Annotated in this window: 50 protein-coding genes and 1 pseudogene (2 of these 51 running past the window's edge); 27 read left to right on the forward strand and 24 right to left on the reverse strand. The window is 45.1% G+C overall.

What is annotated here, in order from left to right; all coding sequences use genetic code 11:
- Positions 1 to 423, forward strand: partial view of an NUDIX hydrolase gene (locus BCT49_RS16635; protein WP_102436729.1) — the 3' portion only. It extends 315 nt beyond the left edge of the window; 423 of the gene's 738 nt are visible here — the last part of the coding sequence; its start codon lies off the left edge, out of view; its stop codon occupies positions 421 to 423.
- Between the two features lie 160 nt (positions 424 to 583).
- Here the strand turns inward: BCT49_RS16635 and exaC are convergent, their stop codons facing one another.
- Positions 584 to 2,104, reverse strand: a complete 1,521-nt coding sequence (exaC, locus tag BCT49_RS16640; protein WP_102436732.1) for an acetaldehyde dehydrogenase ExaC — start codon at positions 2,102 to 2,104, stop codon at positions 584 to 586.
- Between the two features lie 355 nt (positions 2,105 to 2,459).
- Here exaC and BCT49_RS16645 point away from each other — a divergent pair, with 355 nt between their 5' ends.
- Both BCT49_RS16645 and BCT49_RS16650 read left to right on the forward strand, forming a co-directional pair.
- Complete coding sequence (locus tag BCT49_RS16645) at positions 2,460 to 4,250, forward strand: sigma-54-dependent Fis family transcriptional regulator (protein ID WP_102436734.1); 1,791 nt, start codon at positions 2,460 to 2,462, stop codon at positions 4,248 to 4,250.
- Positions 4,251 to 4,360: 110 nt separating this feature from the next.
- Positions 4,361 to 5,863: an FAD-binding domain-containing protein gene (locus tag BCT49_RS16650; RefSeq protein WP_102436736.1), complete on the forward strand. Its 1,503-nt coding sequence runs from the start codon at positions 4,361 to 4,363 to the stop codon at positions 5,861 to 5,863.
- Here BCT49_RS16650 and BCT49_RS16655 read toward each other — a convergent pair.
- A complete protein-coding gene (locus BCT49_RS16655; protein WP_102436738.1) occupies positions 5,832 to 6,665 on the reverse strand; it encodes a LysR family transcriptional regulator in 834 nt (277 codons plus the stop codon). The two genes, BCT49_RS16650 and BCT49_RS16655, sit on opposite strands and share 32 nt — an antisense overlap.
- A gap of 116 nt (positions 6,666 to 6,781) precedes the next feature.
- On the opposite strand from BCT49_RS16655, the gene BCT49_RS16660 reads away from it, so the two are divergent.
- Positions 6,782 to 7,429, forward strand: coding sequence for a glutathione S-transferase family protein (locus tag BCT49_RS16660; RefSeq protein ID WP_102436740.1), 648 nt, complete (start codon positions 6,782 to 6,784; stop codon positions 7,427 to 7,429).
- 104 nt (positions 7,430 to 7,533) lie between these two features.
- Here BCT49_RS16660 and BCT49_RS16665 read toward each other — a convergent pair whose 3' ends face one another.
- The 3 genes from BCT49_RS16665 to BCT49_RS16675 all read right to left on the reverse strand — a co-directional run bounded on the left by BCT49_RS16665 (position 7,534) and on the right by BCT49_RS16675 (position 11,685).
- A complete protein-coding gene (locus tag BCT49_RS16665) occupies positions 7,534 to 8,472 on the reverse strand; it encodes a LysR family transcriptional regulator (protein ID WP_048658969.1) in 939 nt (312 codons plus the stop codon).
- 121 nt (positions 8,473 to 8,593) lie between these two features.
- On the reverse strand, positions 8,594 to 10,087 hold the full coding sequence (locus BCT49_RS16670) for a DUF1254 domain-containing protein (RefSeq protein ID WP_102436742.1): 1,494 nt from the start codon (positions 10,085 to 10,087) through the stop codon (positions 8,594 to 8,596).
- Between the two features lie 119 nt (positions 10,088 to 10,206).
- Complete coding sequence (locus BCT49_RS16675) at positions 10,207 to 11,685, reverse strand: DUF1214 domain-containing protein (protein WP_102436874.1); 1,479 nt, start codon at positions 11,683 to 11,685, stop codon at positions 10,207 to 10,209.
- A gap of 278 nt (positions 11,686 to 11,963) precedes the next feature.
- On the opposite strand from BCT49_RS16675, the gene BCT49_RS16680 reads away from it, so the two are divergent.
- Entirely contained in the window at positions 11,964 to 13,406 is a 1,443-nt protein-coding gene (locus tag BCT49_RS16680) for an N-acylglucosamine 2-epimerase (protein ID WP_102436744.1), read from the forward strand.
- 214 nt (positions 13,407 to 13,620) lie between these two features.
- On the opposite strand, the gene BCT49_RS16685 is transcribed toward BCT49_RS16680, so the two are convergent.
- Positions 13,621 to 14,028, reverse strand: coding sequence for a hypothetical protein (locus BCT49_RS16685; protein ID WP_029223609.1), 408 nt, complete (start codon positions 14,026 to 14,028; stop codon positions 13,621 to 13,623).
- A 193-nt stretch (positions 14,029 to 14,221) separates the two neighbouring features.
- Positions 14,222 to 15,555, reverse strand: a pseudogene (locus BCT49_RS16690) (ferredoxin reductase family protein).
- Positions 15,556 to 15,734: 179 nt separating this feature from the next.
- Between BCT49_RS16690 and BCT49_RS16695 the strand changes: the two are divergent.
- The 3 genes from BCT49_RS16695 (at position 15,735) to BCT49_RS16705 (ending at position 17,811) form a co-directional block, all read left to right on the forward strand.
- Positions 15,735 to 16,424: a flavin reductase family protein gene (locus BCT49_RS16695; RefSeq protein ID WP_102436746.1), complete on the forward strand. Its 690-nt coding sequence runs from the start codon at positions 15,735 to 15,737 to the stop codon at positions 16,422 to 16,424.
- A 163-nt stretch (positions 16,425 to 16,587) separates the two neighbouring features.
- Positions 16,588 to 17,379, forward strand: coding sequence for a CLCA_X family protein (locus BCT49_RS16700; RefSeq protein WP_102436748.1), 792 nt, complete (start codon positions 16,588 to 16,590; stop codon positions 17,377 to 17,379).
- Between the two features lie 108 nt (positions 17,380 to 17,487).
- Positions 17,488 to 17,811, forward strand: a complete 324-nt coding sequence (locus BCT49_RS16705; protein ID WP_102436750.1) for a DUF4144 domain-containing protein — start codon at positions 17,488 to 17,490, stop codon at positions 17,809 to 17,811.
- Positions 17,812 to 17,936: 125 nt separating this feature from the next.
- On the opposite strand, the gene BCT49_RS16710 is transcribed toward BCT49_RS16705, so the two are convergent.
- The 3 genes from BCT49_RS16710 to BCT49_RS16720 all read right to left on the reverse strand — a co-directional run bounded on the left by BCT49_RS16710 (position 17,937) and on the right by BCT49_RS16720 (position 22,234).
- Positions 17,937 to 19,334 carry a sodium/glutamate symporter gene (locus BCT49_RS16710; protein ID WP_102436752.1) on the reverse strand — a complete coding sequence of 466 codons (1,398 nt, stop codon included), beginning with the start codon at positions 19,332 to 19,334 and terminating at the stop codon, positions 17,937 to 17,939.
- Between the two features lie 178 nt (positions 19,335 to 19,512).
- On the reverse strand, positions 19,513 to 20,652 hold the full coding sequence (locus tag BCT49_RS16715) for an epoxide hydrolase family protein (protein ID WP_004732882.1): 1,140 nt from the start codon (positions 20,650 to 20,652) through the stop codon (positions 19,513 to 19,515).
- A 91-nt stretch (positions 20,653 to 20,743) separates the two neighbouring features.
- Complete coding sequence (locus tag BCT49_RS16720) at positions 20,744 to 22,234, reverse strand: aldehyde dehydrogenase (protein ID WP_102436754.1); 1,491 nt, start codon at positions 22,232 to 22,234, stop codon at positions 20,744 to 20,746.
- A gap of 102 nt (positions 22,235 to 22,336) precedes the next feature.
- Between BCT49_RS16720 and BCT49_RS16725 the strand changes: the two genes are divergently transcribed.
- Positions 22,337 to 23,242, forward strand: coding sequence for a LysR family transcriptional regulator (locus BCT49_RS16725; RefSeq protein WP_102436756.1), 906 nt, complete (start codon positions 22,337 to 22,339; stop codon positions 23,240 to 23,242).
- A 171-nt stretch (positions 23,243 to 23,413) separates the two neighbouring features.
- Here BCT49_RS16725 and BCT49_RS16730 read toward each other — a convergent pair whose 3' ends face one another.
- Positions 23,414 to 24,742, reverse strand: coding sequence for an anaerobic C4-dicarboxylate transporter (locus BCT49_RS16730; RefSeq protein WP_004732879.1), 1,329 nt, complete (start codon positions 24,740 to 24,742; stop codon positions 23,414 to 23,416).
- 411 nt (positions 24,743 to 25,153) lie between these two features.
- On the opposite strand from BCT49_RS16730, the gene BCT49_RS16735 reads away from it, so the two are divergent.
- The 10 genes from BCT49_RS16735 (at position 25,154) to BCT49_RS16780 (ending at position 36,584) form a co-directional block, all read left to right on the forward strand.
- The gene (locus BCT49_RS16735) at positions 25,154 to 25,813 is read left to right on the forward strand and encodes an HAD family hydrolase (protein ID WP_102436758.1); all 660 of its coding nucleotides are present in this window, start codon (positions 25,154 to 25,156) and stop codon (positions 25,811 to 25,813) included.
- A gap of 211 nt (positions 25,814 to 26,024) precedes the next feature.
- On the forward strand, positions 26,025 to 26,651 hold the full coding sequence (locus BCT49_RS16740) for an HD domain-containing protein (RefSeq protein ID WP_102436760.1): 627 nt from the start codon (positions 26,025 to 26,027) through the stop codon (positions 26,649 to 26,651).
- A gap of 42 nt (positions 26,652 to 26,693) precedes the next feature.
- On the forward strand, positions 26,694 to 27,209 hold the full coding sequence (locus BCT49_RS16745) for a GNAT family N-acetyltransferase (RefSeq protein ID WP_102436762.1): 516 nt from the start codon (positions 26,694 to 26,696) through the stop codon (positions 27,207 to 27,209).
- A gap of 107 nt (positions 27,210 to 27,316) precedes the next feature.
- A complete protein-coding gene (locus tag BCT49_RS16750) occupies positions 27,317 to 27,847 on the forward strand; it encodes a 3-methyladenine DNA glycosylase (RefSeq protein ID WP_102436764.1) in 531 nt (176 codons plus the stop codon).
- Between the two features lie 194 nt (positions 27,848 to 28,041).
- Entirely contained in the window at positions 28,042 to 28,776 is a 735-nt protein-coding gene (locus tag BCT49_RS16755) for a GntR family transcriptional regulator (RefSeq protein ID WP_102436766.1), read from the forward strand.
- 488 nt (positions 28,777 to 29,264) lie between these two features.
- Positions 29,265 to 30,710 (forward strand): xanthine dehydrogenase small subunit, encoded by a 1,446-nt coding sequence (gene xdhA, locus BCT49_RS16760; protein WP_065681067.1) that lies wholly within the window; start codon positions 29,265 to 29,267, stop codon positions 30,708 to 30,710.
- Positions 30,703 to 33,093, forward strand: coding sequence for a xanthine dehydrogenase molybdopterin binding subunit (gene xdhB, locus BCT49_RS16765; RefSeq protein ID WP_102436768.1), 2,391 nt, complete (start codon positions 30,703 to 30,705; stop codon positions 33,091 to 33,093). Before xdhA ends, xdhB begins: the two co-directional genes overlap by 8 nt.
- A 47-nt stretch (positions 33,094 to 33,140) precedes the next feature.
- Positions 33,141 to 34,022, forward strand: a complete 882-nt coding sequence (gene xdhC / locus BCT49_RS16770; RefSeq protein WP_004732871.1) for a xanthine dehydrogenase accessory protein XdhC — start codon at positions 33,141 to 33,143, stop codon at positions 34,020 to 34,022.
- A gap of 59 nt (positions 34,023 to 34,081) precedes the next feature.
- Positions 34,082 to 35,416: a guanine deaminase gene (gene guaD, locus BCT49_RS16775; protein WP_102436770.1), complete on the forward strand. Its 1,335-nt coding sequence runs from the start codon at positions 34,082 to 34,084 to the stop codon at positions 35,414 to 35,416.
- Between the two features lie 286 nt (positions 35,417 to 35,702).
- Positions 35,703 to 36,584 carry an AEC family transporter gene (locus BCT49_RS16780; protein ID WP_102436772.1) on the forward strand — a complete coding sequence of 294 codons (882 nt, stop codon included), beginning with the start codon at positions 35,703 to 35,705 and terminating at the stop codon, positions 36,582 to 36,584.
- Positions 36,585 to 36,695: 111 nt separating this feature from the next.
- Here BCT49_RS16780 and BCT49_RS16785 read toward each other — a convergent pair whose 3' ends face one another.
- The 7 genes from BCT49_RS16785 to BCT49_RS16815 all read right to left on the reverse strand — a co-directional run bounded on the left by BCT49_RS16785 (position 36,696) and on the right by BCT49_RS16815 (position 40,526).
- Entirely contained in the window at positions 36,696 to 37,076 is a 381-nt protein-coding gene (locus tag BCT49_RS16785) for a carboxymuconolactone decarboxylase family protein (protein WP_102436774.1), read from the reverse strand.
- Between the two features lie 60 nt (positions 37,077 to 37,136).
- Positions 37,137 to 37,493: a MerR family transcriptional regulator gene (locus BCT49_RS16790; RefSeq protein WP_102436776.1), complete on the reverse strand. Its 357-nt coding sequence runs from the start codon at positions 37,491 to 37,493 to the stop codon at positions 37,137 to 37,139.
- A 43-nt stretch (positions 37,494 to 37,536) separates the two neighbouring features.
- The gene (locus tag BCT49_RS16795; protein ID WP_102436778.1) at positions 37,537 to 38,055 is read right to left on the reverse strand and encodes a hypothetical protein; all 519 of its coding nucleotides are present in this window, start codon (positions 38,053 to 38,055) and stop codon (positions 37,537 to 37,539) included.
- A 337-nt stretch (positions 38,056 to 38,392) separates the two neighbouring features.
- Positions 38,393 to 38,794 (reverse strand): hypothetical protein, encoded by a 402-nt coding sequence (locus tag BCT49_RS16800; protein WP_102436780.1) that lies wholly within the window; start codon positions 38,792 to 38,794, stop codon positions 38,393 to 38,395.
- 21 nt (positions 38,795 to 38,815) lie between these two features.
- Positions 38,816 to 39,055, reverse strand: coding sequence for a hypothetical protein (locus BCT49_RS16805; protein ID WP_102436782.1), 240 nt, complete (start codon positions 39,053 to 39,055; stop codon positions 38,816 to 38,818).
- 98 nt (positions 39,056 to 39,153) lie between these two features.
- Positions 39,154 to 39,750 carry a DJ-1/PfpI family protein gene (locus BCT49_RS16810; protein ID WP_102436784.1) on the reverse strand — a complete coding sequence of 199 codons (597 nt, stop codon included), beginning with the start codon at positions 39,748 to 39,750 and terminating at the stop codon, positions 39,154 to 39,156.
- A gap of 104 nt (positions 39,751 to 39,854) precedes the next feature.
- Positions 39,855 to 40,526 (reverse strand): hypothetical protein, encoded by a 672-nt coding sequence (locus tag BCT49_RS16815; RefSeq protein ID WP_102436786.1) that lies wholly within the window; start codon positions 40,524 to 40,526, stop codon positions 39,855 to 39,857.
- A 772-nt stretch (positions 40,527 to 41,298) separates the two neighbouring features.
- On the opposite strand from BCT49_RS16815, the gene BCT49_RS16820 reads away from it, so the two are divergent.
- Positions 41,299 to 42,039, forward strand: coding sequence for a MipA/OmpV family protein (locus BCT49_RS16820; RefSeq protein ID WP_048658947.1), 741 nt, complete (start codon positions 41,299 to 41,301; stop codon positions 42,037 to 42,039).
- Positions 42,040 to 42,128: 89 nt separating this feature from the next.
- Here the strand turns inward: BCT49_RS16820 and BCT49_RS16825 are convergent, their stop codons facing one another.
- A complete protein-coding gene (locus BCT49_RS16825) occupies positions 42,129 to 42,344 on the reverse strand; it encodes a hypothetical protein (RefSeq protein WP_133151661.1) in 216 nt (71 codons plus the stop codon).
- A 224-nt stretch (positions 42,345 to 42,568) separates the two neighbouring features.
- Here BCT49_RS16825 and BCT49_RS16830 point away from each other — a divergent pair, with 224 nt between their 5' ends.
- On the forward strand, positions 42,569 to 43,015 hold the full coding sequence (locus BCT49_RS16830; protein WP_102436790.1) for a TetR/AcrR family transcriptional regulator: 447 nt from the start codon (positions 42,569 to 42,571) through the stop codon (positions 43,013 to 43,015).
- A 218-nt stretch (positions 43,016 to 43,233) separates the two neighbouring features.
- Here BCT49_RS16830 and BCT49_RS16835 read toward each other — a convergent pair whose 3' ends face one another.
- The 5 genes from BCT49_RS16835 to puuE all read right to left on the reverse strand — a co-directional run bounded on the left by BCT49_RS16835 (position 43,234) and on the right by puuE (position 47,720).
- Positions 43,234 to 44,544, reverse strand: coding sequence for a urate hydroxylase PuuD (locus tag BCT49_RS16835; protein WP_102436792.1), 1,311 nt, complete (start codon positions 44,542 to 44,544; stop codon positions 43,234 to 43,236).
- A 14-nt stretch (positions 44,545 to 44,558) separates the two neighbouring features.
- Positions 44,559 to 45,119 carry an ureidoglycolate lyase gene (locus BCT49_RS16840; RefSeq protein ID WP_102436794.1) on the reverse strand — a complete coding sequence of 187 codons (561 nt, stop codon included), beginning with the start codon at positions 45,117 to 45,119 and terminating at the stop codon, positions 44,559 to 44,561.
- Between the two features lie 15 nt (positions 45,120 to 45,134).
- The gene (gene alc, locus BCT49_RS16845; RefSeq protein WP_102436796.1) at positions 45,135 to 46,121 is read right to left on the reverse strand and encodes an allantoicase; all 987 of its coding nucleotides are present in this window, start codon (positions 46,119 to 46,121) and stop codon (positions 45,135 to 45,137) included.
- Between the two features lie 122 nt (positions 46,122 to 46,243).
- Complete coding sequence (gene uraD, locus BCT49_RS16850; protein ID WP_017067791.1) at positions 46,244 to 46,759, reverse strand: 2-oxo-4-hydroxy-4-carboxy-5-ureidoimidazoline decarboxylase; 516 nt, start codon at positions 46,757 to 46,759, stop codon at positions 46,244 to 46,246.
- Between the two features lie 22 nt (positions 46,760 to 46,781).
- Positions 46,782 to 47,720, reverse strand: a complete 939-nt coding sequence (gene puuE, locus BCT49_RS16855; RefSeq protein ID WP_102436798.1) for an allantoinase PuuE — start codon at positions 47,718 to 47,720, stop codon at positions 46,782 to 46,784.
- 411 nt (positions 47,721 to 48,131) lie between these two features.
- Between puuE and uraH the strand changes: the two genes are divergently transcribed.
- From uraH to BCT49_RS16885, 6 genes are all read left to right on the forward strand, one after another.
- Positions 48,132 to 48,485 (forward strand): hydroxyisourate hydrolase, encoded by a 354-nt coding sequence (gene uraH / locus BCT49_RS16860; protein WP_102436800.1) that lies wholly within the window; start codon positions 48,132 to 48,134, stop codon positions 48,483 to 48,485.
- A gap of 305 nt (positions 48,486 to 48,790) precedes the next feature.
- Entirely contained in the window at positions 48,791 to 50,134 is a 1,344-nt protein-coding gene (locus tag BCT49_RS16865) for an NCS2 family permease (RefSeq protein WP_017083062.1), read from the forward strand.
- Between the two features lie 321 nt (positions 50,135 to 50,455).
- Positions 50,456 to 51,907, forward strand: a complete 1,452-nt coding sequence (locus BCT49_RS16870) for a nucleobase:cation symporter-2 family protein (RefSeq protein WP_102436802.1) — start codon at positions 50,456 to 50,458, stop codon at positions 51,905 to 51,907.
- A 189-nt stretch (positions 51,908 to 52,096) separates the two neighbouring features.
- Positions 52,097 to 53,461, forward strand: a complete 1,365-nt coding sequence (locus tag BCT49_RS16875; protein WP_102436804.1) for an 8-oxoguanine deaminase — start codon at positions 52,097 to 52,099, stop codon at positions 53,459 to 53,461.
- Positions 53,462 to 54,227: 766 nt separating this feature from the next.
- Positions 54,228 to 55,466: an alpha-xenorhabdolysin family binary toxin subunit A gene (locus BCT49_RS16880; protein WP_102436806.1), complete on the forward strand. Its 1,239-nt coding sequence runs from the start codon at positions 54,228 to 54,230 to the stop codon at positions 55,464 to 55,466.
- Between the two features lie 202 nt (positions 55,467 to 55,668).
- Positions 55,669 to 57,671: the 5' portion of a hypothetical protein gene (locus BCT49_RS16885; protein ID WP_102436808.1), read on the forward strand. The gene runs 394 nt beyond the window's last position; only the first 2,003 of its 2,397 coding nucleotides appear in the window; its start codon is at positions 55,669 to 55,671; its stop codon lies off the right edge, out of view.

A 57,671-nucleotide genomic window follows, 5' to 3' on the forward strand; every position in this document is an offset into this window, starting at 1 on the left:
CAAGTGCTGATGATCAAAGAGCACGGCATGACGGGTTACAAATTACCGGGGGGTCATATTGAATTGGGTGAAGGCATTGAAGAATCGGTAGTTCGAGAAACCTTGGAAGAGACTGGCATAGAAGCAACATTCGTGTCTGTAGTTGGTATGGCGACAAGGCACCCGTATCAATTCGGTAAATCAAACCTCTACTTTATTTGTCACCTTATCGCTCAAACTCAAGAGATCGCGATTCAAGACACTGACGAGATTGCAGAAGCTAAATGGATTGATGTTGAAGAGTATATTAACAACCCCGACAGCTACCCGTTCAACCGCCAGTTAGTCGGTTCTTTGATAGGCAAACAAGGATTAGAGCTTACCCAACTAGAAGGCAACTATGGCCCTGTCCACAAGCCAGAGATCTTCTTTTCGCAAAGCTAGAACGATTCAGACATAAAAACGCCCAACTCTAATGAATTGGGCGTTTTGGTTTTGCTTTCACTTTTTATTTTTCTTGATTAAGCCGACTGCGTTGTTAGTTATTCTTCACTCCCTCAACTATCTAACACTTAAAGCTAATCCGTCTTAGAACATATCTGTTTTAGAAAAATCCTAGTGGATTGGTATCGTAGCTGATCAGCAGGTTCTTGGTATTTTGGTAGTGGTCGAGCATCATCTTGTGCGTCTCACGGCCGATGCCTGATTTCTTATAACCACCAAACGCGGCGTGCGCTGGATAAGCGTGGTAACAGTTCACCCAAATACGCCCCGCTTCAATATTGCGACCCATGCGATACGCTAGGTTTGCATCACGCGTCCAAACGCCAGCACCCAAGCCATATTCGGTATCGTTGGCGATCTCAAGCGCTTCTGCTTCATCTTTAAACGTCGTTACCGCGATAACTGGGCCGAAGATCTCTTCTTGGAACACACGCATCTTGTTGTGCCCTTCCAGCATGGTTGGTTGAATGTAAAAACCATTGCCGAGATCATCTGGTTGCTGCGCGATTTCACCACCTGTCAGCACTTTCGCACCTTCTTGACGACCGATTTCTAGGTAGCTAAGAATCTTATCGAACTGTTCTTTAGAGGCTTGTGCGCCAACCTGAGTATCAGTATCTAACGGGTTACCTTGCTTAATGGTTTGAGCGCGCTCGACTACCTTGGCGATGAACTTGTCGTAGACCGATTCATGGATCAACACACGTGATGGACAGGTACACACTTCACCTTGGTTGAAGAACGCAAGCAGCATGCCTTCGACACACTTATCAAGGTATTCGTCTTCGTGGTTAAAGATATCTGGGAAGTAGATGTTTGGAGACTTACCGCCAAGCTCAACCGTTGATGGAATCAAGCTTTCAGCCGCACATTTCAGAATATGATGCCCAACTTCAGTTGAGCCAGTAAACGCCAACTTAGCCAAACGATCGCTAGTTGCTAATGCTTGGCCTGCTTCGCTACCAAAACCATTCACGATGTTGACCACGCCTGCTGGTAGAAGATCGGCGATCTTTTCCATCATCACCAGAATCGATGTCGGTGTTTGCTCGGCTGGCTTCATCACCACACAACAGCCTGCTGCTAATGCGGGTGCCAGTTTCCAAGCCGCCATTAAAATCGGGAAGTTCCAAGGAATAATCTGCCCTACTACACCAATTGGCTCAGGAAAGTGGTAGCTTGCTGTGTTTGAATCTAGCTCTGCTGCGCTGCCTTCTTGCGCTCGAATACAACCCGCGAAATAACGGAAGTGATCGACAACCAAAGGAATATCTGCCGCCAGAGTTTCACGCACAGGCTTGCCGTTTTCCCATGTTTCAGCGACTGCGATTTCTTCTAGGTTTGCTTCAATGCGGTCGGCAATTTTAAGTAGGATGTTCGAACGTTCAGTCACACTGGTCGCAGCCCAACTTGCACGAGCTGCATGCGCGGCATCGAGTGCCAAGCTAATGTCCGCCTCGGTTGAGCGTGCAACTTGGCAATACACCTGACCATTCACTGGGGAAGTGTTATCAAAATACTCGCCGCTAACAGGCTTCACCCACTCGCCACCGATAAAGTTTTCGTATTGCGCTTTAAAGTTAACCACTGCGTTATCACTACCCGGCTGTGCGTAAATCATAGTTAGATCCTTCTTTGATTTTTAGTCGTTGTTTATTCGTTATTGAGCTTATGTTATCGAGCTAGTATGGCGGCTTCCCTTGAGAACAGATCCCGTGAGAAGAAAGCTCGCAAGAAGAGAGCCACCATGTTTATGCTTTCTGTTTAAAACACTGATACTTCGTGTTTTCTTCACAACAGTAACAACGCAAATCACACGCCAGAACTTCAAAACTTGTTGTTAATAAATTGTAAAACTATGATTACCAAACGTTTACAACCCAAAGTGAGTTGGCATTGAACGGACGTATGGAAACCACTCCAGTGTTCAACTGTTCCAAATTGGTACACCCTCACTGTTACGACATGGAACAGTCATGCACCTTCAACAAGCAAACACCTCAGATTGGCTTTCGTCTTCTTGGCACCGCAGCACAGAAGCAGGTCTAAAACAGAGAAGACTTCCCGAAGACATTCGCCTGCCGCAATCGATCCTTAAACAGCGACGTCATCAATCGGCTGACTTGATTCAAATCGTCGAGCGCAATGCACTGCCTCTGTTTAATCAGATGTTTGCACGCACTGACAGTCGTTTGATTCTGACGGATATTGAGGGTGTAATTCTGGCAAGTTGGGGACAGGAGCGGTTTAAAGAGAAACTGACGTCAATTGCACTCAGCTCTGGGGCATGTTGGCAGGAACAACTGAAAGGCACTAACGCGATTGGCACCGCCATTGTTGAAGCCAAGCCCGTATCCATCATTGGCGAACAGCACTTCATCCACCAGCATCGATTCATCAGTTGCTCAGCAAGCCCGGTGTTCGATCATCAAGGTCAAATGGTTGGCGTATTGGACATCACCAGTGAGCAGCAACAACACGACAGTTCCGTTCAATTGCTGGTTCAAAATATGGTTCAGCTTGTTGAAAACCAGCTACTGAGTCATATCCCGCAAGGCACGACTCGAATCGACCTCGCGTGTGAGAAATCGTTATTGCACAGTGGTTGGCAAGGGATTGTGATAGCGAATGAAGCAGGTGAAGTAGTGGCGCACAATCAGGTTGCCTCCCAACTACTGGATCAAACCTCGATCGTTGGCGAATGCATAGATACCCTCTTCAATCGAACCTCATTAGATACACCCTTTGTATTTGAAAAACAGCACCTCAAACGAACGACTACCAAACGTACGCGTTCACTCTCAGCATCGTGCGATTTACATCACGGTGAACAACAAATTGAACATGCTTGGCAGCAAGCCAACAAGGTAATAGACAAAGGGATCAGCTTGTTGATCTTAGGAGAAACTGGGGTTGGCAAAGGCGAGTTTGTTAAGGCGTTACACAAGCAAAGCCAACGTAAATCTTCGCCCTTAGTGGCGGTGAATTGCGGTGCGCTACCGAAAGATCTTATCGAATCTGAACTGTTTGGTTATGCACCAGGCGCTTTTACAGGAGCAAGCCACAAAGGCTTCCAAGGCAAGATCCGCCAAGCAGATAAGGGAATTCTGTTTCTAGATGAGATTGCCGACATGCCATTGGAAGCTCAGTGCCGATTGCTGCATGTTCTGCAAGATAAGTCCGTTGTGCCTGTGGGTTCAAATCAGAGCTATCAAGTCGATTGTCAGATCATCGCTGCCACACATAAAAACTTAGAACAATTGGTCGCAACTGGAGAATTTCGACAAGATCTCTTTTATCGCCTGAATGGCTTGGCCTTCACCTTACCAAGCCTGCAACATCGACAAGATAAACATGCCTTAATCGAGCACATTCATCGTAAATACGCCGAAGACGAACAGACAATCTGCCCGCACTTAATGAGTTTGCTGTGCGCCTATTCATGGCCCGGTAATATCCGCGAATTAGACAACTTACTTAAGGTTGCAGCTCTATTGGCAAGTGACGAACCACAGCTCACACTCGAACATGTACCTAGCCACCTTGCTCAACACCTCACGTCATTAGCGCAAGATAATAATCATAAGCTCATCACAACCAATGCCATCGAAGGTAGGCCAAAGTCCGATTTAAAAAGTACCGTTGAAGATACCTTGCTGCAAACCTATCAAGCCAACCAAGGTAATATCAGCAAGACTTCACGAATACTGGGTATCAGCCGTAATACCATTTATCGAAAATTGAAAAGCTTGGGGATTCTCCAGTAATCACCAATGACGATCCCAGCCTGCCCTTTCGTTATCAATAAATAAAATTCACTTCCAGTGAGACATTTTGCCCTCAGATTCGTAGTGCTTCAAAACGAACGAGGGCTCAGATGCAAACAATCAACATAGTATGGCTAAAGCGCGATTTAAGACTCACCGACCACGTACCTTTACTGCACGCTTTATCAGATAAACACCCAACGATATTGCTCTACATTTTCGAACCCATGCTGCTAAACAATGCCCACTATTCTGAGCGACATTGGCGATTTGTTTGGCAATCACTGCAATGTATGAACCAGTCGTTGAAAGAGCATGGACATGAGGTTTCAGTACTCCATGGCAATGCTGTGGACTGCTTCGAAGCGATCCAATCTCGTTACCACATAAAAAACGTCTTCTCTCACCAAGAGATAGGGTTAAATTGCACCTTTGAGCGCGACGTACAACTCTCTGCTTGGCTTAAAGAGCACGACATCCCGTGGCAAGAGTTCGCACAGGGCGCTGTGGTGAGAGGGTCGAAAAACAGAATCGGTTGGGACAAGCACTGGAACAGTGTCATGCGCGCGCCCATAGCAGAAAGTCAGTTGACCACGGAATCACTGCATGCTCTTGACGCTGAAGAGCTTGAGTTAGCCATCGAGCCTCCACAAGCATGGTTAACCAAAGGTAACGGAATACAAACGGGCGGCAGCGCACTGGCATGGGCAACTTTGCATGATTTCTTTGAACGCCGTGGTCGCGATTACTACCGCAGTATCTCAAGCCCTGAAGCCTCACGACATGCCTGTACTCGCCTATCCCCATATTTGGCTTGGGGCAACATATCGCTGCGTGAAGTTTATCAACACCTATTGGGACACTGGCAAGTCGCAGGATTTCGTCGCAGCTTGATTGCACTCTCCTCTAGGCTTCATTGGCACTGTCATTTCATACAGAAGTTTGAATCGGAATGCGATATGGAATTTCGCTGCATCAATCACGCCTACGAGAAGTTATTGCAGAATGAAACGCTAAAAGATCCAGCACGTTTACAGGCATGGAAGATGGGATTAACAGGCGTGCCATTGGTCGATGCCTGTATGCGCTGCCTGCATCATACGGGGTATATTAATTTCCGCATGCGCTCAATGCTGGTGAGCTTTCTCACGCATCATATGAATATGGACTGGCGTGATGGTGTCACTCACTTGGCTCAGCTGTTCCTCGATTTTGAACCTGGCATTCATTATCCACAGTTTCAAATGCAAGCTGGGGTAACGGGCATCAACACCATCCGAATTTACAACCCAACCAAGCAAGCCCAAGAACACGATTCTGATGGAGATTTCATCCGAAAATGGGTACCAGAACTTTCAGACATACCCACTCCACTTCTGTTTGAACCGTGGAAGATGACTCCCATGGAGGTGATGATGCATGAGCTTGAACCAGATTCTCCTTACCTTAATCCGGTCGTCGATCTCGACACTAGCGCAAAAGAAGCGCGGGTGCGTTTATGGTCGTGGCGAAAACTGACTGAGGTAAAACAAGAACGAAGTCGAATTTTGGCTCGCCATGTCAGGCCGTCGAAAAAGAAGCCTAATCAGAGTCCAACTCGACAAGTTGATTGAGCACTTCCTTGTCTAACACAGGATGATGTTTGCTTGCGAGGATCAAAACAATATCGACCGAAGGTAACGGCGGCATATCTTCAAGAACGTTTAAATCCGGAGTCACGCTGAGCTTGCCCATTGCACCAACCGCTAGGCCTGCTTTTACTATCGCGCGCTGCGCCGAAGCGGTATTGCTGCAAGCCAACAGTTGATAGGGCGTTCCCTGTTTAGCTAAACCATTGACCGCGGCTGCGTGATATTTACAATCGGTCTGAAACAGAGCCAATGGAATCGGCTTTGAATCATCGAGCATAAAATCAGGGCTGCTTATCCAAACTCCGGTATCACTGGTGAGCCAATGCCCCTCTTCGCTGTCAGGCGCTCTGGTGACAATCGCCGCATCTAAACGGCCATCATCCAACCACTCTCTCAGCGTAATGCTTGGCAGGCTAAATATTTGAATGGAACAGGTAGGTTCTGCTTGCTGTAACAGGCGAATGACTTTTGGAAGAATGGTGTCATTGTAATCTTCAGGACAACCTAATCGTAGGGGCTGTTTGTCCTCATAACGCTTTACTTGTTTCAGCGCGGTATTGTGAAGGGCGACCAGCTGCTCCGCATGAGAGCGCAGCGCCAAGCCCGCTTCCGTGAGTATTAAGTTACGGCCCTCTTTCTGAAACAGAGTGACATTCAGTTCCTCTTCCAGTTTACGCATCTGAGCACTAAACGCGGATTGGGTGCGATTGATCTGTTTCGCAGCACGCGTGAAGCTACTGGTTTCCACGAACGCGAGAAAACCTCGCAGAGCATCAATATCCATGCTGAATTAACCACCCATCGTTTTTATTAATGTAATACATCAAAATTATCCGTTAGTTCGCCGCAATACAATCCCTTAAGCTCAAAAGCATATTCACCAAACACAGGGAAGCATCTATGCAGCTTTATATTGGAAACCAAAACTACTCTACTTGGTCACTGCGCGCTTGGCTAATCTTCGATAATTACAACCTGAATGCCGAAGTCATCAAACTCAAGCTTTTCACCTCGGATTTTTATGACACGCTAGCATTAGTGACACCGACAGCAAAAGTGCCGACTCTGGTCGATGGTGATGTCGCGGTGTGGGATTCGTTGGCGATTCTTGAATACATTAACGAAACCTATTTAGACGGTGCTGCATGGCCTGAATCACGCGAAGAACGTGCTCTCGCCAGAGCAATTGCTGCAGAAATGCATTCGGGTTTTTCTGATGTAAGAAATGAAATGCCGATGAACTGCCGAGCAAGAAGAACACTCTCACTCAGTGAAGGCGCGCTTAAAGATATCGCTCGTATCGACCAAATATGGTCCACGCAAATGGAACAATACCCAGAGGGTTGGTTGTTTGGTGAATGGTCGATTGCAGATGCGATGTTTGCCCCTGTCGCCATCCGAGTACAAACTTACGGCATTGAGCTTTCTGAAAAAGCGGCGCTATACCAACAACGCGCGCTCAACAGCCCATCAATACAAAAATGGCAAGCAGAAGCGAGTCTAGAAACCGATGTGGTTGAAGAGGATGAGGCGGGCAAGCCTGTATAAATAGTTAGCAATGAGTCTCGATAAGGGCATCGAGGCTCATTCGTTGTTAAGTGGTTAATTAGCTAGTTAATTAGCCAGAAGGGTTTCACTAGAGCGCGTTGTTCTCAAAGTATGTTGTTCAACAGCTCACTAAATCTGGACGCTATCCACTGATGCGAAGCGGATGTAAATGTACGCTGGTGCTGCAATAAATAGAGGTCTACGTGATATTGTTTACTGTCTACGAAATCGTAAATGTCCACAAACCGACTATCGAAATCCGGTAGTGAACTCAGCGCGTTCATACCAAAAATTACCGCATCTGAGCGAGACGCAATCTCCATTAACACATGAGTTTGAGTACTTCTAAGTTTTGGTCGTTTATCGCTTTCAAGCTCTAACAATATTTGCTGAAGAGGCGTGTTGAATGCTTGTTTGTGATCCTCTTCTACATTCATCGCGAGCACCGGGTATCGCATGATTTCATCTAACGTAGCGTTTCTCCCCACTAGAGGATGGTCCCTCCGAACAAACAGCTTTGGGTAAATGGTTCCTAACTTTGTCGCTTGGTATTTTTGATCTAGCGAACTCGAATAATGAATCGCAAAATCTAACTTCCCTTTATCTAGCAAATCATAAGGATTACTTTTCGCTGCCATTTCTATCAAGTTCACATCCGGAGCTTCATCAAATAGCCCCAAAGCCAAATTAGGAAGAATGGTACTGCCCAGAAAAGTAGGCAAGGAGATCGAAAACGTATCGTTACATTCTCGAGGATCAAATTGATTACGCTGAAACAACGCACTGAGTTGTGGCAGAATGTGTTGCAGTTCTTTGCCTAACTCTAATGATTTTGCTGTCGGTGTCAGGCCTGTCGATGTTCGAATAAAGAGAGGATCATCGAACGTTTCTCTCAACCGTTTTAAGCTCCGACTCATGGCTGACTGCGAAACAAACAACGCCTTAGCAGCATTGGTGACATTACGTTCTTTAAGCAACGTATCAAAGGCCACCAGCAGATTTAAGTCGACTCGATTCAACTGATATGAAATATCTTTTTGCATAAGTCCTCTAGCTAGCTTGAACAATGACATTGTTTAGAATGAAATTACCATAACATGAAAAGATACCCCCAGTTAAAGGGGTATCCAATCTAGATTAGCTTTCGATTCTACTTTGATAGAATCACTTGTTTACTTTAATAAAATCACTTGGCTTCCATGAATTATCAAACCATTTTTCAGTCGGTGAATACATGCGGAAGATGATATTAAAACCCTTACCTTCCGTCGTTTGAACCCAGTTATTTTCCATTCCTTTTGGTGCATTGGGAGCAAAGTGGATGGTGATAGAACCATCGGCATTTTTCTGAATACCGTCACTCAAACCATCAATACCCGCAGACTTTTGATCCGTTTCTAACATAGAACGCGTCTGATTATCGTAGATCATAAATGACCAAAATTTCTCTACTGGCGCATTTGGCGGCAGTGTCACCGTGTAATGTTGACTACCATCCAGTACTTCCTTGTTTGCATCACGTGTCGCCAATAAGTAATCCGAGCCTTTGCCTACGGTTTTTGTCACCATATCAGGGGTAATACCCGTCGCCATGAAGTGGAAGGTGGCTCGCATGTCCGAGTCAATCACACCATTCTCATCTTTAAATTCATGGCCTGAGACTAACGGAGTAAACCATTGTCTATCATCGTAGCGGAACATTTCCTCTTTAGGATGAAAGTAGGTTGAGCGCGCTTCAGCCGTTGCTATTTTTGCCGCTTCCGACAGTATTTGCTGCATGCGTTTATTAGGAGCAAACTCCTGACCTTTTTCTATCCCAATATCTTTGGCTAGCGACAGCCATTCAGCATCAAAAATAGCCGTAGGCTCATATTGAATCAATGCGTTGATTTCATCATAAAACGTCGCGTCCATTGCATGAATGGTGTTGTAGTCGACACCTGAAATGTTCATGAACTCTGTCTTATCTTCTTCTCCATACGGGTAAAGCTTGGTGGTCGCTTTTAATGCTTCAATGCTTTCTTTCATCTCTTCTGGATAGCTCACAAGGCGAAGTAATAACCAGTGTTGGTAGCCTTCACTGACAATCTCAATGTATCCCTCTGGTACTTCGCCTTTCCATGATGAATGACGAATAAAGTACTTCCCTGATTTAGCGACATTGTCTGGGTGAGTCACACCAATTCTGTCTACATATTTAAATGCAGCATTGTCGAGCAAACCAAGCACTAGAGTGGGAATATCCAAAATAATTGGGCCATTTCTTACATCAATTTCTGATGTGATATACGGTGTGGTCGTGTTCGCTGTTAACCAAAGGCTATTCGCGTCTAGATTATCTTCAGAAATTGCGATGGTTTGATTCGGCTTCATTCCAATGCTTTCATGTCCCAACAATAATCCTTGTATTGAAGCAACTGGGATACCGGATAGAAAAACACGAACGGCATTGGATACCTGAACAAAATCTTGAACCTTGGTGTGTGTTTCGGCTGTCGGTGCGCCATCGGTATAATTCAGTTCACCTAGATAGGTAGACTCAACCTTATTTGGTGTGATGATGCTCTCTGGTACTTGTGCGCTAAATTTAGGCTCCGCAAATGCGAAAGACGAACAACCTAAAGTAATCAGCAACGTAGCAATAATCGATTTTTTCATAATAGTTTCTCTTGTCTAAAGTGATTCACATAGCCTAGGCCGCACCAATTTATATTCTTCGCTTAGGTGTCACGCTCTAGGCTATTTATTTCCAGAAACGGGTTAGCGTTTATTGCTGGTTAGCCACTGATTTTTTCCATGTCTTCAAGCATCCAGTTTTTAAAGAACGTCTTCGATGTTGGACGGTAAAGTCGGAACAGTAAGAAGTAATCTTCACCACCGGTAGGAACCCAGTTTTCCTCTTGTCCTTTTGGTGCTTCTGGGCCGAAGTACAAATCGTAAGAACCATCTGGATTCTTTTTCATCGAGTCCGCGTTTCGAGAAGAGAGACCAACTCGGTCGACACCTTTCACGAAGTTCTTAGTTTCCATGTTGTAAACAATGGCAGACCAGAAATCTTCGACTGGAGTATCCGCTGGCACATTAAGCTTGTATGTCGCTTTGCCATCTAGCATCTCACCTTTTGAATCACGTAAACCCGTTAGATAAAAGGTTGAACCGCCCAATTGCTTCGGCAAGTAAGTCACGTAGAAGTACGATGCTGCTCGCTTATCGACTAACACCTCATCTTCATCTACAAATGGAAAGCCAAGCTGAGCTTGAGGGCCAAAATTCCAGAAAGACCATTGCGATAGAGGCTTGCCATTTTCATCTTTCCATAACGCACTCACCGTCTGATCTGGCTCTACGAATTTCGATTGCATGTGCGCATAAGCCATCAATACACCTTCACGTATCGCTTTTTTCTGCTCATCTGTTGGGTCGAATTTTTTGCCTTTTTCGATACCAAGATCCTTTAGCAATGACGCCATCGCCTTGTCTTGAGCTCTGACCGGGTTCTCTTGGATAACGTCATTGATGTCTTGAAAGAACGTCTCGTTGTAATACGGGAGACTGTCATACGCGACTTCCGTTGCATCTAAGTAGTCCGTCTTTGGTGGGTTTTCAGCATCAACAAGATTGTAGATTTTGATTTTCTTCGCATAGTTACCCGCATCTAAATCTGTCGCACCATTGGTTAACGATGGTCTGAATGAAAAACCATACAGATAAGTGTCGGTTTCAAATACAAAATAGCCTTGGCTTTCTAGCGCTTGCTTCGAACCAAACTCGTTGCTGTAACCTGGCGGTAAGAAGAGATATTTGCCCCCTTCACCTTTATCAGCACCTTTATAGCCAACATCTGTGATCGGCACTTCCCACTGGTTCACAACCGAACCAAAATAATTCACTTTGTCTGTTGCTGCTGGCACTTCAATAACGACAGGGCCATTTTTAGAGGTTGTGGTTGCCCACGCATAAGCTGTGGTGTCATTGGCAGTGAGGAACCCCTTTTCTGAGCCGAAAGGTTCGTTCACGTAAACCACGTCATTGTAGTCGCCATTCAAATCACGACGGGTTGCTTTCAAAAAATCAATCTGAGTAACGGCAGGCATATAGTGAATAGCCGTTTGAGTGGCACGCTGCACCATCATTTTGTACTCAAGATTTTCAATCTGTGATGCGCGAACAAGGATGTCGTCGGTATCATCAAACGATTGAGAATAGACAGGCATTGTGCTGATAGTGAGTAGCGAAGCTAATAGAAGTTTTTTCATGTTGAGCATATCTCTTCGTAAAGGTGAAACATTCAATTGTTTAAAAAACATCCTTTGTTTGAACCGAGTATACGAACGCGACCAAAATTCATCCAATGATTTATAGTCATTACTAATTATTCGAATTCTGGATAATGCTAAATGAGATTCGATTAACTCAATGACCTTTAAACTTCCCCTCTAAAGCGCTTTAATTTGATCGATTGTGATCGCCGAATCACAATGTGCAGACCTGATTGTTTATATTCAACTAAATTCAAAACATTAAGATAAACATAATGTTACGAGCAACCATCGCATTACTCAGCGTGGCCAGTTTCGCTGTATCTGCCAATGTCACCCTTCCCTCTGGAGAAGACTGGATCAATCATGCATCAGAAGGGCTGGCACCTTATTGGTTAATGCCTAGCGCGCAGGGAGAACCGATAGGCAACTTCCCCACTTTCCGCTGTGATGATGGAACACTCCTCGATGTTTCTAACGTTTGTCCTGAGTTAGACAAAGGATGGATCACGCCGCACTTTGGCAAAGAGTTCACGCGTATGAAATCGCGTCAAACCTATGCTTACGGTGTGCTCTACCATCTGACCGGAGACAAGCAGGCGTTAGTGCTTGCCAAGCAAGGGGCTTACTACCTTATTGAACACTTAGAAGATCAGCAAAATGGCGGTTTTATAAGCTTCACCAAAGACGGCAAAGCGGGACTTGAGTGGCAACAGCGAACGGCTCAAGATCAAGCGTATGCGCTGGTCGGCCTCGCCATGTATTACTACCTGACGCAAGACAAAAAGGTAGAAGAAGCACTCATCGCCCAACAAGCTTTTATCTTTGATAAGTATCGACTTAACGACAACAGCGGCCTAGCGTGGGTACTTGCTGACGGTGAAGATGGCAAAGCCACACGACGTGAATTGGTCGCACAACTTGATCAGATTAACGGCTACATGCTGTTAGTCGCTCCTTTGCTAAAAGAGCCCACCAAGACAAAATGGCTTGATGATCTGAATTGGCTCACCCAAACCATGGTCGAGCACTACCACTCTGAAGATGAACAACGCTTCTACGGTGCGATTCACAGCACAGCAGCCATGATGCCGAACGCCAATCACAACGATTTTGGACACACCATCAAAGCGTATTGGATGACTTATCTAACAGGCCAAACATTGAAGAACTCTGAATGGAAAGAGTTTGGTATGAAAGGGATGAAGCACACCTTAGACCAAGCTCAATATCAAAAAGAGTTCGTCGATGTATCCCAATACTTTGGCGACAAGCTTCAGAAGGCATGGCAAGGACAAGAGATTACTGGCTGGCAAAGCAGGCCCAACACAAACTGGGCTTCATCATGGGAATGGGCAGAGCTCGACCAAGCTGCAATGACGGTATCGCTTGTCGATGGTTCAATGAAAGAAGCTCTGCAATACACGCTACCGACATTTCATGATGTATGGGTTGACCATAAATACGGCGGCGTAGGGCTTGAACCAAAACGCACCAAAGCTTTCCATTGGGGCAACGGCTATCACCAATTTGAACATGCGTTAATTGGTTATTTGTATGCTCAGCAAGTTGAAGACCAACCCGCAATCTTGCATTACGCAAGGCCAACCGACAGCAAGATTCCATTGGAGCCGTATTACTATCAAGGGGATGTGGTGGAGTTGGAGAACACCGGAGATGGTACGCAGACAGTCAGCTTCAATAACATTCGACCTTAGCGTCTGATATTCACTCGTCGATACTTTTAGCAGAGGTTAACCGTTAAGACGAAAAAGAGATGTCACTAGCCGTTAGCAAAGCCTGAGAAGAGAAGACGCTTTTCAGGCTTTTGAAATACAGATGACCAGCGTTTATTGGTAGGGTTTGAAACTGGTATTTAAGCAAGTAAACCTTATCTGCTCTCAGTTGAGAGGGACCAAGGCATTGCGAAAATCACTTCTTCTTGTTCTGCTCAACCAGCTTTTCATTCCACGCTACGTTGCCGTCTCGCTTGCTGACATCATACTCAGAACAAAACTGCGATATGGTCATGTTGTTGTCGCCAGTTGCTAGCTTTAGCGCTAACTGCACTTGCTGGAGCTTGCTTTGAAGGCGAAGGTTTTGGCCTGCCTTTGGGCTTTTTTCTTTGGCGAACTTTAAGGCGGCATGTTTACGCTCGGCAGCCCCCGCTCGACGATCGGCTTCTGATAATAGATATTTTAGCTGCGCGACACTTTTCCCCTTTTTGAAAGCAGGCTCAAGCAGTTCGACACACTCATCAAATGATGGATTTATAACATACGGATCAATTTTGTGCGCTTGTTGGCGCATCCACTCTAGCGCGAGCTTTTCATCTGACATTTTGCGATCTTTACCAATAAAACAGCCGTACATGGTATCGCTCAATAGCAAACCGCTGCAATAAAAAGTTGACCAAGTTTTGTCTTTTTCACGAGTACTTGTAGGCAGGTATCAATAACGACAAATCGAACAGCTGATCCAACCCCGCAACAAAGAGCCAAACTTGACGCTATTGATACCTCTCTCGGCCTTTTTAACGCATCACAAACAACTCTTCGTGATAGTTCTGGTCAACGTTGAACTTGTACGTATCCAGTTCTTTTTTAAGCGATGTTGAGAACCGCTCTGGCCCGCAGAAATACAGCTCATAATCGTTTAAATCACCACACTGGTGAGCAATGCGTTCAGCGTTTAATCGAGGTGAATGCAAGGTATCAATCACGTTCAGCTTCACTCCAACTTGATGTGCAAGATGCCATAGTTCATCCACCAAATGCTCATCGACACCACGAGTGCAATAGAATAGCTCGATGCGAGAGTGAGTCTTCTCTGTTTTGAGCGCTTCAAGCGTTGCAAAAAACGACGCTACCCCGACACCACCCGCAATCCAAATTTGTGGCTTACTTAAGTCAAACTCAAGTCGACCATAAGGCCCTTCCACCGTAACAGCATCGCCCGCATTTACTCGTTCATAAAGACCATTCGTAAAGTCACCCAACTCTTTAATCAAGAAACGCAGTTCTGAATCTTCGCTACCCGAAACAATGGTGTAAACGGGTGCGGTTCTTCATTACCGAAGCGCAAGTACGCAAACTGCCCTGCTTTATGGCCTCGCCAAGATGTATCGGGCTTTAGCACCAACTCCATCACTTCGGTTTGTGGAAAGTAACGAGTGGAAGAAACAGCAGCAGAGTGACGATTACGACGCCCTACAAAACCTAACAAACTGTACATCGCTGCGACAGACCCAACCAAAGCAAATGCCACCGTTAGGTAATAAATAGGCTGGCCCCAATAGGCATGTTTGAGCAGTAATACCGAGTGAAACGCGATCAAAAGATACGCAACAGACATCAAGCGATGTGACAATTTAAAAGGTTTGTATTTCACTGCTGCCCACAACGACGCCACCAGTAAGACAAGCAATAGATAGAAACCCCACTCGCCAATATTTTCAGCAAAACCGTGTAGCCCATTGACCCACGCTTCCCAACCAGACAAAGCTCTTTCAGGGCCAGAACCGTCATGACGAACAGGTTTAGCCAACACTCCTGACGTCACTAGCCACTTAGGGATCTGGTACCACAACCAGTGTGTCACACCCAGAGCTACACCACCGATACCCAACCATTTGTGGACACGATACGCCTTATCCATACCGTTGAGCCAATTCTCAACCATAGGCAAACGCATCGCCAAGACCATGGTGATGGACATTAACATCAGAGACAACATACCCGAGTACTGAATCATGGCAGAGCGCCATTCAAATACATTGTTTGAAGCGAAAAGTTGCGGTTCCATCGCAAACCAAAAGGCTGACATTATGGCAATCATTGCCCAGAGGATATTGCGAACTGTTTTCATTTTTTAACACTCATAAAGACGACATCATTACTTTAGCTTGCGTGATGTAAAGCGACGTCAACATACGTAAATCTATGCAAAGGCACACGCTCAGCTGATCGTTAGGGGGTGCTTCCGCGTAAATATGATTTGGTTAGTGAACAAGTCGTCGAAAACAAAAAATGAGAAGAAGATAAGATATGAAGGACATGACCCTTTCAAGAAAAGATATCCAAACGATGGATCAGCGAGAACGCGCTCGCTTAATTAACTCCTTATCGGGGTTCAAAAGCGCCAACTTGATTGGTACCTGTGATAAACAAGGGCTAGAAAATCTTGCGGTGGTAAGTTCTGTGGTTCATCTAGGCTCGAACCCACCTTTGTTTGGCTTCATAGTTCGGCCAGCAGAGAGTCGTCGCCACACATTAGAGAATATCCTAGAAACTCAACACTTCACCATCAACAGCATCGGCGCTGACTTTGTTCAAAAAGCGCATCAAACCTCGGCTCGTTATCCAAAGTCGGCATCCGAATTCAAAGCCGTCGGCCTCACCCCTTACTATGACGACATGTTTCCCGCGCCGTTTGTATTAGAAAGTGCACTCAAAATAGGCTTGGTTTTGAAAGAGCAGATATCAATAGAGAGTAATCAAACCCAGATGCTGATTGGAGAGGTTATTACGATTCAAGCACCCAAGTGTGCAGTGATGCCGGATGGCTATCTTGATTTAGAAGCGCTAGATTTAGTCACGATTTCAGGGCTCGATAGCTACCACGTCACGCAAAGGCTTCACCGATTGAGTTACGCCAAGCCAGACAAGTCTCTGTTTCCGCTGACTCGTGAAGGAAGCCCAACGTCATGGGAAGCACGTGAACTCAACTTAGGTTAATTTGTTCGGAAAGTTGCGGTCAAAAATGCTAACTTTCTCTCGTTGCTAAAATACAGTTCACACAAGTACTGCTCATTAAGCACGACTCAAATAGATCTGTCTCAAAAGAGATAAGTCAAAAACAATACATCACTCAACCTAACGTCTGTTTCCAAGGAACACCTTGAAGTTAACTCACTTTAAATACAAGAATCGCAAAGGCCCAGACTATCGCCATGGTGATCAGGTGTCTTTCATGGACATCAAGCAGACCTTTGGTATGGGCAGCATTCGCGTGGGCGCTTGGGTGACGAAAGAAGAGAAGGAGCTAGCCGCGAATCTGATATTCGACTCGCTTGCAGACTTGGCTTACATCTTGGCTTTGCCGCCAGAGGCAATTGGCCTTCGCGGCACGCTAGGCTTAGCCTTTGGCAGTGGCGGCAGAAAAGGCGTGCAAGCACACTACGCACCGAATCAAAGAGAATTAGCGCTCGCTAAGAACGCCGGCGCAGGTGCGCTCGCTCATGAATTTTGGCATGCGTTTGACCACTATATTGCCGAAAAAGCTTTTGAAATTGGTGACACCTCAGGCCCTCGAAAACACATCTTGTTCGCCAGTGACTGTTGGCTACACGATAGAAAGGTGCGACCTCACCCATTAAACGAGAGTTTGATGTCTCTGTTCGATGCCACACTACTCAGCGACAACAACTTGGATAAACACGACTACGTTGCACGCAGTGTTATTGCCGACAAAGCAACGTCTGCCCGTTACTTCTCACTACCCACAGAGATGATGGCTCGAGCCTTTGAATCCGCCATCGAATCCTGCTCAGATATCCAGAACAGTTACCTAGTTGATGGCACAACCAAACCAGACATGTTCCCTCTCTATCCAGATCTCGCACATCGAGACGAAATCTACAATGCGATGCAAGGCTATTTTGCACCGTTAGGCCGCTCTTTGAGCAAGTAGCTCTTTAAGTAAATAGCGTTTTGGTCAGATAGGACAATAGATGACCCAATCTTCAAAACTGTTTATAGTCGAGGCTCAAACTTCAACATCCATGATTTAGAGGCAGTAATGATCAGTTGGCCATCTTTAGTAAAACTCGACGGTGATGATGAACTTATTTACGTCGCATCCGAGAACGATTTTCAAGCAGAATGCTCAGACATGATCTTAGGCGAAGATGATTATCTCATTGATTCTGAAGGCGATAGCTACTCGCTTCAATCAAACTCAAATCAACTGTCTCTAGCGAAACGAGCAAACCAGTATTCGGTTGAAAGCGTGACTAAACTTATTCGAAATCACGAGTTCCAGAAAGCCGAAGTGTGCCTGATGAAGATCCACTTCCTGACTGTCGAAGAAGCAATTCAATCTTTGTCTTTTGAGCCACGTTAATATGGGTTATTAATTCGAAACCTAGTTTCGAATCAGAACTTCCAAACAGTACAAACAAAAACAGCGCCTAAATAGGCGCTGTTTTTATTGTTAGTTTATGTCCAAATGAACTTAAACCGTTGATGCTACCAAGCTCGCTTTTTAACAAAACCAAGTAGGAACAAAGACGCAATCATCGTCACTACATAGACCGTCAATACAGGTAACATGATCGAGTTACTTGATGGAACAAATGGCAGGTTAATGTAGATAATCTGCACAATTGGCAAAATAAATATGTTCATAATTGCCAACTCAAATGCTGCAGGTGATTTGAACTCAGGATCAACAATACGTAGCAGTAATAAACCTGAAGCAACTGTACCGGTATAACAACCAAATGCCGCTAGGCCACGTTCGAACCCGTATTTAGGCATACGACGAGCAAACCACACAATTACGAAGAAACTGATCACCGACGCACAAATCGTTGTCGTTAAGAATGGGACAATGATCTGCTGGATATCGTTGATACCAATCGCTAAGAACACCGCACAAATCATGAAATCAACGGTTGTACCCGTAATACGGCGCGTCGTAGAGTTATCTAACACATGACACGATTTGACCTTTCTTAATGTCTTTCTCGTGATAACGCCAGCTAGCATGCCCCAAACATAAAGCATACCGAAGCCAAGGCCTCTAACCTTCTCAATTGACTCAGGCCAACTGAATGTCGCCCATGCCAAAGCGAAAACATAACCCGCACCGTACAGCACAAACATCACAGCAAAATGGAAAGCAAAAGTGTCGATATTCGCGCTATGAGTCGTAGATTGTGCACAAGGCTCAGAATTACCTTTACCCATGATGCCGGTTAATAACGGCTTCGGCATACTGGATAAATGCTTTTCAGATAACCAACCTTTCTTAATCGCTTGATTGGCAAATGGAATACCGATGAGTACAGCAAACAGAAAACCAGCGGCACCAAAGGCTAACCCAACTGTACTTGCGCTTTGTACGCCATATTCATTTTCCCAGATACCTCCAATAGCTTGAGCAGCTCCAGGGTTTTGTGAAAACCCTACGCTTACTAGGTAGCCGTAGCCAGTAAAGATTTCGCCCGAGGTAAGGTGCGAATAAAGTTCAAAAACAGTACGCCCAGTGATCCCTTGTATCGCGTAGATAAGACAGTAAATCAGAGCAAGCCAAAGTGCCCCACTTCTTATCCAGCTAGAGTTAGCTTTGTCAGCTTCAGGTTCATCTTGTTGGATTAAACCAATACCGATAAAACCAAACACGAACAAATGAGAAACCAACACACCAAACGCGCTGGTTGGTATCTCTTTCCAGCCTTCTTGAGTTGGCATACCTATTAAACCGAAGTTCATGAGTACAAAGCCAATCACACCACCAATCAGAGCTGAAGGAATCAGGTTTTTCTGAAAGAAGGTAACTCTTGAGCGTAGGAAAGCTGCAAAAGACAGCAATACACCGACCCAAAAAAAGGCTCCTACGTATGGAAAAAACAATGATGACATAAAATAATCCTTTATTGATCTAACACGTTTTTACTACTGCTCACTCACGCAAATACGTGTTCCTATCAGTTTCAAAGCGAGGTCTTTCCACAATAACATTCAGCGAAAAGGGAAAGATCACCGCCCAAATACAGTCCAAAAATTTACAGACAATTCAAAGTTTGTAAGTCAACCGAAGTTACATGCCGCGGAAGAATTGCTGAATATCTGCCATCAACGCCTTAGGTTGCTCCATTGCAGCAAAATGACCGCCGCGTTCCATAACCGTCCAGCTCTTGATGTTATACATTCGTTCTGAGTATTTCCTCGGAGGCCACGCCAGTGTCTCTTTCGGAAACAGTGCGGCTCCTGTCGGTACCTCTACACGACTACCGTTTTCACCTAATATACGACCGCCTTCTTCACGGCGTCCGTAGTAGATCCAAGTGGAAGAGTTGAAAGTCCCTGTCGCCACATAGATCATGATGTTGGTTAACATCTCATCTTTGCTGTGAACGCTTTCAATGTCCCCATCGTCTAGATCCGACCATGAGTAAAACTTCTCAACTATCCAAGCTGCAATCGCAACTGGGTTATCTTGCATAGCGTAACTTAGTGTCTGTGGGCGTGTTGCTTGCAAAGTTCGATAGCCATCCTCCATAACAGATTCACTATCTACGCGATCTGACCATGCTTGCTCTTCTTCATCTTGAGGGCCATCAATATGACGCATCGTCGGGAAGTTGATGTGGATCGCTTTACAGTGGTCGGCATAATCGTGACCCAGCCAGCTACAAATCGCGCTTCCCCAGTCCCCACCTTGTGCCAGATAATCATCGTAACCAAGTACATCAGTCATTAAGCTGTTGAGTACCTTAGCCATAGCTCTTGGTCCCATTGGTCTTTCTGGTCGGTCAGAGAAACCAAAACCGGGCAGAGAAGGAACAATAAGATCAAACGCATCTTCTGCTTTGCCGCCAAACAACTCAGGAAAAGCAAGAGGTTCAAGCAAATCAAGAAACTCAGCAACAGAACCGGGCCAACCGTGACTAATAAGTAGAGGGCGAGGTTCTACAGAGCTGCCGCGGATATGGATATAGTGAATATTCATCCCATCAACTGAAGCCGTAAATTGCGAGAACTTATTCATTTTTCGTTCTTGTTCACGCCAATCAAACTCGTTCACCCAGTAGTCACACAACTCCTTGAGGTATTTGATATTCGTACCGTAATCCCAACCACCGTCGTCAGGCATATAACCCCATTGGTACTCAGCAACATTTTTTCTAATGTTGAACAAAATATCATCACTCAGGTTAACCTCAAATGGTTTAATCATAAAATCGTCCCTTTAATTTATGGCTGCGATATGTCGCCATCATCCTCGATATAACGACATATGCATCAGTTCTTATATTTTGTATTAATGGCTATTTGTTTACATACCAGATAGTTTTCGTCTGTTGGTATTGGTCAAATGCTTCAACACCATTGTCTTTACCGCCAAATCCTGACTGCTTAAAGCCACCGAAAGGAGTGCTGATATCCCCTTCAGAAAAACCATTAATCGAGATAGTGCCAGCATTCACAGCTGCCGCTGCGCGTTGAGCACGGTAGATGTCAGAGGTGTAAATCGAGGCTGCTAAGCCGTAATCAGTATCATTGGCAAGCTTGAGTGCTTCTTCTTCGGTATCAAAGGCCGTTACCGCTAGAATCGGACCAAAGATTTCTTCTTTGAAGATGCTCATCTCCGCAGTCACATCACTAAAAATGGTTGGCTCAACAAACAGGCCGACCTCATCAGAGGCTGTACCGCCATAAACCAATTGCGCGCCTTCGCTTTTAGCCTTATCTAGATAGCTTTTCACTTTGTCGAAGTGTTTTTGTTCAATCATTGGGCCAACAATAGTGTCAGCCTGAGTTGGGTCGCCCATCTTCCAATCTCGCATTTTCGTGATCATTTTTTCGATAATTTGGTCGCGAATAGTACGCTCAACAATTAAACGAGAACCACAACTGCAGTTTTCACCCATGTTCCAAAATGCAGCGTTTAGCATGTCATCGATGAAAGCATCCATATCAGGGATGTCTGAGAAAACGATTTGAGGAGATTTACCACCGCACTCCAAAACGATCTCTTTTAAATTACTTTGTGCGGAATACTCTAAGAACTTACGACCAACTTCAGTTGACCCAGTAAAAGAAATCATGTCGATATCATTGTGCAAACCTAACGGTTGGCCTGTGTCTTCACCATGGCCAGTGACCATGAGAAGCGCCGATTCAGGGATGCCCGCTTGGTGTGCTAATTCAACCATGCGATACGTGCTCAATGATGTTTGCTCTGCAGGTTTTACAATCACAGAGTTACCCGTTGCTAATGCAGGGCCAGCTTTGAATGCAAACATCAACGCAGGGAAGTTCCAAGGTAGTACAGCTCCCACAACACCAATCGGCTCTTTGACAATGAGCCCCATCGCATCACCATTGGTTGGTGAAACCTTACCGAACTGCTTATCTACTGCTTCTGCGTACCATTTAATAAGTGAAATAGTTTCTGGAATATCAGTTTCAAGACACTCAGCGATAGGTTTACCAGCTTCAACACAATCGAGTGCTGCTAACTCTTCGGCATGCTTTTCAAGCAGTGCAACCCACTTGTACATCACGTCTTTACGCTCCGCTGGGTTCAAATTAGACCACTCGCCTTTATTGAATCCCTCACGAGCTGCACTCACAGCTAAATTAACGATTTCTGGACTACCAGATTCAATTGCACCAATGACAGATTTGTTATGTGGAGCAATAGTAGGAAAAGACAACTCACGATTTACAGAGTGGTCAGGAATCAAATGACCTGCCCATAGTTCACCCTGTTCGGCCAAAGAAAAAATATCTGCTGCGACGAGTACATTGTTCATTAATCATTCTCTTTTTAATTTAATGTTTCCAGAATGTTAATAATTTGATAGATTCCCGTAAAGCATCAGAAAGATATATCTTGATACCTTTTAGGAATGAGTATGAGTTTGAATTATGAAATCCGGCATCTAAAACACTTCTTTGCATTGGCGGAGGAATTGAATTTTCGAAGAGCTGCAGAGAAGCTCAACATCGCTCAGCCAGCGTTATCGAGATCATTACAAAAACTCGAATCTGACCTAGGAGTAATTCTTTTTATTCGAACCACTCGCCTCGTAGAATTGACTGACGCAGGAAAAGCATTTCATGCGGGAGCACACCAAGCCTTTCTATCGCTAATCGATGCAGAAAAGAGTGCGATGCGCGTGAAGATAGGGGAAGAAGGGTCATTGAGAATTGGCTATACGAACTTTGCGATTACAGGTCAATTGCCTCAACTTCTAAAGGCATTCAAAGATTCTTACCCTTTGATTCGACTAGAACTTATGCATCAGTTTTCAGCCGACCAAATTGAGTCTCTAGAAAAAGAACGTTTAGATTTTGGCTTCATTACTGGTCCATTAATCTATAAAGGCATCACGTCATTTCCTTTTCAGCAAGACCCACTCATCGCCATCGTTCCAGACTCTCATCCACTGTCACATAAACCATCTATAGACCTTATCGATCTAAGACATGAGTCGTTTATTTTAGGAAATACCAATAACTGGACTCATTTTTTCAAGATCATTAAAAGAGTGTGTCGCAATGCTGGATTCATGCCCAATATTGTAGAGGAGGCTTACGATACCGAAGCCATTTTAGGCTTAGTCAGCTCTGGGTTTGGTATCAGCTTACATGCAGGAACGGTTAAGAATTACTATCGAAAAGGCGTCAAGATCATCGATATCAACGATCATCTCGACACAATCAGTACAGAGTTGATTACATTCAATCCTGCTCAGAGTCCGATCAAAAAGATCTTCTTCGATTTTGCTAGATCATATAGTAAAGGCCTAAAAAGTTAGCATCAGCTACTATTGATTCGTTAACCACTTTCACTTAACCAAAGTTAGTAAGGTTAGTTAACGGCAGAGCGAACTGCAGGGATTTCCAATACAAAAACAGCGCCAATTCAGGCGCTGTTTTTCGTTTCTTATCTCGCTATCGCTAGTTTAATTAAGCGACCGAAAGCTAGATTAAGCGATAAAAATCTGTGCCAGTGCGTAACCTAAGCAACATGCGCCGACTACACCGATTAAACCGACCGACATGAATGAGTGGTTGAAGTACCACTTACCAATCTTGGTGGTGCCAGATACATCGAAGTTCACTGTTGCGATATCTGATGGGTAGTTCGGGATGAAGAAGTAGCCGTACACCGCTGGCATTAAGCCGATAAGCAGTGCTGGGTCTAATCCTAAGCCAAGACCAACAGGTAACATCATACGTGCAGTCGCAGCCTGAGAGTTCACCACAACCGATACAATGAATAGCGCTAGTGCGAACGTCCATGGGTAATTAGTTACCATTTCCACGATGCCCGATTTAAACTGAGGCATTGCGTATTGGAAGTAGGTATCCGACATCCAAGCGATACCGAAGATAGCGATCGCTGCCACCATACCGGATTTGAATACCACACCATTTGGCACATCACGTGGGTCAGTTTTGGTCGCCAGCAAGATGATACCGCCGAAGCAGAGCATCATCATTTGGATGATCACCGACATCTTGATTGGTTTGTCGCCGTCTACGATGGTTCTGATCTCTGGCACCATCGCCACGATAACAATCACGACAATTGAAAGTAGGAAAATCAATACCGCATTACGAGCAGAAGTTGGCAGTACTTCATCCAAAGAAGTCGCGGTGGTGCTTTCGATGCGTTTTTTCCACTCAGGATCTTTTAGACGCGCTTGGTATTCAGGATCGTCGTTCAGTTCTTTACCACGTTTCAAGCTATACAAAGAAAGCAAAAGTGTGCCGAACAACGTTGCAGGAACCGTCACCATCAAAATGGAAAGCAGAGTAATCGAGTGTTGGATATCTGAAAGTTGCGCTAGGTAATAGACCACTGCTGCCGAGATTGGAGATGCCGTAATAGCCAATTGAGACGCCACCGATGCAGCCGCCATTGGGCGTTCAGGACGAATACCATTCTTCAATGCCACATCACCGATGATAGGCATGATTGAGTAAACCGCGTGGCCAGTACCCAATAGGAATGTCATCGAGTAGGTAACAAACGGTGCTATCAGGGTGACGCGTTTCGGGTTCTTTCTCAGCACCCTTTCCGCGACTTGCAACATGTATTTCAAGCCACCAGCCGCTTCGAGGATCGAAGCACATGTTACCACGGCGAGGATGATCAACATTACGGTGACAGGTGGAGACGTTGGTGGCATCTTGAAGACAAACACCTCGATAACCAAACCAATCCCAGAAACAACACCTAAGCCGATACCGCCATACCGAGACCCGATATAAAGTACGACTAATAAAAATAGAAACTCAAAATACAACATAAGCAACCTTGCTAAAAATGTGGACTAATTATATTTTGTCCGTAAGTTCAGCCTTTTACTTATTGCTTGGTCACACTCTGATTGCAGGCTTCCGTTAATTGTTTTTTATAAGATTATGGTCACGCTAACCGGCTTGTAAGTTTATGAAATGTAATAAGAAGCCAGACCCGAAACCTAGACTTGTTATGTGGAATAATCATAATTGTTTCTGTTAGATCTGTATCGCCTATAAAACACTAAACTCATAACTGAACGATATTATTTCAGATAAAACCAATCACAACTCAAGTCACTCACGAGCATATTACCAAGACAATTCGGCATATTCTTACTGAACACTGACTCGCCTATCTCCAGGCACTATGTCAAAATACTCGCCCTCACGAAGACAACACAGAAAGAACCACGTATATGAATTTTCAAGCTGCTATTTTTGATATGGATGGACTGCTGCTCGACACCGAGCGACTTTGTATGCAGGTTTTTGAGGAAGCATGTCACGCACAAGGTGTTCCGTTTTTGCAGGATGTTTACCTAGGCATCATCGGCTGTAACGCAAAAACCATCGAACAGATCTTTAGAAATGGCTACGGTGAAAATCTAGACTACCCAGCACTGAACAACGAATGGCGCACCCGTTACAGTGCGATTGTTAAAAACCAAGCAATCCCAGTAAAAGATGGGGTGATTGAGCTACTTGAATGGCTAAAGTCGAATGACATTCCAATCGCGGTGGCGACGTCAACTCAGCTTGATATCGCGAAGAAGAAGCTTGAGCTGGCTGGCCTAGATTCGTATTTCACCTCACTAAGCACAGGCTGCGAAGTGACTCACGGCAAGCCTCACCCAGAGATTTACTTGCTGGCGGCTGAGCGCCTAGGTGTTGCGCCTGAAACTTGTCTCGCGTTTGAAGATTCAAACAACGGCATTCGCGCTTCTATGGCAGCCAAAATGATCAGCTTCCAGATTCCTGATTTAGTAGAGCCATGTGACGAAGTAAAAGCGCTTGGACACACCATCAGCCCGTCGCTGCATCATGTGTTGGCGCAGCTGCAACAAGCTGCAGCTTAGGCTCTCACTACCGTTGGTAATGCTTTTATCTGTCTCGTCCTAAAATACGTAGACAAGCCTCTCTATTAAGCCGACTCACAGAGTCGGTTTTTTTGTTGGTATTCCTTTTATAAAAGATAAAAACTCGCGCTTGAAACTGTTACAGTCGATGTGAAATAAATGCCAGGTGATCAACAAAATTGTTAACGTCTACATATGGAGAAAGAGACACGTGATAGAAAAGTTTGAAAGCCAACTGCTTGATTTTGCAAAGCAAGAGATGACACAAGATGCCGCGCACGACATCAGCCACATCAAACGCGTAATCAAAACCGCCAAAGCTTTGTGTGCTCAAGAACAGGCTAAGCTTGAGGTCGTTCTACCCGCCGCTTACCTTCACGATTGCTTCACCTTTCCTAAGAATCACCCAGACAGAGCCAAAAGCTCACAAATGGCGGCAGACAAGGCTATCTCTTTCCTCAAATCTATCGACTATCCCGTGTCCTATTTTGATGAGATCCATCATGCCATTGTCACGCACAGCTACAGCGCTAACATCACGCCAGAAACCTTAGAAGCACAGATCGTCCAAGATGCGGATCGACTAGATTCTCTCGGTGCGATTGGCATTGCACGCTGTCTGTACGTAGGTCAGAGCTTTAACGCAGAACTCTATAACCACGAAGACCCATTCGCTGAACATCGTGACTTGGATGACAAGCATTACAGTGTCGACCATTTCTACGTAAAGCTATTCAAGCTGGCGGAAACCATGAATACAGAATCCGCCAAGTTAGAGGCCAACAAGCGCACCGACTACATGCGTGGCTTTCTTGAGCAGCTGGGCTCGGAAGTTTAGCGGCTTAGAAAAAGAATCAGGCAATAAGGAAGAGAGAAAGATATGGAAATAAACCGCTTTAAAGCGTCCGATGCCGACGAGATCGTCACTTGGTTCACATCCCTAGAAGACTACGTACTGTGGGGCGGCCGAACATTTGGTTGGCCGTTAAAAGCCGCTTCGATCATCGAACGTTCTCAAGAGCCACAGGTCGAGCTGTATACCTTCTCTGAATCTAGTCCACTATCTGAGCCGAGTTCGAGCAGCAATAACACAGAGCTGATCGGGTTTATGGAGTTTCAACGTATGTCAGACAGTGAACTTCGTTTCTGCCGAGTCGCGATTCACCCAAACCAACGAAGCAAAGGGCTTGGGCAATCCATGATAGAGAGTGCATTAGAAGCAGCGAAACAAATACCAGATGTCACCACCATTAGCTTAGCGGTCTTTCAACAGAATATCGGTGCAAAACGTTGCTACGACAAAGCAGGCTTTCAAGTGGTAGACAAAGAACCACGCGTCAAAGAATTCAATGGTAAAACATGGCCCTTGTATCAAATGGAATTAAAGCTCTGCTAGCATGTTTTACTCGGCTCGATCGTTTTAATTAACAGAATGATTTTAATTGCCAGGTTTGACCCCATATCATTAAGCATTGGCTACACAGATGTAATTTGGAACCTTCAATGACCCAAGAAAAATTCGACACCATTTATCAACGTGCGGCTCACCGTAAAGGCGGAGCGGCTGAACTCGAAAAGATTGTTCGTGCGCCTCTTTCACAAGCTGAGTTGTCACAAATCACAGACGACCGTTGGTTGGCCGCCTTTACTGAAAAGGTATTCCAATGTGGTATTTCGTGGAATGTGGTAAGAAAGAAGTGGCCGCAATTTGAAGAAGTGTTCTTTGAATTCAATATCGAAAAAATGCTGATGCTGCCAAATGAAATGTGGGATTACCTGAAAAAACACGGTAAGCGACTAGGCGGTAATACTGGCGCTTACACCTTACGCCAAATGGGCAAAGACACCTTTATCCTATCTTCTGACGTTGAAGCGCATTTGCGCAGTACCGATGTGGTCGATAGTGGTCGTAACACCAAGCGAGCACAACTGGCAGCGGGTAAAGCCTTCAACGAATGGCAACAGCAATCAGGTCGTAGCTTAAGCGAAATAAGCCAGATCGTTGCGTACAGCTGCGGTGATAATCGCGTCTAGTTTTAGGGCGAATGACTTAAAGCTCTAGATTGCACACAGTTCACTGCAAACTAAATGTTATAAGTCATTAACAAATAAGCGTGCATCGCACTTTCATCCGGTGGCATTGTATAGATAAATGTATACAATATAGAGTAACTCTCATGAATTATTCTCGACTTACCCAACTCGACTAAACAAGGGCCCTTATCTCTATGACAGCTCTCAAAAATTCTGTCTCCAAAGGTGTAAAAACGAAAGTAACAGGCCAGACTCAAGACGATGTTGTTTACTGCCATATCTTCGACGCGATATTAGAACAAAGGCTGCCACCAGCCACCAAATTAAGCGAAGAAGCGCTAGCAGAAATCTTTAGCGTTAGCCGCACCATCATCCGTCGTGCCTTGCTGCGTCTCTCTTTAGAACAAGTTGTGGTGATCCGTCCAAACCGAGGCGCAATGATTGCTGCACCGACTGTGGATGAAGCTAAGCAAATATTTAAAGCACGTGAAGTGATGGAAATTGCTATCACTGAGCTAGCCGTTAAAAACGCAACTAAAGCTCAAATCGAAGAGTGCAGAAAATTAGTCGCGAAAGAGAACTGCGCTTTCGACCAAGGTGATTACGGCTCTGGCTTACGTTTGTCTGGAGAATTCCACATCAAACTGGCTGAAATGGCAGAGAACGCACCACTGCTGGCTTTCCAACGCAGTTTAGTATCGCAAACCTCACTTCTGATCGCTCAATACGAAACTGGCAACCACTCGAACTGCTCTCTAGACGAACATTCGGGATTGCTTGATGCGATTGAGTCTGGCAACGAACAACAAGCGGTAGAATTGATGCACGAGCACCTAAGTCACATTCGCTCTAAGCTCAACCTAGACAGCAGCACCGCATCGAGCGATCTGCATGTCGTGTTCTCAGATCTGCTTAAGAGTAAATCTTAGTCGAACAGACTATTTACACCCACTGTTCACAATTTTCGGTTAACGACCATTTGTTAACAGCTTTTTGTTAACAAAACAGGAGAGAAGTAAGCCTTCGCGCTTATTTCTCTTTTTTTATGTCCTTATTCTTCATCTCTTGCTTAAAAACTGACACCAACCTTACTGAAACCCTTACCAAACCAAGGTTGAGCGTTAATACTTGTCGGGATAATCCAGCCTCACCTCTTACCATAAAGCACTTCATAGCACCTCGTTATTTTGTATACATAGAACCAAAATCATTCACACCATCAAACTTAATCATTTCCAAGTAACCCTATATAAAACAAAGAACTAAAATAAAATATAAATTGTATACAATCCCAACCAAAGACCCTTTGTTGCATTTTTGTAAATAAATAGTTGACCACAGGGTCAGGATGGATAATTATTGACCTAGAAGTCAAAAAGAATACACATGGAAATATGTCGATTTACAAGGAGGTCTCTTGATTACTTTTTTGCTCAATCAGGAAATAAGACGTGAAGATAATCTGTCGCCAAATATGACAGTGCTCAACTACCTTCGTACCAAGGTTAATAAAACGGGTACCAAAGAAGGTTGTGGGTCGGGTGACTGTGGTGCATGTACGGTAGTTCTTGGTGAAGTGGTTGATGGACAATTGCAATACCGCTCGGTGAACTCTTGCCTTACGTTCGTTTCAGCGCTGCATGGCAAGCAACTGATCACCGTAGAAGATCTACAAAACCGAGATCGCTCTTTGCACCCCGTGCAGAAAGCGGTGGTGGATTTTCACGGTTCACAGTGTGGTTACTGCACGCCAGGCTTCATCATGTCGATGTTTGCCCTAGGCAAGAACAAACCCGATGCGAGCAAAGAAGACGTCATGGAATCACTGGCGGGTAACCTATGTCGCTGTACTGGCTACCGACCAATTGTTGATGCTGCGATGTCGCTTTCAACAGACCAACCTTTGATCGACCAATTTGCTGAGCTTGAACGCAACACCATCAAGAAGCTAGAAGGTATTCAAGACACCGAAGCCAACTTACGCCTTGGTCACCTCACCGCTTTTTCCCCGAAAAGCACTGATGAGCTGGCCAAGCTTTTTCAAGCACATCCGAACGCTAAACTGGTTGCTGGCGGTACGGATTTAGCACTGGAAGTGACGCAATTCCATCGCGAGATTGAAACACTGATCAGCGTAAACCTTGTTGAAGACATGAAGGTATGCGAAGAGACAGACACTGACTTAATCATTGGTGCCAACCTGCCTATCAGTGACTCTTACGCACTACTGAAAAAACACTACCCAGATTTTGGTGAGCTACTGCACCGCTTTGCGTCACTGCAAGTACGTAACCAAGGCACCATTGGCGGTAATGTTGCCAACGCTTCACCTATCGGTGATACCCCTCCTCTGCTGATTGCTCTCGACGCGAAGATCAAACTTCGTTGTGGTGACGAGTCACGCACCATGCCGATTGAAGATTACTTCATCAGCTACAAAGTGACGGCGCAGAAAGAGAGTGAATTCATTGAACAGATCATCATTCCTAAGCCAACCAACGACAGCTTCCGAGCTTACAAAGTGTCGAAACGTTTAGACGACGACATCTCTGCGGTGTGTGGTGCGTTTGATATTCAAATTGAAGATGGCAAGGTTTCTTACGCTCGTATCGCTTTCGGCGGTATGGCAGCAACGCCTAAGCGTGCAACTCGTTGTGAAAATACGTTATTAGGCAAACCGTGGACAGACGCTAATATTAAGTTAGCGATGCAGGAACTGTATAACGACTTTGAGCCGCTATCTGATTTCCGTGCAAGCCAAGAGTACCGTTCATTGTCGGCAGCAAATATGTTGCGTCGCTACTTCATTGAACGACAGAACAAAAACAACCAAATCGAAACAAGGGTAACGTCTTATGTCTAAATCACACGAGCATGCGATGACCCACGAAGAGATGGTTACCATTGCAAAACAAGACCTAAAAACTGGCGTAGGTAAAAGCGTTAAACACGACAGTGCAGCCAAGCAAGTAACGGGCGAAGCGGTATACATTGATGACCGCCTAGAGTTCCCAAATCAGCTGCACGTCTACGCACGCCTGAGCACTCAAGCACACGCGAACATCACCAAGATAGATTTATCACCATGTTACGAATTCGAAGGCGTGGCGATTGCCATTCAAGCCAAAGACGTACCGGGTGAGCTAGATATCGGTGCCATCCTTCCAGGAGACCCACTGCTTGCCGACGGCAAAGTAGAATACTACGGGCAACCTGTGATTGCGGTAGCAGCCAACGATTTAGAAACCGCACGCAAAGCCGCACATGCTGCGATTATTGAATACGAAGAGCTACCAGCGATTCTTGATGTAAAAGAAGCGTTGGCAAAAGAGCACTTCGTGACAGAAAGCCACACTCAACAGCGTGGTGACTCGAAAGCCGCACTGGCAAAAGCAAAACACGTAATCTCTGGCGACCTAGAGATCGGCGGCCAAGAACACTTCTACCTAGAAACCCAAATCAGTAGCGTAATGCCAACCGAAGATGGCGGCATGATCGTGTATACCTCAACTCAAAACCCGACCGAAGTTCAAAAGCTGGTTGCGGAAGTGATTGGCGTACCGATGCACAAAGTCGTGATTGACATGCGCCGTATGGGTGGTGGTTTCGGTGGTAAAGAGACTCAAGCGGCCTCTCCTGCGTGTATGGCAGCTGTGATTGCCCACCTTACAGGCCGACCTACCAAAATGCGTCTGCTGCGTAATGAAGACATGCAGCAAACCGGTAAACGCCACCCGTTCTACAATCAATACACAGTCGGTTTTGACGACAATGGTGTGATTCAAGGTGCCGACATTACCGTTGCTGGTAACTGTGGCTACTCGCCAGACTTATCAAGTTCTATTGTCGACCGTGCTATGTTCCACTCAGACAACGCTTATTACCTAGGCGATGCAACTGTGGTCGGTCACCGATGCAAAACCAATACAGCATCGAACACCGCTTATCGTGGCTTTGGTGGCCCGCAAGGCATGATGACCATTGAACACATCATGGACGAGATTGCGCGTTACCTGAAAAAAGATCCTTTGGAAGTACGTAAGGCGAATTACTACGGCGAAGAAGGCCGTAACGTGACCCATTACTACCAAACCGTTGAAGACAACTTTTTACCTGAGATAACCGAACAGCTTGAACGCAGCAGTAACTATCACGCACGTCGTAAAGAAATCGCTGAGTTCAACAAGCAAAGCCCTATATTGAAGAAAGGCCTAGCTATCACACCAGTGAAATTCGGCATCTCGTTTACTGCGACTTTCTTGAACCAAGCAGGTGCGCTCATCCATATCTACACCGATGGCAGTATTCATTTGAATCACGGTGGTACGGAAATGGGGCAAGGCTTGAACATCAAAGTGGCACAAATCGTTGCACAGGAGTTCCAAGTCGATGTCGAACGTATCCAGATCACCGCTACAAACACAGACAAAGTTCCGAACACATCACCAACCGCAGCCTCATCGGGCACCGACCTCAACGGTAAGGCCGCGCAAAACGCCGCAATGACCATTAAGCAGCGCCTGATCGACTTCGCTTCTTCGCACTTCAAAGTGTGGCCTGAAGAAGTGATATTTAAGAACGGCATGGTGCAGATCCGCGATGAGATCATGACCTTCAACTCGTTTGTTGAGCTGGCTTGGTTTAACCAAATTTCGCTGTCGAGCACTGGCTTCTACCGCACTCCAAAGATCTATTACGATCACGAGAAAGCACGCGGTCGCCCGTTCTACTACTACGCGTATGGCGCCTCTTGCTCGGAAGTTATCATCGATACTCTAACGGGCGAAAACAAGATTCTGCGTGTTGATATCCTGCATGACGTGGGCGCTTCATTGAACCCAGCGATTGATATAGGCCAAGTCGAAGGTGGCTTTGTGCAAGGTGTCGGTTGGTTAACCACGGAAGAGTTGGTTTGGAACCAGCAAGGCCGCTTAATGACCAATGGCCCAGCGAGCTACAAGATCCCTGCGATTGCTGATATGCCAATTGATTTCAGAACACACCTTTTAGAAAACCGTAACAACCCAGAAGACACCGTCTTCAACTCGAAAGCCGTGGGTGAACCGCCTTTCATGTTGGGTATGTCGGTATGGAGCGCACTGAAAGATGCCATTAGCTATGTCGCTGTCGATGGCGCGATTCCTAAGCTCAACACACCTGCAACGCCAGAACGCATTCTGATGGCGATTCAGGAAGTGACTGAAACGACTCCGACCTCGGTCGATGCTCAATCAGAAACGGCTTAGGGCGTAATAAACAGCTAGGGAAGCACAGAAGGGATTTAGGAGGACGTATGTTTAAGGATAATTGGATTCACGAACTGGCAAAACTGGAAGAGAACTACGAGCCATGTGTGATGGTGACCGTACTCGAAGACAGAGGCTCAGTGCCACGTGATGCGGGTACCAAGATGCTTGTCACTCGTGACCGAATCATCGCTACGATTGGTGGTGGTCACCTTGAACATGTGGCCACTAAAATGGCGCGTGAAATGCTGATTGCCAGTGAAAAATCGCTCAAAGTGGAACGCTTTAACCTAGGGGCTCGTTTAGGCCAATGTTGTGGCGGAATGGCAACATTAAGCTTTGAACCGATTGGCACTCAACAGAATCACCTTGTGTTGTTTGGTGCAGGCCATGTGGCAAAGGCGCTGCTGCACATTGTTGCGACCCTGCCCTTCCGTGTGACCTGGATTGATGAACGCGAAGAAGTATTCCCTGAAACGCTGCCACACGGTGTGAAAAAGCTTGTCTCAGACGATCCAGTCGGCGAAGTAAAACACATGCCGCCGAACAGCTATTACCTAGTGATGACCCACAACCACCAGCTTGATTTCGATTTAACCAAAGCCATCATCGACCGTGAAGACAGCCGTTACTTTGGCATGATTGGTTCTCTGACTAAGCGCAAGAAGTTCGACTTCCGCTTAGAGCAACGCGGCTATAGCCAAGAGCAAATTGAAACCATGCTTTGCCCGATTGGCATTAGTGCGGTGAATGGCAAACATCCTGCGGAAATTGCGGTATCGGTTGCAGGTGAACTGATCGCACACTATCAAGGCCAAGCGCTTGAACAAAAGCGCCCAACCAAACAATATCGAAATCAGGATTTGACCGATCAACACAGTCAACCAAGCGACGTAGGCGAACCACCATTGGAAGAGAAGATCGCCTAATAAAAGTCGCAAAGCTTCAGTGGCCATAACGTCGCTGAAGTCATTAAAAGGAAGTAAACATGACAACGCAACGCAAAGCTTATCGCGCCAGCATTTTACACAGCGTAGCCGACCCAAAAGACGTCGGTATCGATGAGTCTTACGACTATTTTGAAGACGGTGTTTTAGTGGTTGAGAACGGCCATGTCGTCGACTTAGGCACTGCCGATGAGGTATTGGCTCGCCAACCTAAAACACTCGAAGTAAAAGAATACAAAGACAAGCTGATCACCTCTGGCTTTATTGATACGCACATCCACTACCCTCAAACAGGGATGATCGCGTCTTACGGTGAGCAGCTTCTTGATTGGTTAGAAAACTACACCTTCCCAGAAGAAAAACGCTTCAAAAACCCAGTTTACGCACACAAAGTGGCGAAGCTATTCCTAGATGAATTAGCAAGTAACGGTACTACCACGGCACTCGTATTCGGTACCGTACACAAAGAGTCGGTCAACGTATTCTTTGAAGAGGCTGAGAAACGTAACCTACGCATGATCGCGGGTAAGGTACTGATGGATCGCAATGCGCCAGACTACCTCACCGACACACCAGAATCTGGCTATGCCGATTCAAAAGAGCTGATCGAAAAGTGGCACAAGCGCGGTCGTTTGCACTATGCCGTAACGCCTCGCTTCGCGCCAACCAGCACACCAGAACAACTCGAAACAGTAGGTAAACTGCTAGAAGAATATCCTGATGTGTACATGCACACGCACCTTTCAGAAAACAAGAAAGAGATCGACTGGGTATTAGAACTATTCCCTGAACGCGACAGCTATTTGGATGTGTATGACCACTATGGTCTACTGCACAAACGCTCCGTATTCGCCCACGGTATTCACTTATCAGATTGCGAATGTAAACGCCTGGCAGATACCGATTCAGCAATCGCTTTCTGCCCAACTTCGAACCTGTTCTTAGGCTCTGGCCTGTTCAAGCTGCCAAAAATGGAAGAACACGGCATTCGCGTAGGAATGGGTACCGATGTGGGCGCAGGCACTAGCTTTTCAATTCTGCAAACCATGAGCGAAGCCTACAAAATCATGCAGCTTCAGCAAGAGAAACTGCACCCCGTTAAATCGCTATTTTTAGCGACATTAGGTGGCGCACGTTCTCTGCATTTAGAAGACAAGATCGGTAACTTGGAAGTGGGTAAAGAAGCGGATTTCGTGGTGTTGGATCTTCATGCCACACAATTGATGCGCTTTAGAATGGAACAAGCCACCAAGCTTGAAGAAAAACTGTTTGTATTGATGAGCTTGGGTGACGACAGAACTGTCAGCGAGACTTACATCTACGGCGAAAAAGCTTATGACGTGAATTTCAAAGATTACAAAAAGCTCGTTAGCTAGACTTAAAACCGAGTAACAATCGCTAGACAGCGACAGCCGTCGTTAATTAAAAATCCGTCCAGATTTATCTAGCCTTTAAAGACCAGTTGCTGATGCCACTGGTCTTTTTTGTGCTTCATTCAAAGAAATATAAATTAACCGCTCACAGACAACGATCTTCGGTGACGCCAAGTCATTATATTGATAGGTTAATGTTTATACATATCGATTTCATACTTCACTTTAGCGTCTCCTCGAACATTCGTTTCTCAGCTAAATGGAAGCACTCAATCTAGAAAGGAATTCTATGTTCGAACAGGTCGTCAGCATTCTGTTTCCCGTTTTTGCTTTAGCCAGTGCTGGCTTTGCGGTCGGCCGTTGGCTCAAACCCGATTTCAAGCCAATCAATCGCATCAACATGGATGTTTGTATTCCTGCTTTGGTGTTTGCATCGCTGACCACCATGCCCCTCGATACCGAGCAACTACCATTGATTTCAGCCTCTTTGGTCGCAGTGTTAGTGCCCGCACTGTTGATGATTCCGATCTGTAAGATCTTTAAACTCAACTTCAAAGCCTGGGCTCCGCCACACATGTTCCGTAACAGTGGTAACCTCGCGATTCCCCTATTCACCTATACCTTTGGCGAGAGCGCATTAGCCCCTGCGGTATTGCTGTTTGTGGTATCGGCATGCGTGCACATTAGTGTTGGTTTGGCTTTGCTAAGTGATGGCAACCCGATCAAACAGATCCTCAAAATGCCGATATTCTTAGCCGCCGCATTAGCGATGACGTTCAACTTATCTGGCATTGCAGTGTGGAATCCAATCTACGAAGCCACATCACTACTTGGGCAAGCAGCCGTGCCAATCATGTTGCTCTCGTTGGGTTCGCAAATGGTCAACTTGAGACTGAGCGGATTAAAGGTCGGTTTGTTGTGCACGGCTCAATCGCTGTTTACTGGCGCCATCGCCTTTACCATCATCTACTTCTTTATCCCACTGCCAACGCTGCACTTACAAATGATGGTGCTGTTCACCATGCTGCCACCCGCCGTGATGAACTACCTGTTCGCAGAAAGGTTCAATGTAGAGCCACCTAAGGTCGCGTCTATGGTGCTATTCGGCAACTTCCTGAGCGTGGTTACCTTGCCGATCTTGCTGTCGTTCGCGCTGTCTTTGTCGTCTTAAAGAACCACGAACCTTCAGGTTTACGACCCGAAAAACTTAGCCAATCAATAAAAAGGGAGCGCAGCTTAGCAAAGTTGGCGCTCCCTTTTCAGACTATATTTTCTATTTATCTTAGGCTGTGTTTCTCTCAGCAAGCACTTCCTTAAAAGCAAACATGCCATTAAGTGCCGAAGGGAACCCCGCATAGACCGACATCTGCAATATCACTTCTTTGATCTCTTCTTCGCTGCAACCGACATTAAGCGCTGCATTCAAATGCACCTTAAGCTGAGGCGCACAATTGCCAAGTGCAGTGAGAGCTGCCACGGTAGCAATCTCTCGCGATTTTAAATCCAAACCGGGGCGCGAATAGATGTCACCGAAGGGATATTCGATAGTATATTTGGCAAGATCAGGGCAGATGTCTTGCAGGCTTTCGATAACCTGCCGCCCTGCTTCTCCGTCGATGTAATTAAGTCTTTCTAAGCCAGTTTCAAAACGTGATTGATTCATAGGTTTGTTCCTGTTTTTATGATTTACAGGGACACCTTACAAGTTAGAGTCAACTCTAAGTCAACGGACTTTTCCATCTCGATACAAACTAATTTTTTGCTCTAGCGCAGCCAGATGCTTTTGCTGTTCTTCAATATGGGAACGCAAATTCTGTTGATGTTGTTCAAGCAACACTTGCCGCTGTGAGGCCGATTCTGGCCCTAACTCCCTTAGCTTTGCGTATTCCAGAATTTCATCCAGTGGCATCGCAGTGTCTTTCAACCGCTTCACAAACTCAATCCAAGTAACGTCTTTCGATGTATAGACTCGATGACCGCTGCTGTTCCGTTGAATATTTTTCAACAAGCCGATTTTTTCATAGTAGCGAAGCGTATGGGCAGATAAGCCCACTAACCGAGAAAACTCACTCACATTCATTACTTCACCTTTTCTATCTGGGTATAAGTACGAGGAACTCAAACTATGCGCACTTATCTAATTTGAGCTCTGCGGTGACTTTCGTCAAACGCAACGCAATCGCAAAACACACTAAGTAAGGACTCACATACCAGAAGATGCTTTCTAGTGGCTGCTTCACCTGCGCTTCTCTGGTTTTAATGTATTGGTTCTTTTGCTTTTCATACTGACTCAGCATGCCACTCACCCACACGGCATCGCTTTCCACCAGCGATACGCTAGGCGCAGGAACCGTAAAATCGGCTGCGTTGGGCAACAGAGTGAAATCGACATCTTTAAAAGTGATGGCTGTATCCAAATACCACAAACACGCCTCATGGTGCTGGCCATGAGTGTCTAAAGACGGCTGGCCTGTACAGATGTCGCTTCTTAATTTATCCAAAGAGAACTGCTGAATCGACTCTAAAATAGTGACAGCTCTGATTTGTTCTGTCTCGACCCAATCACCAGCCACCGACGCACGAATCTCAGACACTGCCCCCAGCATGCCGATACCCGCTAGCAGCGGCCATAAATAATCCATAAGCTTCCATTTGCGTCGGCTCAAATTGAACCCACACCAAATTGGAACATGTAAGATGAGCGTTAGCACTAGTGATAGCAAAACAAAATTCAAGGAGCTAGAGAGCATGAGTTCGCTATCGAAGAAGTTCTTCATAATGAGAGACTTGCCTGTATAACAAAGAGAAATTTGATACTAGGTTCGATATTAGAAAAGAGTGTAAGGGGAAAGTAAAAACAGCACCAACAATTGGCGTTAGCGCTGTTTATTTGAGCATGTAGTTACCGATGGTAGGGCTTAACCACTCGTTACTCAGCGATTGCTGTATTGTTCACGATACACAAGGAGCTAAAGGCTCTTATGCGGCAGACTTTAGATAGATACCGACTTCTCTTAGCTGCGCTTTAATATCTAGCATTTGGACGTGAGACAACACTAATTGGATCAAATTAAATACTGCCACCGCAAACATCAAACCTGCGACGTAGCCAGACCATACTTGTTGGTCTACCTGATACAGTGTATTGAACGAAAGAGCGAAGAAAATGAGACTGGAAAAACCAGCAGCATATTCATTGCAGTTGTAGACGTATGAACGCGTAACGTAATCGTATTTAATCTTAACCTTTCCAGCGGCTCTGCCTAGTTTAAGATTAAGAACATTCCCGCTCACTTCATATTCCAGCCCGTTAATCGAAGCAATATCCTGAACTTTCTCAAGCATGTCTTTTTTGTCCATATTATTTTGAATACTCTCCATGGTCACACTCTATTCCGCTGCCTAAAAACTATTAAATACACCAATTGCCAAAAGAAGGAGTGCGATACTAATCGCCCCGATATAAGAGATTCTGGTTCGCTCTTTTTCAGTAGGAGTCAATGAGGGGAAGCGTCCTAATGTGAATACTTTACAAACTATCCAGCCAGAACCGTAACCAATAAATTCGATCACGAGCGACTGAAACATATATCTAAAGAATGCGCTTAACGCCCTAAAATACGCGACTATCACCTCTTCCATTTTCTGTCCTAATTAAAGTCAATTTGGAACAGAAAATGCCATGGGTAGAGATTCATATCAAGTTTCTTATACAGGACTGCGCACGCAATGAATCAATTTTAAACATAAGTGCTTACTATCGACATGCAATGATTCACAGAGTCTTCTTTCTCACCAACAGGCGCAACATAGTGAATTGCAGCTTCGGCATGTGCTTGATCTGCAAGTTTACTGATAACCCATGCAGCTAGATATTTGGATGACAAGCAGCCACCGGCTGTAGCAATGTTACCTTCAGCATAAAACGGCTGATCCAACACAGTCACGCCGGATTCAATTACCCATGGCTTCGTTGTTAAATCAGTACAGGCTGGAACTTGATTCAGCAATCCCATTACCGACATTAACAAAGTCCCTGAACATTGACCGCCAATCAATTGTGTTTGTGGGTTAAGGTTTAACCTTGAGAGTAATTTAGAGTCTTGGGCAATATCGCGGGTCAACATGCCACTACCGAACAACACCGCATCAGCAGTATTGGCAAACTCCAGAGGTTGCTGAGATTGAATTGTGACTCCATTCATTGAAGTCACTGATTCTGTGGGGCTAGTGATCTGCACATTCCAGCCAAACTCTTTCATTCGATTCAAAATACCCGCGGCGATGAAAGAATCCAGCTCGTTAAATCCATCAAATGTTAGTACGGCAATATCCATATTTGCTCCACCCTTAATTATATTAAGTAACAAGTACCATGGCTTGGATGTTGATGTGCATTCTCCAAATTCTTGGCGTTAACTTTGACGATGTGCTTTAGATTTCAGATTGGGTCAAAGACATAGCTAGAGAACTTACCAGAGAACTCTTGGTATACTCTTAGCACAAACGGCTGACCACTTAAGTCTGGGCTTTTGACAACGGTTAAGTTCCACCATAACCCAGTTATACTCGGTACATTTGCGATGCCTTCTATATTCTGACTTAATACTTTATTACCAGATTGAGCTATAAGGACTTCTACAGAACCATTTGAAATTGATTCAAGAGTAGAGCCATAAACTATTACTACAAATCGACCATATGGATATAGCAACTTTGTTTCTGTTATTCTTTCTTCAAGTTCGGCTTCACTTTCAAAACTATCTTTAGATTTCTTCCTTTCAAGATCTAACAGACTCTTTAATGACTCAAACTTAACCTCACTGTCTATACCGTTAAAGGGCTTACCAGCAGTATTTAGCTCATCAACGCGATATGTGTAATCAATATTCTGAATCAAAAAGTGGTTATGGGATAGGCTCCCTGCTATATAGCCTGCCCTCCAATTCCAATATTTCCCTAAAGTTCCAGCCTGATTAGTTGGTAATCCAACGTAAGCCTGCCTTCCATTGTCATATTGTTGCTGCAAAATATTGTCGGTTTTTTCCTTATAAGAAGGTGTTGTTTGACATCCTCCAAGCAGCAAAGCCACCAGTAACCAATGCTTTTTCATATATGTTTCCCAAGCAACATAATAGCTCTCTGTTAGCAACACTCACCTGCGGTTCAGCCGAGCTTGTATTTGCAAATTTAAACCCAACAACATTAAACCAGACATACATATTCAGCTAGTAGATAAATGATATTTATGAATTTATATTGTCCAAAAACAAAAAATCCCCGGCAATAGGAGCCGGGGAGAAGATGGGGAAATGAGTCTGACGTATGCCTGCGATCAAACTCCCCCGAAACCTCATCTAAAGCTGATGTCCTAGTTGAGGGATTGGCAAATGGTTGTTGAAATGTCGTGTCTTACTTTGCTAACGATTCAGCCTCAAAAGTCATCATCTATCCTCTATATTCCGCTTGATCATGCGATAAACCAGAAATGCAGCGACAATGCATAGAACAGTCATCACGATGCTGCTAATACCAAGAAAAACGTAAATTGGTTCCACTTCTTCTCCCATCACTCTCTCCAGAAACAAGCCTCGATGACTCTGACATCATCAGTAACACACTAATATTTAATGATAATTTAAAGGTTGATACCCTCTATTTGGTCGTAATTTTTGTTTTATCGCTAATTATTAATTAGCCAAAGCCAACGAACTGTTGTTATACTCGCCCAAAATAAGGGGTGTCATCCTTTATTTTTTGAAGTCTACGTTTAGTCAGACTTATCGTCAAGCTACTTCGTAACCAAAAGTCAGAATAACCGCTCAACTCTATTGGAGTTGGGTTCCTAAATTTGAACATAGGGTCACCCCTTACAAGAGCAAAACATGAAAAAAGCAGCACTCACTACCCTCATTTTAGCCATGTCTTTATCGGCACCAATTAACGCTGAAATTGGCGTAGGTCTAACCGCCAGTTACTCGCCAAATGTTTACAAAGGAGGCGATACCGAAGTTACGCCGTTCCCTCTCATTAGTTACGATAATGGCCATTTTTTCATTGAAGGTGTCCAAGCTGGCTATCGCTTGGCTCCAAAAGGCAGCGTGAACAATCTCGTTATCTTTGCGGCCTACGATCCTCGCACCTTAGACGCGAAGGAATCCGATGATCCCGATATCAAGAAGCTGAATGATCGCGATCCTTCATTCATGGGTGGCGTAGCTTATGTATTGACGACAAATGTTGGAGAACTCCGAGCGGGTGTGGGTACAGATATTGGTTCAGTTCACAATGGCCTTTATGCAGAAACTCGTTACAGCTACCACATCAATATGGGGCCATTTGGTTTGATCCCAGCGATAGGATATTCACTCAATAGCGATAAATTGAATGAGCATTTGTATGGTGTTTCGGCGTCTGAAGCAGCCAATACTCGCTTTGAAGAATTTAACCCAAACTGGAGTGGACGTTACTTTGTCGGTTTGACCGGGTACATGCACTTATCAAAGCAATTACGTTTAACGGGAGGGGTTAGATATGAAAACCTCGACTCTGAAATCGAGAAAAGCCCGATACTTGAAAGTACAACATCGGTTATTGGGAATGTTGGAGTAAGTTACACTTTCTAATGTGCTTGAGCGCATTTAACGCGCCTGAATATCAATGAAACTGGTTTAGAAAAAGGACTTTCTACAACCTTGAACGCTAGTAGAAACCGCTATACGTACAGATCTATTTTGTGCATTTTCTTAACCACATCTTCCCCTTGAATCCTTTTTAATACCGTTCCATTCGACGATGAGATAACAATTTGCTTCTGGCTATCTAACTTGGCTGACAAGTCGGTTTTATTCGCTGAAAACGTGGTGTTGATGTAATCCGTGGCACTATTCAGTTTGTGACTGCTCAATGGGGAATGTATCAGGTTGGTCATCATTTCGAGCCTTTCAAAAAAATAAAGGTTAACAACCTCTATTCTATATGCTAAATGTATAATTTCAATAGCATGAACTCGATGAGGCCTGTTTGAGCCCATTAATGTTCAGTTACTCAACGATCGATTGTATCGCAAGCTTTGTGCCTTTATTCTACGGCCTGTTACTGCTTATTATCGATGGCACATAAAATACAACCATCATCCAACGTTCGGAGGCAAGAGTGGGAAGAGCAAGCGCTGCACAAGCGATTATTACACGACAAAAGATCATCGATGCTGCATTTGATATCGCATTAAATGAAGGCTTCGATAAGGCAACCTTTGCTTATATTGCTAAAAAAGCCGGTGTGTCTAAGTCAGGGATTAATGCTCACTTCGACAGAAAAGCCGATATTGCCAAAGAGCTTGAGCCTCTGTTTGTAAAGATCATCAATGAGCACTTAAATTACGAGTCGACCGCGGCGTTTTCGAAGACGTGGCAGAAAGCCATTGATAGTGAACCGAATTTTGTGGCAGCTATTATTGCATTTGGTCCTATTATGCCAACTGAGAAAGGCATCAAAGGGCTGCAATCCAAGATCCAAGGCGAAGAGCAAGAAGTGCTCGACTGTATCTATCACTGCATCGGCTATGCGGTTTGTAATATTCAATCTCGCCAATCCGTTTAATTCGCCTATCTTCATTCCGCAGATTTAACGAATAAAACGACCTATATTCAGCTTCACATTTCCTGTTTTCTCTTTCCTATTTCCTATTGTCCAAAAACAAAAAGCCCCGGTTATAGGAACCGGGGAAACAGGGTGGGATGAGTTTGGCGCGTGCCCGAAACCAAACTCTCCCCAAGCCTCACCTAAGACTCATGCTCTTAGGTAAAGGATTCACATCATTATTGAAGCGTCGCGCCTTGCTCAACCCAAGTGCCGATGAGTGCGCGCTCTTCATCTGTCATTTGAGTCATGTTGCCGAGCGGCATCACCTTGGTTGTTACGGTTTGAGCAACAATCCTTGGGACGTTGGCTTTAATCTCTTCTGGGGTATCAAACATCACACCACCTGGTGCAGCAGCAAAAGCAGCGTGGCTCGGGGTTGATGAGTGACACACAGAACAGCGCTCTTGAATGACTTTATTAATGGTCTCAAAGCTGACGCCTGCGCTAGCGGTTTGCACTGCATGACCAGCTGGAGCAACAGCCGCAGTTGAAGCAGGACCGTTTGCAACAAGCTCTTCTGTCGCCGATTCAGTCGCGCTTACTTGCACTTCTTGAACCACTGGCGCTTGCACAACCGGAGTCATCTGCTTTTTCGCATAAGGTGAGGTCACAAACGCAAGCGTGATCATACCCAATGCCGCTACTGGTATTGTCCATGCGAACTTCTGGCTACCATGACGGGTGTTGAAGTAGTGACGCACCAAGATACTGAAGACCGCTAGGCCAGCAAGAATCAACCAGTTATATTCCGAACCATAAGTACTTGGGAAGTGGTTACTGATCATGATGAACAGCACTGGCAATGTCATGTAGTTGTTGTGACGAGAACGCAGTAGACCTTTCGCAGGCAATGCCGGATCCGGTTCGCGCTTCTCTTCAATCGCTTTCACCAAGTTACGCTGCGCCGGCATGATAACGCGGAATACGTTACCCACCATGATGGTACCAATGATGGCACCCACGTGGATGTAAGCACCACGGCCACTGAACACTTGGGTTAGGCCATATGTCGCAGCGACAAGCAGCACAAACAGCACAACGCCAAGCAACACGGGGGTTTTACCTAATGGTGAATCACACAGTAAGTCGTAGATAAACCAACCGGCAACGAATGAACCAATACCAATCGCGATTGCCGTTGTTGAATCAAGACCGGAACCCGGTGCAATCAGGTAGATTTCAGCGTTAAGGTAGTAAACCACACCCAGTAGACACACACCGGTGATCCACGTGAAGTAGGCTTCCCATTTGAACCAGTGCAGGTGCTCTGGCATCTCTGGTGGCGCAAGTTTGTACTTCTCTAGGTGATATATACCACCACCGTGAATCGCCCATAAGTCGCCTGAAAGGCCCGTTTTTGGGTTTACTCGGTTAAGGTTGTTCTCTAACCAAACAAAGTAAAATGATGCGCCTATCCACGCAACACCAACAATCATGTGAGCCCAGCGTATTGCTAAGTTCAACCACTCTGTAATATGCGGATCCATAATAAACTCCTGTATCACAACGCTTTAGCTAAGCGTTGCTCTTCCTTATTGTCGTCCGTTGGCAGATCGTCCAAATGCAATGCCACTCGGTCGCTGTCGAAATAAACTTCATCACAGTTGTGCCCTTCGCCGCCTCTATCGACGATCAAGAACTGGTCTTGATCAGTAAGCGCAAGAACTGGGTGATGCCACACCCCTTTGTGATAGTTCACTCCTTGACGGCCGTTGCTCAAGAAAGCTCGGCTATTGGCTAATGTTGGATCGTCGCCTTTTGGCGCAACAACAATTAAATAGGGTTGACCAAGTAATGGAATGAATGCCTGAGAGCCAAGTGGATGACGCTCTAACATTTTGATGGTCAGTGGGTAGCTCAACGGTGTGGCTTGGAAGATGCTGATGATCGCTTCTCCGTCTTGGTCTTGCACATCCGTTGTCGCTAGCTTGTGGTAGCGACGTGTTGATCCTCTGTTGATCATGAAGAAATCACTATTATCGGACTCGATAACATCGCCAAACTCTGCAAAAGCCTGCTTGGTTAACGGTTCGATGGATAAACGACGTATTCCATTACTCATATCTGATTTCCTTACCTATTTCGCCTTCGTACCAAACAGACGCAAACGGCTGATACCACCGTCTGGGAATATGTTTGCACGTACGTGAGTAATCGCACCAAGGTCGTTTATCTCAGAAATGAATTCGTGAATCTCGTGCGCTTGCAGCTTTTGTGCTGGCAACAGTTCACGCCAGAATAGGCTTTGTGTTTCCACTTGATCGTCGGTACCGCCTTTCACGTAAGCGGCTTGAATTGAGCAGCTGTCAGGGTAGTTACCTTTGAAGTGAGCTGTGTCCACTACGATACGTTCGATGTTACCTGGGTGGCCTAGTGCCACAATTACCCAGTCGTTACCCGGTGTACGACGACGTGCTGTTTCCCAACCGTCACCCATGTTTTCACCGCGGCCTGGGCCTAAGATGTTGGCTTTGTTGCCGTAGTGCTCATCGCTACATGCCAATGCTCGGCCACCGTGTTCAACCGATGCTAGGTCGACTTGTTGCTGAGAATCTATTGCTTCCCAATCCACACTTGGTCGGCCATAAACACGTAAGCGAGCGACACCGCCATCTGGGTAGATGTTCAAACGTAGGTGCGTAAATACTTGGTCACTTTCGATTGCTTCAAGATGATGATGATCACCTTGTAGTGCCATTGAAGGCAGAATTTCTTGCCACTCTGTTGAATCAGTTGGCTCACCTTGTGGTGAATAACACGCGTCAATTGATGCCGAAGGTGGGAAGTTACCTGTGAAGAATGAGGTATCAATATCAACGCCAGCAATGGTGCCAGCTAAGCCAAGGCGAACGACACAGTAGTCGTAACCTTCACCGCGTTTGCGTCTGCTTTCCCAACCGTCCATCCACTTGCCGTTATCGTCGTATAAGTCGTCTTTCCACTCTGGTGCTGCGTGGCTGAGTAGACGGCTTTTATCTGCGAAAAAATCATCGGTTGCGAAGGTAGCTTCTGCGCCGAGTTTTTCGTCTGCAAGGTTTATGTACTGTTCAAATTTATGGGTCATGTCCGTGTAATCCTATGAAATTAATCAAGTAATAATAAAATGAGAACTTAGTGGCTTATGTTTTTACGAATCAAACCTTTAGGCACTAAGACTGGGCTGAGATAGCTGTTAACTCCGTTAACTTACATATCCCAGAGACGAAACATCGCGATCTTGTTGATCTCTTGAATCGCCGTAGCAAACTCAGTTTCACTATCATTTCCTAATCGCATCTCGAACGACTCAAGAATTTGGTAACGATTGGCTCCCTTCACCGCCATGATAAAAGGGAAATTGAAGCGACTTTTGTAGCTGTTGTTGTAAGAAGTGAATTTTTCAAATTCTTCGGCGTTACATTGGTCGATGCCCGCCCCCGCTTGTTCTTTGGTCGACGACTCTGTGAGTTCGCCGTTTACTGCTGCTCGACCAGCTAAATCCGGGTGAGCATTGATCAAAGCCAATTGTTTGCCTTGGTCTGCACTTAACAAAGTCGATGCCATTTTCAGATGAAGATTCTCGATATGGTCGTCTTCGGCATTCAAACCTTGGTCATACACCACTTCTGCAACCCATGGGCTGTGCTCGTAAACATCAGCAAAGTGAGCGACAAACGTATCGCGGTCCATGGTTGTTGGTTGGCATGATCGAAATTCAGTCACGTTAAGCCTCCTTGCTTCACTGCTACTTTTGCTGTTGATGATTAGCGTTATTTGGTTGATATGGATGATGTTGGTGCCAGTGGTTGGCAATATCGATTCGACGACATAACCACACGCTGTCGTGCTGTTTGACGTAATCTAAGAAACGTCTTAATGCAGCAATACGACCGGGGCGACCAATCAGACGACAATGCAGCCCAACCGACATCATTTTCGGTGCGGTTTCGCCTTCCATATAAAGGGTGTCAAACGTGTCTTTTAAATATTGGAAGAACTGTTCACCCGAGTTGAAGCCTTGCGCGGTTGAAAAACGCATGTCGTTCACATCGAGTGTGTATGGGATCACCAATTGCGGATGACCGGTCTCGGCGTGCCAATAAGGCAGGTCATCATCATAGGCATCTGAGTCATAAAGAAAGCCGCCTTCTTCTGCGACTAGGCGACGCGTATTTGGACCCGTTCGACCTGTGTACCAACCTTGTGGGCGTTGACCGGTCACTTGTTGGATGATCTCAATCGCTTTAGTCATGTGGTCGCGCTCTTCAGACTCATCAATGTATTGATAGTCGATCCAACGATAACCGTGACTACAGATTTCGTGACCCGCTTCGACCATGGCTTTGGCAACGTCTGGATGACGCTCAATCGCCATTGCAACAGCAAATACGGTCAGTGGAATTTCATATTCATCGAACAAGCGAAGAACACGCCACACACCTACACGGCTACCATATTCATAGATGGATTCCATGCTGATGTGACGTTCGCCTTTGATCGGTTGTGCTGACGGGATCTCTGAGAGAAAAGCTTCAGACTCGTCGTCTCCATGTAACAAACAACGCTCACCGCCCTCTTCATAGTTCAATACAAAAGAAACCGCGACGCGCGCATTACCTGGCCATTGAGGGTTTGGAGGGTTAGCTCCGTAACCGATCAAATTTCTTGAATAATCCTTATTCATCCAAGTACTCCTAACATAAGTGGTTGGCTTAGCCGCTCTTTAAGTAAGTCGCCAAATGATTCAACCAAATGGATTCTCGATAAACAGAGCAACCTTACCCCTGTACATTTATTGTATACAATTATTTATCTCAATGTAAAGATTTTGTTATTAAAGTTAAATTTACGCACCTTTAACAATTAAAAACAACAACTTAATAAAACCAAAGCTCACCAAAAAACGATAATCTAGATCTATAAAGTCAGAAAAAACGACACAATGGTTAACATTTTTCCAACAATTCGCTTTACTAATTGTGTACAGTTCGTACATAGTTAGTGATAACAAAGTGACCAGTTGCATTCTTTGCAAGGTCGAAACAGACAGATAAACCACGGAACAGAGGAGCGCCAAAAGCGCTATTAAAGGACTATGGGAAGATTAACAACACACGTATTAGACACGACTCACGGCTTACCGGGCGCAGAGATCAAGGTAGAGCTTTATAAGGTCAATGAAGGCTCAACAGAAAAGCTGGCGACGGTAGTCACTAACTCCGATGGCCGAACCGATGCGCCAATTCTGGCAGGGAATGATTTCCGTCCGGGGAAATATCAATTGGTGTTCTACGTTGCGGATTATTACAAAAGCAAAGGTGTGGAATTGGATGGCGTGCCTTTTCTAGACGATGTGGTTATTCGTTTCGGCTTAGATGATCCAGAAGCGCATTATCACGTTCCTCTTCTCGTCTCACCTTACAGTTTCTCAACCTATAGGGGCAGTTAGTCCCGTGACCTAGCACTTCGAACTAGGCTCACCCATCGAATAATAAACAGATTCGTGCGTGCATCTAAAATGATGCGCGCTCATTAAGCACGCTCATACAAAAATACTAACAACGTTAATAGTTAGAGATTAATAGCTAGAAAACAGATGGTTAGAAACCAATGGCTAGAAAATGAATAGCTAGGGAGTTAACCGTTAGGAAACTAATAAATAGAGAGCTAGTGGCTAGGAAAAAACCTTAAAACTTAATATTGAAATCTCGCTGTATTCAATAAATGGATCACAACATAAAAGGACTTGCTGACATGAGTGAGAGTAAAACAGAAATACTCAACCAAGATGCGAATAACGGATTTTTAGAGAAACTCTTTAAAATTAAGGCCCACGGAAGCAGTGTAAAAAATGAGTTAGTCGGCGGTGTCACCACCTTCGCGACCATGGCTTACATTATCTTCGTTAACCCTCAAATTATGGCCGCATCGGGTATGGATGCAGGCGCCGTATTCGTCGCAACCTGTATTGGTGCTGCGATCGGTTGTTTGTTAATGGGTTTATTTGCCAACTGGCCTGTCGGCCTTGCACCGGGCATGGGCTTGAACGCCTTCTTCTCGTTCACGGTAGTAAGCGAAATGGGTTACAGCTGGGAAGTCGCACTGGGTGCGGTGTTTATCTCAGGTATCTTGTTTGTCGGGATGAGTTTCTACAAAGTCCGCCAATGGATCATTGAAAGTATCCCTGTGAGTCTGCGTTACTCCATGACAGCGGGTGTTGGTTTGTTCTTAGGTCTAATCGGCCTAAAAACAGCGGGTATTGTCGTCGAAAACCCAGCAACTTTGGTTTCTCTAGGTGACTTCACTAAACCAGAAGCGCTACTGGCTGCTATCGCGTTCCTTATTATCGCGGTACTCAGTGAGCGTAAAGTATTTGGTGCAGTGCTGATCGGTATTTTGAGTGTAACGCTTGTCGGTATGATGCTTGGCTTAGTGCATTACAACGGCTTCTTCGCGGCTCCACCAAGCTTAGCGCCTACGTTCCTAAAAATGGACATTATGGGCGCTCTCGATGTTTCAATGATCAGCGTTATCTTGGCTTTCCTTTTTGTAAACATGTTCGATACCGCGGGTACTTTGATGGGCGTGGCTGAGCGTGCAAACCTGACCAATCCTGAAACGGGAAAAATTGAAGGACTAAGCAAAGCGCTTAAAGCCGACAGTATTTCAAGTGTGGCGGGTGCGTGTGTGGGTTGTCCACCAGTAACCAGTTATGTAGAAAGTGCAGCCGGTGTTGCGGCAGGCGCACGAACAGGTCTATCTGCGATTGTGGTTGGCGTGTTGTTCTTAGCTGCGATTTTCCTATCTCCACTTGCAGGCATGATCCCCGCTTACGCAACCTCTGGCGCGTTGATTTATGTCGCTTTCGTAATGATGAGCAGCATGCAGCACGTCGATTGGAAAGACTTCACCAACGGCGCACCTGCAGCCATTACCGCACTAATGATGCCTTTGACCTTCTCTATCGCGAATGGTATCGCACTGGGTTTCATTACCTACACAGTGCTTAAGCTGGCGACAGGCAAAACAAAAGATGTCTCAATTTCGATGTACTTCTTAGCCGCGATTTTTGTCGCTAAGCTGGTCTTCATCGGCTAATCACCCAACGTAGCTATCACTTGGCTTGTTCGCAGGCCAAGCGATAGACGAATGCAATAAATAAGATAAGTAAGCCGCTATATCAATAAGGAAATAATTAACAAGAAGCAACATAAGTAACATAAGTAACAGGAAGCAATGTAAGTATTAATGAAAATAAGCAGTAACCAAATTTTCAAGAAAAAGCTAATAGTACTGATGAGTAGAGAGCAGATGCACCACTGATTCGGTACACCTTTTTTATGACCCTACGCAGTTTGTAGAAGTCATTATTTGACCGTCATTCGCCTGTAAACGGAAACGCAGGCAGAGGAATATCAAATGAAACTTCTGTACACCCTAAATGAAAGACCGCCTCACGGCTTAACCTTTTTACTCGCTTTACAGCACATGCTCGCCTCGATTGGTGGCATTGTGGCTGTTCCCCTCATTGTCGGCGCTTCTATCGGCCTACCTAACACAGAGATCGTCTCGCTGATCAATGCTGCGCTACTGGCGTCAGGTATTGTAACCGTCGCTCAATGTCTCGGCTTTGGCCCTATTGGCATTCGACTGCCCGTGGTGATGGGTTCGAGCTTTGCCTTTTTAGGTGTGGCGATTTCCATCGGTAACGAAGGTGGTGTCGCCGCTATCATGGGCTCGGCGCTTATCGGCTCGTTTGTCGTGATTGGTGCCAGCTTCTATATGGACAAGGTTCGGAAGCTGTTCCCAACCGTGGTAAGTGGTGTTGTGGTTACCCTAATCGGCTTAACCATTTTACCGGTTGCCATGAATTGGGTCGGCGATTCTCCTGCCAACACTGAACAATTCGCGACGCTACCAAAACTGTTTCTAGCACTGGTCTCTTTAGGGATTGTGGTCGGCGTATCGGTTTACTGTAAAGGTGCAGTTGCCGCTTCAGCCATCGTGATTGGTTTAGCAGGTGGTTACATCGTTGCGCTATCGCTCGGCATGGTCGATCTTGAGCAAATCAGCTCTGCTGCTTGGGTTGGCGGACCTGAACCCTTCAAATATGGCTTTACCTTTTCTGCCAGTGCCATCATCAGTATGAGCTTGGTGTACATCGTGGTGATCGCCGAAGCAACGGGCGATTTCATGGCATTGGGCAACAACTGCCAAACCCAAGTCAGTGGTAAAGATCTAAAACGTGGGCTGCTAGGCGATGGCCTTGGTAGTACGCTCTCTTCTATTTTAACAGCGATGCCATTGGCGTCATTCAGCCAAAACGTCGGCATTGTAGGCATCACAGGTGTAGCAAGTCGCTATGTAGTGGCTGCAACCGGTGGTTTACTAATTTTAGGCGGTTTATTCCCGAAATTAGCCGCTATTGCTGTCACGATTCCAAAACCTGTTCTAGGTGGTGTGGGCTTTGTGATGTTCGGTATGATTGCTTACGCGGGCATCCGCATGTTGATCAAAGCCGCAGACACCAAACGAAATGCCTTGGTAATCTGTGTAGGTTTGGCGTCTGGCTTGGCGGTAACTTTCGAACCAAGACTGCTGCAACACTTACCGCATGACTTGGCCAACTTCCTTCACTCCGGCATTACCACGGGCACCATCATGACGGTTCTGCTAAACCTTGTGTTACCAAAATCATCAAAAGCTGAAGAACAAGAAGCGTTAGCCGAGAGCCAAGCGCAAGTTGAGCTAGAAATGAAAGAACAGGCTGAAGAAGAGCTACACTCAGACGAGCAATTAGAGATTCAACAAGCAAGTACAGAAGCAGATGTTCAAGCGGCTTCAGAAAACCCTGAGCCAAAAACGAACTAGCTGGTTCTCGAACTAACTAAGTCTCAAACTAACTAGTTCACAGGCTAACGTAAAACCGATTTCCGTAGGATCAGGGCTGATTAGAACATCGAACGTTTTAACGACCCTGATTCGAATTTATCTTTCACTACAAATACCAATAAAGACCCTCTTCCCTGAAAAGGCTGAGATGGCTAAGGACTACTATGAATGGAAACCATCTGGATTAAGAATCCTCTCGCAATCTACACTGGCTCACTGGCTGATGCAGAAGGCGGTATTGTCATTAAAGGCAATAAAGTCATTGAATTGGTTGGCAAACACAAAGAGCCGACCTTACCCGTAGATTACAGCGTCGACGCCTCTCGTCATGTTGTAACTCCTGGGCTTATCAATGCGCACCACCACTTCTATCAAACCCTAACGCGTGCCTACCCCGGCGCACTGAATAAAGAACTCTTCCATTGGCTACAAAGCCTCTACCCTGTTTGGGCTAACCTCGATTCTGAGATGATGAGCCTTGCTACAGAATTGGCTCTGGTTGAGCTTATGATGTCGGGCTGTACTACCGCGTCAGACCATCATTACTTGCTACCAAACGGGCTTGAGCATGCTATTGATTTGCAAGTCGAGGCCGCAGAGAAACTAGGCGTTAGAGCCATATTTACTCGAGGTTCCATGAGCTTAGGGGAAGATGAAGGTGGACTACCTCCAAGACACACCATTCAAACTGAACAAACCATCATCGACGATAGCCAACGCTTGATTCGTGATTACCACCAGCGTGATGAAGGGGCGATGATTCAAATCGCGCTCGCGCCTTGTTCGCCGTTCTCAGTCACCACTGAGCTAATGAAAGAGACTGCCAAGATCAGTGAACGTGAGAACGTGATGATGCACACGCACCTATGCGAAACGCTCGATGAAGAGGATTTCTGTATTGAGAAGTTTGGCTTGCGCCCTGTCGATTATCTGGAAGATGTGGGCTGGCTCAACGAACGCACTTGGCTCGCTCATGGTATTCACTTCAACCCAGAAGAGATCAAGCGTTTGGGCAAAGCAGACATTGGCATCAGCCACTGCCCGACGTCCAACATGATGTTGGCTTCCGGTATTTGTAAGAACAACGATCTTGAAGCCGCTGGCGTAAAAGTCGGACTGGGTGTGGATGGTTCCGCCTCAAACGACGGTTCGAACATGATTGCCGAAGTGCGCATGGCGATGTATCTACAACGTCTGCAATATGGCTCTGCCAATGTTTCACACTTTGACGCACTGCGCTGGGCGACATCAGGCTCGGCACGCGCAATGGGCAGAACCGACATTGGTACGCTAGAGGTCGGTAAACAAGCCGACATCGCGATGTTCAAGCTCGATGACATTCGTTTCTCTGGCAGCCACGATCCACTGGCTGCATTATTACTTTGTGGCGCTCAACAAGCGGATAAAGTGATGGTAGCCGGAAAATGGCGAGTTAACGATGGCGCCGTGATTGGCGTCGACATGGAGCAACTGATGCACCGCCACCACGCAGCAGCGATGAAGCTTGGTAAATTGGCGATGAATAACAATTAGTTGAAGTACTTGCCCATCAAACACTGCAAGCTAAATCGTGTGGCTTTGATGGGCAAACATCCAGAACATCCACAAAAATTCGAAAATATCGCAAACATTCTAAAACCCCATGAACATGATGTCCTCTCAATCTACGTATCTATCTATTTCCTAAAATAATTCCAGCCTTAATAAATCCAAAACAACGTTACTAATTAAAGAGAATCTAATTTAACTTCATCTAATATAATTTCCACTAATAAAACACTCACTAATAAAAACCACTAACAGAACCTTCCTTAATATAAAACCTGAACATTATCTGGCACAGATCAAATTTAAAACGCTCGTTCTATTTATATATTCATCAAATTAATCAACAGATTTAGTAATAATGGAAATTATGAGGATAATTATACTTCTATCACTTATCGCATTTATGAATAGAATAAAAACCTCTCGAGACCTTTCCATACCTAGCCTGACAAAAGACACAAGAGTAGTGACTTAAATATCATTAAATTCAATAGATCAACAATCAATCAATATGAATTCAAATGTGTGATCTAAATAGAACTTTTCATTATAAATCTACTATAGATTGACCAAATCTTATAAAAACAAAAAACACATTAAAGGAGTCAATTTTAAAAACAAAAAAATAATTATAAGAATAACAATATAAAACTATTCAATAACCCTTCATAAATATTTAAAAATGCCATCGAATGGTAGGGGGATTATTGTCTTTGTAAAAAGCTAATAACAAATCTAACAGGGCTAAACGATGAAAAAAATCACTAAAACACTCGTACTATCTTCGATTTCAATTGGGCTACTTTCTTCTTTTGCTTTCACTTCTCAAGCAGCGCCAGTTCAAATTAACCAAGCGTCAGCTGAACAAAACATACCTCAAGTCACCTACGATACGATAATCGGTGAGAATGGCGTCTTTATTGATTTAGATACCGACAACTTTATTCTAAAACAGCAAGAGTGGTATCAGATCCAAGCCTATGTTGAAGGCGCTTTGGCACTGCCCGTGACAGAAGCCAGTATGAAGTCGACTTTAAGTATTCCTAACGACATTCCTTTCTCTAATTTCGAAGCACTGGTTCAGCAGTACTCAAGTATTCACGATACCGCCTTCTATTGGAAAAAAGAGCTTTATCCAAGCATCGTTGACCTGTCATTAAGCTTGGCCAATTACGTCCAAATTAAAGACTTCATGCTTAACCCACTAAGCGATGCTTTGAATGAAATGCTGGCCAAAGCATTCTCGCCGCTCCCGGAAGATATCGAAGCGGTAGAACGCAATAGAAAGGTGGCGATCGCTTACCTGAAAAGCCTGCAAAGTTTTTCAATGAGATACCAGCATGAAGTGTCTGACGTTGGCGGCAACCTATTAGAATTTTCAGCTACATTAGACACCCAAAAATTGCAATTAGATGTGTTGGAAGGCACTCACAACGGTTACCTAAGCGACGATGGCAGCGCGCTTCAGCAGCGAGTGAATGACATCAATGCACGTATTACTCAACTCAACAAAGATTACACTCACTACGTTACGGTCGCCTCTACTGCGGTGACTTATGCATGGTTCCCTCTGGTTGCAGGTCCAATCATGGGCGTATACGGCGATAAAGCAGAAAAAGCACGTAAACTTCGTAACGAATTACAAAACGAAGTAAAAGAGCTTCAAGAGCAGTTAACTTACACGCAGAAAATATACAACTCTTATCATCGCTCTTCAGAGAGTATCGATATGATTTCTCAACAAATTGAAAATGCGATTCCACATATTAATAAGCTGAAACTGAATTGGCAGAAAATGAATGCCGACTTCACTTCACTGCTTGTGGCATTAGAACAAGCCCAGAATAATGCCGACATCATGAAGGACGACGCGATGCTTGGTGCGATAGGTGCGCTTGCCAATACAACGGTTGCAGAAAGTAACTGGAGTAATATCAGCGAGAAAGCAAAAGCGTTTGCAAACAATGCATACATTCAAGAAATGGAATAGTCCCTATACATCTCGAAGAAATAGCGCGACGAATAACGAAAAAGCAGCGCTATATACAGATATGAGACAGCTACGAGACGGCTAAAAATATAACGAGATAGCCAAATAACCCTCCGAATAGTAAGCCGCACCTTATGAAAATTAAGGTGTTGGCTTCTGCTACCCAAAATTTGGCGAATACTAATTTCGACAGGATATAAATATGAGACTTCTACCTATTATTATTTCTCTTTCATTTTCTCCACAGGCTTTTTCTAGCGACTGGCTTGAACTGAACAATTTACCCAATTCAACTGAATACCCAACTTGGGTTCAATCGGCCTATTCAGATGTTGGCGTATTGTCTCGCTCAACATCCGATCTACACATCAACCTCAGCGACTGGATAGCGGAACAGAACCTATACGTCACCAACCCTTCAAAAATCGTCGTGTTTGCAGACACCATCGAGGTTCCAGAGAACTTCAACTTGCTTGTAAACAACCAAAACATCCTGATTTTTGCACGCAAAATTGTTGGCCAAGGTACGCCAACGTTTGTGCTCGGACAACAAGGTTCTGCAGCATCGATTTCTGTGATTGCTGGCGAAATAGAAACACCGATTAATGTGCTCGCTTTCCAAAGCGATGGCAGCATTACACGAGATGCCCTAACAGGAAATACAGGAGATGGTGAATCCGTTGTCTTAGCAGGAGAGCACTACCGAAGAACCACCATCGACTCAAACATTACCGGGCAAATGAAACTGGCTACCGAACCTTTTACAGACATTATTAATCGCTCTTTTGATATGGCTGCCAGCTTGTTCGACACCAACCCAGAGCTTAGCCTCGACCTTATCAACTGGATTGAGCAGAGCCTACGTTACTCAGGTTCTGTGGTGGAAGACGACCCAATTCTTTCAGACCTTTACCTGCAAACGGTCGCGTTCAAGCAGTTCATTAGCTTCAGCACCAAAGAGAGCCACTACGTACCTTATCTCGACAAAGTACTTTACCAAGACAAGTACGAAGCGTACCTAAATGCGATGGTCGCGTATCAAGCTCAGTGGGACATTATTCAAGACAGAAACACCGTCATTGAAGACAAAATAGAAGCCGCTAAGTTAGCGCTCGCTAACATTGAAGACGTTCTTCGCGCTCAGAGTTCGATCATCACACAAACTCAATCCAACATAGATAAGATAGGGGACAGCCTTACTGAGGTAGATAGCCAATACAAAGCACAAGAGTTAGTGACCCTTGATGCGAGAACGACTTATTTAGTTGGCGTAGAGAATTGGAAAACCCAACAACAACTCAATGCTGCGCTTGCGATATTCAAAGCAATCGCTGAGATTGGAAGTGCAGTGAGTGGCGTGTTCACAGGTAATCTTTCAGGCGTCAACGACCTAACCGAGCAATTAGCGAAAACCCCAGAAGCATTAGAAAAAGCGAAAAACCTCGTCACCAATATCAAGTCGGTCACGGGTATTATTGATAGCGTGACCAAAACGATTTCTGGTATTTCTCAGTTAACCGCGGATATTAAATCAACCATCAAGCTCCAGAAGATATCTGAAGCAATGGATGGTTTTAACTTCAACATCCCAACCATCAATGAAAGTAACCTGGCGTGGGATCTGATGATCACCGAGATCCGCAGCAACTTAAGATATGCCGATAGCTTAGGTATCAAAGGATCAAGACAATACTTACTCGAACTTGAAAAGCAGGTTCTGCTCGGTAAGGCAATTAACATCACGCAGCTTAACTTTGCGCAGGAGCAAGCAAAGCTGGTCGACTTGCTGCTAACCAATAACGTAACCATCAACCAACAGCAAAGGCTGAATGATGCTATTGAAGGTTATCAAATAGATACCGACAGCTTCGATTCGATTGAACGTGAACTATCAAGAGTGTTGATGCACTTCAAACGCCCAATGTTCGTTGCTTTGTCTAACTATGTTCAGGCATACGAATACTGGGCATTGAAGCCAAGCGAGATCACGCCATCTCTGAACAAAAGTTACTTGGACTACCAGTTTGACTTGGCATCCATCGAAAGTGAGTATGTGAATGCTCTGTCTTCTTTCCAACCCGCGCCACAAGATTTCACCATCGATAACTACACTATTTCTAGCCCAGAACAACTAGATAACTTTGCAACAACCGGACAGCTGAATTTCTCTATTCCATTAGAGCAAGTCCAATTGTGTTCATTTGA

Source organism: Vibrio lentus (assembly GCF_002875945.1).
Taxonomy (GTDB): Bacteria; Pseudomonadota; Gammaproteobacteria; order Enterobacterales; family Vibrionaceae; genus Vibrio; species Vibrio apostichopi.

What these genes read in the sequence shown, in the direction of transcription:
- exaC (WP_102436732.1), bottom strand. Translation starts at nt 2,104, where the DNA reads ATGATTTACGCACAGCCGGGTAGTGATAACGCAGTGGTTAACTTTAAA.
- BCT49_RS16645 (WP_102436734.1), top strand. Translation starts at nt 2,460, where the DNA reads ATGCACCTTCAACAAGCAAACACCTCAGATTGGCTTTCGTCTTCTTGG.
- BCT49_RS16650 (WP_102436736.1), top strand. Translation starts at nt 4,361, where the DNA reads ATGCAAACAATCAACATAGTATGGCTAAAGCGCGATTTAAGACTCACC.
- BCT49_RS16655 (WP_102436738.1), bottom strand. Translation starts at nt 6,665, where the DNA reads ATGGATATTGATGCTCTGCGAGGTTTTCTCGCGTTCGTGGAAACCAGT.
- BCT49_RS16660 (WP_102436740.1), top strand. Translation starts at nt 6,782, where the DNA reads ATGCAGCTTTATATTGGAAACCAAAACTACTCTACTTGGTCACTGCGC.
- BCT49_RS16665 (WP_048658969.1), bottom strand. Translation starts at nt 8,472, where the DNA reads ATGCAAAAAGATATTTCATATCAGTTGAATCGAGTCGACTTAAATCTG.
- BCT49_RS16670 (WP_102436742.1), bottom strand. Translation starts at nt 10,087, where the DNA reads ATGAAAAAATCGATTATTGCTACGTTGCTGATTACTTTAGGTTGTTCG.
- BCT49_RS16675 (WP_102436874.1), bottom strand. Translation starts at nt 11,685, where the DNA reads ATGAAAAAACTTCTATTAGCTTCGCTACTCACTATCAGCACAATGCCT.
- BCT49_RS16680 (WP_102436744.1), top strand. Translation starts at nt 11,964, where the DNA reads ATGTTACGAGCAACCATCGCATTACTCAGCGTGGCCAGTTTCGCTGTA.
- BCT49_RS16685 (WP_029223609.1), bottom strand. Translation starts at nt 14,028, where the DNA reads ATGTCAGATGAAAAGCTCGCGCTAGAGTGGATGCGCCAACAAGCGCAC.
- BCT49_RS16695 (WP_102436746.1), top strand. Translation starts at nt 15,735, where the DNA reads ATGAAGGACATGACCCTTTCAAGAAAAGATATCCAAACGATGGATCAG.
- BCT49_RS16705 (WP_102436750.1), top strand. Translation starts at nt 17,488, where the DNA reads ATGATCAGTTGGCCATCTTTAGTAAAACTCGACGGTGATGATGAACTT.
- BCT49_RS16710 (WP_102436752.1), bottom strand. Translation starts at nt 19,334, where the DNA reads ATGTCATCATTGTTTTTTCCATACGTAGGAGCCTTTTTTTGGGTCGGT.
- BCT49_RS16715 (WP_004732882.1), bottom strand. Translation starts at nt 20,652, where the DNA reads ATGATTAAACCATTTGAGGTTAACCTGAGTGATGATATTTTGTTCAAC.
- BCT49_RS16720 (WP_102436754.1), bottom strand. Translation starts at nt 22,234, where the DNA reads ATGAACAATGTACTCGTCGCAGCAGATATTTTTTCTTTGGCCGAACAG.
- BCT49_RS16725 (WP_102436756.1), top strand. Translation starts at nt 22,337, where the DNA reads ATGAGTTTGAATTATGAAATCCGGCATCTAAAACACTTCTTTGCATTG.
- BCT49_RS16730 (WP_004732879.1), bottom strand. Translation starts at nt 24,742, where the DNA reads ATGTTGTATTTTGAGTTTCTATTTTTATTAGTCGTACTTTATATCGGG.
- BCT49_RS16735 (WP_102436758.1), top strand. Translation starts at nt 25,154, where the DNA reads ATGAATTTTCAAGCTGCTATTTTTGATATGGATGGACTGCTGCTCGAC.
- BCT49_RS16745 (WP_102436762.1), top strand. Translation starts at nt 26,694, where the DNA reads ATGGAAATAAACCGCTTTAAAGCGTCCGATGCCGACGAGATCGTCACT.
- BCT49_RS16750 (WP_102436764.1), top strand. Translation starts at nt 27,317, where the DNA reads ATGACCCAAGAAAAATTCGACACCATTTATCAACGTGCGGCTCACCGT.
- BCT49_RS16755 (WP_102436766.1), top strand. Translation starts at nt 28,042, where the DNA reads ATGACAGCTCTCAAAAATTCTGTCTCCAAAGGTGTAAAAACGAAAGTA.
- xdhB (WP_102436768.1), top strand. Translation starts at nt 30,703, where the DNA reads ATGTCTAAATCACACGAGCATGCGATGACCCACGAAGAGATGGTTACC.
- xdhC (WP_004732871.1), top strand. Translation starts at nt 33,141, where the DNA reads ATGTTTAAGGATAATTGGATTCACGAACTGGCAAAACTGGAAGAGAAC.
- guaD (WP_102436770.1), top strand. Translation starts at nt 34,082, where the DNA reads ATGACAACGCAACGCAAAGCTTATCGCGCCAGCATTTTACACAGCGTA.
- BCT49_RS16780 (WP_102436772.1), top strand. Translation starts at nt 35,703, where the DNA reads ATGTTCGAACAGGTCGTCAGCATTCTGTTTCCCGTTTTTGCTTTAGCC.
- BCT49_RS16785 (WP_102436774.1), bottom strand. Translation starts at nt 37,076, where the DNA reads ATGAATCAATCACGTTTTGAAACTGGCTTAGAAAGACTTAATTACATC.
- BCT49_RS16790 (WP_102436776.1), bottom strand. Translation starts at nt 37,493, where the DNA reads ATGAATGTGAGTGAGTTTTCTCGGTTAGTGGGCTTATCTGCCCATACG.
- BCT49_RS16795 (WP_102436778.1), bottom strand. Translation starts at nt 38,055, where the DNA reads ATGGATTATTTATGGCCGCTGCTAGCGGGTATCGGCATGCTGGGGGCA.
- BCT49_RS16800 (WP_102436780.1), bottom strand. Translation starts at nt 38,794, where the DNA reads ATGGAGAGTATTCAAAATAATATGGACAAAAAAGACATGCTTGAGAAA.
- BCT49_RS16805 (WP_102436782.1), bottom strand. Translation starts at nt 39,055, where the DNA reads ATGGAAGAGGTGATAGTCGCGTATTTTAGGGCGTTAAGCGCATTCTTT.
- BCT49_RS16810 (WP_102436784.1), bottom strand. Translation starts at nt 39,750, where the DNA reads ATGGATATTGCCGTACTAACATTTGATGGATTTAACGAGCTGGATTCT.
- BCT49_RS16815 (WP_102436786.1), bottom strand. Translation starts at nt 40,526, where the DNA reads ATGAAAAAGCATTGGTTACTGGTGGCTTTGCTGCTTGGAGGATGTCAA.
- BCT49_RS16820 (WP_048658947.1), top strand. Translation starts at nt 41,299, where the DNA reads ATGAAAAAAGCAGCACTCACTACCCTCATTTTAGCCATGTCTTTATCG.
- BCT49_RS16825 (WP_133151661.1), bottom strand. Translation starts at nt 42,344, where the DNA reads ATGACCAACCTGATACATTCCCCATTGAGCAGTCACAAACTGAATAGT.
- BCT49_RS16835 (WP_102436792.1), bottom strand. Translation starts at nt 44,544, where the DNA reads ATGGATCCGCATATTACAGAGTGGTTGAACTTAGCAATACGCTGGGCT.
- BCT49_RS16840 (WP_102436794.1), bottom strand. Translation starts at nt 45,119, where the DNA reads ATGAGTAATGGAATACGTCGTTTATCCATCGAACCGTTAACCAAGCAG.
- alc (WP_102436796.1), bottom strand. Translation starts at nt 46,121, where the DNA reads ATGACCCATAAATTTGAACAGTACATAAACCTTGCAGACGAAAAACTC.
- puuE (WP_102436798.1), bottom strand. Translation starts at nt 47,720, where the DNA reads ATGAATAAGGATTATTCAAGAAATTTGATCGGTTACGGAGCTAACCCT.
- uraH (WP_102436800.1), top strand. Translation starts at nt 48,132, where the DNA reads ATGGGAAGATTAACAACACACGTATTAGACACGACTCACGGCTTACCG.
- BCT49_RS16865 (WP_017083062.1), top strand. Translation starts at nt 48,791, where the DNA reads ATGAGTGAGAGTAAAACAGAAATACTCAACCAAGATGCGAATAACGGA.
- BCT49_RS16870 (WP_102436802.1), top strand. Translation starts at nt 50,456, where the DNA reads ATGAAACTTCTGTACACCCTAAATGAAAGACCGCCTCACGGCTTAACC.
- BCT49_RS16875 (WP_102436804.1), top strand. Translation starts at nt 52,097, where the DNA reads ATGGAAACCATCTGGATTAAGAATCCTCTCGCAATCTACACTGGCTCA.
- BCT49_RS16880 (WP_102436806.1), top strand. Translation starts at nt 54,228, where the DNA reads ATGAAAAAAATCACTAAAACACTCGTACTATCTTCGATTTCAATTGGG.